General features: G+C 64.4%; 43 protein-coding genes (1 of these 43 running past the window's edge). 9 read left to right on the top strand and 34 right to left on the bottom strand.

From position 1 onward, the window contains the following. Window positions 1-925: the 5' portion of an aromatic ring-hydroxylating dioxygenase subunit alpha gene (locus AAG821_RS10445; RefSeq protein WP_341911285.1), read on the bottom strand. It extends 407 nt beyond the left edge of the window; only the first 925 of its 1,332 coding nucleotides appear in the window; its start codon is at window positions 923-925; its stop codon lies beyond the left edge, outside the window. Window positions 926-1,039: 114 nt separating this feature from the next. Between AAG821_RS10445 and AAG821_RS10440 the strand changes: the two genes are divergently transcribed. Beyond that, the gene (locus AAG821_RS10440; RefSeq protein ID WP_341911287.1) at window positions 1,040-1,825 is read left to right on the top strand and encodes an IclR family transcriptional regulator C-terminal domain-containing protein; all 786 of its coding nucleotides are present in this window, start codon (window positions 1,040-1,042) and stop codon (window positions 1,823-1,825) included. Here AAG821_RS10440 and AAG821_RS10435 read toward each other — a convergent pair. Together AAG821_RS10435 and AAG821_RS10430 are read right to left on the bottom strand one after the other, a co-directional pair. Further along, window positions 1,822-2,331, bottom strand: a complete 510-nt coding sequence (locus AAG821_RS10435; protein WP_341911288.1) for an aromatic-ring-hydroxylating dioxygenase subunit beta — start codon at window positions 2,329-2,331, stop codon at window positions 1,822-1,824. The genes AAG821_RS10440 and AAG821_RS10435 overlap by 4 nt on opposite strands. After that, window positions 2,328-3,605 carry an aromatic ring-hydroxylating dioxygenase subunit alpha gene (locus AAG821_RS10430; protein WP_341911289.1) on the bottom strand — a complete coding sequence of 426 codons (1,278 nt, stop codon included), beginning with the start codon at window positions 3,603-3,605 and terminating at the stop codon, window positions 2,328-2,330. Before AAG821_RS10430 ends, AAG821_RS10435 begins: the two co-directional genes overlap by 4 nt. A gap of 154 nt (window positions 3,606-3,759) precedes the next feature. Here AAG821_RS10430 and AAG821_RS10425 point away from each other — a divergent pair, with 154 nt between their 5' ends. After that, window positions 3,760-5,436: a long-chain-fatty-acid--CoA ligase gene (locus AAG821_RS10425; RefSeq protein ID WP_341911291.1), complete on the top strand. Its 1,677-nt coding sequence runs from the start codon at window positions 3,760-3,762 to the stop codon at window positions 5,434-5,436. A 66-nt stretch (window positions 5,437-5,502) separates the two neighbouring features. Here the strand turns inward: AAG821_RS10425 and AAG821_RS10420 are convergent, their stop codons facing one another. The 4 genes from AAG821_RS10420 to AAG821_RS10405 form a co-directional block, all read right to left on the bottom strand. After that, window positions 5,503-7,131: an MFS transporter gene (locus AAG821_RS10420; RefSeq protein WP_341911293.1), complete on the bottom strand. Its 1,629-nt coding sequence runs from the start codon at window positions 7,129-7,131 to the stop codon at window positions 5,503-5,505. A 173-nt stretch (window positions 7,132-7,304) separates the two neighbouring features. Further along, entirely contained in the window at window positions 7,305-8,012 is a 708-nt protein-coding gene (locus tag AAG821_RS10415; protein WP_341911295.1) for a response regulator transcription factor, read from the bottom strand. After that, a complete protein-coding gene (locus tag AAG821_RS10410; protein ID WP_341911297.1) occupies window positions 8,009-9,514 on the bottom strand; it encodes an ATP-binding protein in 1,506 nt (501 codons plus the stop codon). The genes AAG821_RS10415 and AAG821_RS10410 overlap by 4 nt, the downstream gene beginning before the upstream one ends. 81 nt (window positions 9,515-9,595) lie before the next feature. Further along, complete coding sequence (locus AAG821_RS10405) at window positions 9,596-11,182, bottom strand: ABC transporter substrate-binding protein (protein ID WP_341911298.1); 1,587 nt, start codon at window positions 11,180-11,182, stop codon at window positions 9,596-9,598. 108 nt (window positions 11,183-11,290) lie between these two features. Here AAG821_RS10405 and AAG821_RS10400 point away from each other — a divergent pair, with 108 nt between their 5' ends. Beyond that, window positions 11,291-12,796 carry a M20 family metallopeptidase gene (locus AAG821_RS10400; protein WP_341911301.1) on the top strand — a complete coding sequence of 502 codons (1,506 nt, stop codon included), beginning with the start codon at window positions 11,291-11,293 and terminating at the stop codon, window positions 12,794-12,796. Here the strand turns inward: AAG821_RS10400 and AAG821_RS10395 are convergent. From AAG821_RS10395 to AAG821_RS10310, 18 genes are all read right to left on the bottom strand, one after another. After that, window positions 12,793-13,905 (bottom strand): ABC transporter ATP-binding protein, encoded by a 1,113-nt coding sequence (locus tag AAG821_RS10395; RefSeq protein ID WP_341911303.1) that lies wholly within the window; start codon window positions 13,903-13,905, stop codon window positions 12,793-12,795. The two genes, AAG821_RS10400 and AAG821_RS10395, sit on opposite strands and share 4 nt — an antisense overlap. Beyond that, the gene (locus AAG821_RS10390; protein WP_341911305.1) at window positions 13,902-14,690 is read right to left on the bottom strand and encodes an ABC transporter permease; all 789 of its coding nucleotides are present in this window, start codon (window positions 14,688-14,690) and stop codon (window positions 13,902-13,904) included. Before AAG821_RS10390 ends, AAG821_RS10395 begins: the two co-directional genes overlap by 4 nt. 2 nt (window positions 14,691-14,692) lie before the next feature. Next, window positions 14,693-15,547, bottom strand: coding sequence for an ABC transporter permease (locus tag AAG821_RS10385; RefSeq protein ID WP_341911306.1), 855 nt, complete (start codon window positions 15,545-15,547; stop codon window positions 14,693-14,695). A gap of 20 nt (window positions 15,548-15,567) precedes the next feature. After that, the gene (locus AAG821_RS10380; protein ID WP_341911308.1) at window positions 15,568-16,644 is read right to left on the bottom strand and encodes an ABC transporter substrate-binding protein; all 1,077 of its coding nucleotides are present in this window, start codon (window positions 16,642-16,644) and stop codon (window positions 15,568-15,570) included. Window positions 16,645-16,686: 42 nt separating this feature from the next. Beyond that, a complete protein-coding gene (locus tag AAG821_RS10375) occupies window positions 16,687-17,667 on the bottom strand; it encodes a dipeptidase (RefSeq protein WP_341911310.1) in 981 nt (326 codons plus the stop codon). An 11-nt stretch (window positions 17,668-17,678) separates the two neighbouring features. Next, window positions 17,679-18,428 carry a hypothetical protein gene (locus AAG821_RS10370; RefSeq protein WP_341911312.1) on the bottom strand — a complete coding sequence of 250 codons (750 nt, stop codon included), beginning with the start codon at window positions 18,426-18,428 and terminating at the stop codon, window positions 17,679-17,681. Next, window positions 18,428-20,149: a hypothetical protein gene (locus tag AAG821_RS10365; protein ID WP_341911314.1), complete on the bottom strand. Its 1,722-nt coding sequence runs from the start codon at window positions 20,147-20,149 to the stop codon at window positions 18,428-18,430. Before AAG821_RS10365 ends, AAG821_RS10370 begins: the two co-directional genes overlap by 1 nt. After that, window positions 20,146-20,922, bottom strand: coding sequence for an IclR family transcriptional regulator (locus tag AAG821_RS10360; protein ID WP_341911315.1), 777 nt, complete (start codon window positions 20,920-20,922; stop codon window positions 20,146-20,148). The genes AAG821_RS10365 and AAG821_RS10360 overlap by 4 nt, the downstream gene beginning before the upstream one ends. 186 nt (window positions 20,923-21,108) lie before the next feature. Then, window positions 21,109-22,173: an ABC transporter substrate-binding protein gene (locus tag AAG821_RS10355; protein ID WP_341911316.1), complete on the bottom strand. Its 1,065-nt coding sequence runs from the start codon at window positions 22,171-22,173 to the stop codon at window positions 21,109-21,111. 24 nt (window positions 22,174-22,197) lie between these two features. Beyond that, complete coding sequence (locus AAG821_RS10350; RefSeq protein WP_341911318.1) at window positions 22,198-23,922, bottom strand: amidohydrolase family protein; 1,725 nt, start codon at window positions 23,920-23,922, stop codon at window positions 22,198-22,200. Between the two features lie 18 nt (window positions 23,923-23,940). After that, window positions 23,941-24,777 (bottom strand): ABC transporter permease, encoded by an 837-nt coding sequence (locus tag AAG821_RS10345; RefSeq protein WP_341911320.1) that lies wholly within the window; start codon window positions 24,775-24,777, stop codon window positions 23,941-23,943. Further along, on the bottom strand, window positions 24,774-25,550 hold the full coding sequence (locus AAG821_RS10340) for an ABC transporter ATP-binding protein (RefSeq protein ID WP_341911322.1): 777 nt from the start codon (window positions 25,548-25,550) through the stop codon (window positions 24,774-24,776). Before AAG821_RS10340 ends, AAG821_RS10345 begins: the two co-directional genes overlap by 4 nt. Window positions 25,551-25,807: 257 nt before the next feature. Beyond that, window positions 25,808-26,632, bottom strand: coding sequence for an isocitrate lyase/phosphoenolpyruvate mutase family protein (locus tag AAG821_RS10335; RefSeq protein ID WP_341911324.1), 825 nt, complete (start codon window positions 26,630-26,632; stop codon window positions 25,808-25,810). Between the two features lie 104 nt (window positions 26,633-26,736). Then, on the bottom strand, window positions 26,737-27,657 hold the full coding sequence (locus tag AAG821_RS10330) for a 3-hydroxyacyl-CoA dehydrogenase NAD-binding domain-containing protein (protein ID WP_341911326.1): 921 nt from the start codon (window positions 27,655-27,657) through the stop codon (window positions 26,737-26,739). A gap of 1 nt (window position 27,658) precedes the next feature. After that, window positions 27,659-28,723 carry a TauD/TfdA family dioxygenase gene (locus AAG821_RS10325; protein WP_341911328.1) on the bottom strand — a complete coding sequence of 355 codons (1,065 nt, stop codon included), beginning with the start codon at window positions 28,721-28,723 and terminating at the stop codon, window positions 27,659-27,661. Window positions 28,724-28,791: 68 nt separating this feature from the next. Continuing rightward, on the bottom strand, window positions 28,792-30,123 hold the full coding sequence (locus AAG821_RS10320; protein ID WP_341911330.1) for an HlyD family type I secretion periplasmic adaptor subunit: 1,332 nt from the start codon (window positions 30,121-30,123) through the stop codon (window positions 28,792-28,794). After that, window positions 30,120-32,315 carry an ATP-binding cassette domain-containing protein gene (locus AAG821_RS10315; protein WP_341911332.1) on the bottom strand — a complete coding sequence of 732 codons (2,196 nt, stop codon included), beginning with the start codon at window positions 32,313-32,315 and terminating at the stop codon, window positions 30,120-30,122. Before AAG821_RS10315 ends, AAG821_RS10320 begins: the two co-directional genes overlap by 4 nt. Then, the gene (locus tag AAG821_RS10310; protein ID WP_341911334.1) at window positions 32,312-34,021 is read right to left on the bottom strand and encodes an ABC transporter transmembrane domain-containing protein; all 1,710 of its coding nucleotides are present in this window, start codon (window positions 34,019-34,021) and stop codon (window positions 32,312-32,314) included. The genes AAG821_RS10315 and AAG821_RS10310 overlap by 4 nt, the downstream gene beginning before the upstream one ends. A gap of 183 nt (window positions 34,022-34,204) precedes the next feature. Here AAG821_RS10310 and AAG821_RS10305 point away from each other — a divergent pair, with 183 nt between their 5' ends. Further along, the gene (locus tag AAG821_RS10305; RefSeq protein WP_341911336.1) at window positions 34,205-42,091 is read left to right on the top strand and encodes a hypothetical protein; all 7,887 of its coding nucleotides are present in this window, start codon (window positions 34,205-34,207) and stop codon (window positions 42,089-42,091) included. A gap of 40 nt (window positions 42,092-42,131) precedes the next feature. Here the strand turns inward: AAG821_RS10305 and AAG821_RS10300 are convergent, their stop codons facing one another. The 6 genes from AAG821_RS10300 to dapA form a co-directional block, all read right to left on the bottom strand. Then, entirely contained in the window at window positions 42,132-42,545 is a 414-nt protein-coding gene (locus tag AAG821_RS10300) for a DUF3830 family protein (RefSeq protein WP_341911337.1), read from the bottom strand. A 23-nt stretch (window positions 42,546-42,568) separates the two neighbouring features. Continuing rightward, the gene (gene hydA, locus AAG821_RS10295) at window positions 42,569-43,990 is read right to left on the bottom strand and encodes a dihydropyrimidinase (protein WP_341911339.1); all 1,422 of its coding nucleotides are present in this window, start codon (window positions 43,988-43,990) and stop codon (window positions 42,569-42,571) included. Window positions 43,991-44,018: 28 nt separating this feature from the next. Continuing rightward, complete coding sequence (locus AAG821_RS10290; protein ID WP_341911341.1) at window positions 44,019-44,717, bottom strand: GntR family transcriptional regulator; 699 nt, start codon at window positions 44,715-44,717, stop codon at window positions 44,019-44,021. Window positions 44,718-44,727: 10 nt separating this feature from the next. Further along, window positions 44,728-45,420, bottom strand: coding sequence for an amino acid ABC transporter permease (locus AAG821_RS10285; protein ID WP_341895773.1), 693 nt, complete (start codon window positions 45,418-45,420; stop codon window positions 44,728-44,730). Between the two features lie 75 nt (window positions 45,421-45,495). Then, window positions 45,496-46,326, bottom strand: coding sequence for an ABC transporter substrate-binding protein (locus tag AAG821_RS10280; protein ID WP_341911343.1), 831 nt, complete (start codon window positions 46,324-46,326; stop codon window positions 45,496-45,498). A gap of 52 nt (window positions 46,327-46,378) precedes the next feature. Beyond that, window positions 46,379-47,293 (bottom strand): 4-hydroxy-tetrahydrodipicolinate synthase, encoded by a 915-nt coding sequence (dapA, locus tag AAG821_RS10275; protein ID WP_341911345.1) that lies wholly within the window; start codon window positions 47,291-47,293, stop codon window positions 46,379-46,381. A gap of 121 nt (window positions 47,294-47,414) precedes the next feature. Between dapA and AAG821_RS10270 the strand changes: the two genes are divergently transcribed. Genes AAG821_RS10270 through AAG821_RS10250 form a run of 5 tightly spaced genes read left to right on the top strand, consistent with a single transcriptional unit; the run spans window position 47,415 to window position 54,199 of the window. Beyond that, window positions 47,415-50,357: an FAD-dependent oxidoreductase gene (locus AAG821_RS10270; protein ID WP_341911347.1), complete on the top strand. Its 2,943-nt coding sequence runs from the start codon at window positions 47,415-47,417 to the stop codon at window positions 50,355-50,357. Window positions 50,358-50,402: 45 nt separating this feature from the next. After that, on the top strand, window positions 50,403-51,131 hold the full coding sequence (locus AAG821_RS10265) for an amino acid ABC transporter ATP-binding protein (protein ID WP_341911348.1): 729 nt from the start codon (window positions 50,403-50,405) through the stop codon (window positions 51,129-51,131). A gap of 6 nt (window positions 51,132-51,137) precedes the next feature. Further along, a complete protein-coding gene (locus AAG821_RS10260) occupies window positions 51,138-52,223 on the top strand; it encodes a hypothetical protein (RefSeq protein WP_341911350.1) in 1,086 nt (361 codons plus the stop codon). Beyond that, window positions 52,220-52,891 carry a GntR family transcriptional regulator gene (locus AAG821_RS10255; protein ID WP_341911352.1) on the top strand — a complete coding sequence of 224 codons (672 nt, stop codon included), beginning with the start codon at window positions 52,220-52,222 and terminating at the stop codon, window positions 52,889-52,891. Before AAG821_RS10260 ends, AAG821_RS10255 begins: the two co-directional genes overlap by 4 nt. Beyond that, on the top strand, window positions 52,892-54,199 hold the full coding sequence (locus AAG821_RS10250) for a M20/M25/M40 family metallo-hydrolase (protein WP_341911354.1): 1,308 nt from the start codon (window positions 52,892-52,894) through the stop codon (window positions 54,197-54,199). It abuts the gene before it with no gap. A gap of 18 nt (window positions 54,200-54,217) precedes the next feature. On the opposite strand, the gene AAG821_RS10245 is transcribed toward AAG821_RS10250, so the two are convergent. The 3 genes from AAG821_RS10245 to AAG821_RS10235 all read right to left on the bottom strand — a co-directional run bounded on the left by AAG821_RS10245 (window position 54,218) and on the right by AAG821_RS10235 (window position 57,487). Further along, entirely contained in the window at window positions 54,218-55,117 is a 900-nt protein-coding gene (locus AAG821_RS10245) for a carbohydrate ABC transporter permease (protein ID WP_341911356.1), read from the bottom strand. Then, a complete protein-coding gene (locus AAG821_RS10240) occupies window positions 55,110-56,084 on the bottom strand; it encodes a sugar ABC transporter permease (RefSeq protein ID WP_341911358.1) in 975 nt (324 codons plus the stop codon). Before AAG821_RS10240 ends, AAG821_RS10245 begins: the two co-directional genes overlap by 8 nt. Before the next feature lie 89 nt (window positions 56,085-56,173). Beyond that, the gene (locus tag AAG821_RS10235) at window positions 56,174-57,487 is read right to left on the bottom strand and encodes an ABC transporter substrate-binding protein (protein ID WP_341911359.1); all 1,314 of its coding nucleotides are present in this window, start codon (window positions 57,485-57,487) and stop codon (window positions 56,174-56,176) included. Window positions 57,488-57,671: the final 184 nt, after the last annotated feature.

The raw sequence follows: 57,671 nt of genomic DNA, 5'->3' as shown, positions 1-57,671 counted from the left end.
GCAGCGTATAGAGCTGCAGGCGCTGTTCACGCATCTGCTGCTTGTCGACCGGGCCGGCGAAGCTGGTGAAGATGGCAAACCAGTAGCAGTTCACATCATCCACCGGCATATGCCACTGGGTGATGGTCATTTCGGCCGATAGCGGAATGTTGAAGGCCTGCGGGAACAGCAGGTTTGTCACGCGCACATGCGTGTTCTTATCGTTAATCTCGCGCAGCGCGATCAGCCGCATGCCGTAATCAGTGCGCTCGACCTCGATGTTGGGCCGCTCGAATTCGCGCAGCACGCGGGTCATCGGCATGTCTGAATCGGCCGAATTGGCGCGGAATTGCCGGCCGTAATTGGCGTTGGGGTCTTCGTCTTCGAAGAAGCGATGCAGGAAAGAGGCATGCGCCGGGTCGATGCCAACCTCCAGCGCCTGCAGCCAGTTACAGGCCATATGGCCCTTGAAGGCAAAGACATGGGAGTCTGGCGCCACGAAACAGTCGAGCTCGGGAAATGCTGGCGGCTCGCCCTCGCCGAGATAGGCAAACAGGATGCCGCTGCGCAGTTGCACCGGATAGCTTTTCTGCTTGATGCGCTGGCACAGCTTGCTGCCTTCGGGCTCCGCCGGCATCTGCAGGCAGTTGCCCTTCACATCGAACAGCCAGCCATGGAAGGGGCAGCGCAGGCCGCCATCTTCGGGCCGGCCAAAGGCCAGATCGGCGCCGCGATGCGGGCAGTCGCGATCCAGCATGCCATAGCGGCCCTGCTCGTCGCGGAACAGCACGAAATCCTGGCCCATCAGCTTGAGCGGACGGACCGGACGCAGATCGTCGAGTTCCTCGATCAGCGCTACCGGCTGCCAGTAGCGGCGCAGCAGCTTGCCGGCCGGCTGGCCCGGGCCGACCCGGGTCATGCGCATATTCTGATCGTGCGTGGTCATGGCTGGTCCCTCGTCATTCCGCCTTGACGGACCCTCCCACAGGCCCGAGAATGTCCGACTAGCGAACATATGTGCGATTTTAACTCCATTCATCGAGCACGGCAACGAGAAACCATGACCCGCCTGCGTGATACCGATGCCGAAAAACGCGCCCAGAGCGGCCGCAGCCCGGATTTTCTCGAGGCGCTGGCGCGAGGCTTGAGCATCCTGACCGCCTTTGACGGCAGCCGTCCGCAGATGACGCTGAGCGATGTGTCGCGCGCGGTCGACCTGCCGCGCGCCACGGTGCGCCGCGCGCTCTATACGCTGGAGCAGCTCGGATACCTGGAGAGCGATGGCAAGCTGTTCCGCCTGACGCCGCAGGTGATGGGCTTGGCCGGCGCCTATCTCGGTTCTGCCGGCAATGCGGCGGCCCTGCAGGCCGCCTGCGACAAGCTCTGCCAGGAGACCGATGAGGCCTGTTCGGCCGCCGTGCTGGCCGGAGACTTCGCCGTCATGGTGGCGCATAGCTCGCCACCCCGGTTTCTCTCGACCGCGCCGGGTATCGGCTTCCGGGTGCCGGCCTTCTGCTCGGCGCTCGGCCGCGTGCTGCTGGCCGGCAATCCGGCTGCGATCGACAGGTTGCAGCCACAGGCGCTGACGCCCAAAACCGTCACGGACAAAAGCGAACTGGCCGCGATCATCGCCCGCGCAGCAAAAGACGGCTATGCGCTGTCGGACCAGGAGGCCGAACTGGGCTTCCGTTCGCTGGCCGTGCCGGTGCGCCGCTTTGACGGACGCGCGGTGGCGGCACTGAACATCGGCATCCGCATCGAACGCGCAACACCGAAGCAGATGCGTGAAACCTTCCTGCCGCTGCTGCTGGCGGCGGCTGGAGAACTGCAGAGCCGCGTGGTCTAGATCGGATAGATCAGCGAATTCAGGATCAGTTCGCTGTCGAAGACGCAGAGCCGTTCCTTCAGCTTCAGCCCGTCCGGCGTGCGCAGGAAAACATCCAGATAGCGCCCGACATTATAAACCTCGGAAACCGAGCCCGGCTTGGTGCGGAACACGGCATAGTTTGCCGTTGCCTTGATCTCCACGCCATTGTCGGTCAGCACCTGCGCCACACCGATCACATGGCGCTGGTAATAGGGCGCATGGAACAGCGTGTTGGTGATGCCATAGGCGCGATCCTTCAGCATGCCCTGGCTTTCCAATGCCATGGTGCAGAGAGGCAGACCGGCGTCGTGGTTCTCGCGCGGGATCACCTTGTAGAGACAGTCCTGGGTGAACAGATCGACCCAGGCGGCATAGTCGCCGCGATCCAGAATATCGCCGTAAGCCGCATTGAACTGGTCGACATGATACTGCGCCTCGAGGATGGCGAGGCCGACAGCGCCCTTGCGCGCGGTGGTGATGCTCATAGCTCCATCACCTTGCGCCAGTAGCCATACATGCCGCGGATCAGCGTCTCGGTGACCATGTGGTTGGTCGGGGCGATATCCTTGCCACCCAGCTCGCAGATGGTGGCGCCATCGGCACCCTTCTGGCGGAAGCCATCCTGTGAGAATTCGATCACCTCGCCATCATCGGCCGAGACGAAGCCGGCCGGGCCGAACAGGTTGGCCTGACGCAGACGGCGGCGCGTCATCTCTTCGTCGTCTTCCTCGAAGCCGAAATGGGTCCAGATGAAATCGAACGAGTCTGGTCCCGACGGCACGATATGACGCGTGGACAGCGAATTCACCTGCTGCTGGATGATCACACTGGGGAACAGGGTGATCATCGTCACCGTCGGCCCCTTCCACCAGTATTCCGGCACCACATCCAGCAGGCGCGTATCGTTCAGCGCCATGTCTTTCTTGAAGCTGGTGACGCCCTCGGTGACCGCCTTGGCCTCGCCACCGGCATTGCGTTGCGAGATCATCACCGCATGGCGGCCGTGTTCGTCCATCACCATGCGCGACTGCTGGTCGGCGCGCCACAGGCCGAAGGTGACGAACCAGGTGTGCAGCAGACCGGGGTGATAGGGATCCTTGATGTTTTCCATCATCAGCTTCCAGTTGCCTGGAATGCGCTGGCGATTGGTGCCAAGGATGGTGAGCTTGCGGCCGTCGAAAATGCGATTGACCCACGGCATCACATCCGGGCCGATATAGTCCTCGAAATTCGCCGCGTCGTGATCGAAGGTGGCAAACACCAGCCCGTTATAGGTCGCGACCTTCAGCTTGGTCAGGCCATGCTGCTTGAGGTCGAAATCGGCGGGCATGCCGCCCTGCACTTCGCCATCGTCCTTTTTCACACCCTGCCGGAACGGCAGACCGGCGAGGTCGCCGTTCAGCTTGTAGGTCCACTGGTGATAGGGGCAGACGAAGCTGCGCGCGGTGCCGCGCGGCTTCTGGCAGAAACGCACGCCACGATGGGCACAGCGGTTTTCCACCACATGCAGGCTTTGGTCACGGTCGCGCACGACGATGACCTGGCGCTCGCCGACATACGACAGCTTGTAATCGCCGGGCTTGGGCAGCTCGGCTTCCAGCGCGACATAGCACCAATGGCCATTGCCGTGGAAAAACCGCTCGATCTCGCGGCGATACACCGCCGGATCGGTATAGGCCCAGAAGGGAATCCGGCTGGACCCGGCGTCATCCCAATGGGGCAGCGCGTCCGCAGTGAGCGCAGTGGGGGCAAAGTTCATATCCGAATCCTCCCGACACGGATTTATTTGCATTTGCAAATATTATCCGCCTGTTCTGGCTCGCCGTCAACTGAAGTCCGCACCCCTTCCCTAAGGTCACAATTGAATCCCGGGACGAAAGGCCGGAGCATGCCCGCATAAACGGAGGAAACCGATGTTCGACCGGCATTACGCGGTCTGGCCCAAGGGCGTGCCCAAGCATCTGACGCTGCCGGTCACCAGCCTGTATGAGAATCTGGAGCTTTCCGCCCGCCGCTACCCGGCCAAGCCGGCGATCCTCTATTACGGCACGGCGCTGACCTATGCGCAGCTGAAAGACCATGTCGACCGGCTGGCCGGATATCTGGAGCAGGTCTGCGGCGTGCGGCGCACCGACCGCGTGCTGCTCTATATGCAGAATAGCCCGCAGTATGTGATCGCCTATTACGCCATCCAGCGGCTGACCGCCGTGGTGGTGCCGGTCAACCCGATGAGCAAGGTGGAAGAACTGCGCCATATCGCACGCGACACCGGCGCGCGCACGGTGATCTGCGGACAGGAGATTTTCGCCGCGGCGCAACCGCTGCTCGGCAGTGAACTGAAGCATGCGGTGGTGGGCGCCTATAGCGACTATGTCACCCAGCAGACCGACATCCAGCAGCCCGATGTGGTGATGGCACCGCGCCTGCCGGTGGAGACACCAGCCATCGCCTGGATGGATGTGCTTGCGCGCAGCCTGCAAGCCGGGCCGCATCACGCCACCCATGACGACTGGTGTGTGCTGCCCTATTCCTCGGGCACCACCGGCGCGCCGAAAGGCTGCCTGCACAGCATCCGCGGCGTCACCGCCACCCTGTTCGGTTCGATCGCCTGGAATCCGGCGACGCCGGAATCGGTGCAACTGGTGACCCTGCCGCTGTTCCATGTCACCGGCATGCAGAATTCGATGAACGCGCCGCTGTTCAATGGCGCCACGCTGGTGGTGATGACGCGCTGGGACCGCAAGGTGGCGGCCGACCTGATCCGGCGCCATCGCGTGACGCATTGGCGCAATATCACCACCATGTGCATCGACTTCCTCTCCGATCCGGAGTCCGGCAGCTGGGATCTGTCCTCGCTGATCGGCATCGGCGGCGGTGGCGCCCCGATGCCCAAGGCGGTGGCCGCCAAGCTGAAGGATTTCACCGGGCTGGATTACATCGAAGGCTATGGCCTGTCGGAGACCATTGCCGCCACCCATATCAATCCGGTGACCAGCCCGAAGCCGCAATGCCTGGGGATTCCGGTATTCGATGTCGATTCCCGCATCATCAACCCCGATACACTGGACGAACTGGGCCCCAACGAGACCGGCGAGATCGTCATCGCCGGGCCACAGATTTTCCTCGGCTACTGGAACCGGCCCGACGAAACCGCGCAGGTGTTTTTCGAGCGCGACGGCAAACGGTTCTTCCGCACCGGTGATCTGGGTTATTACGACGAGGAAGGCTATTTCTTCCTGGTCGACCGGCTCAAGCGCATGATCAATGCTTCCGGCTACAAGGTCTGGCCCAGCGAGATCGAGGCGATGATGTATGCGCATCCGCAGATTCGCGAGGTCTGCATCATCGCCACCGCCGATGCCCATCGCGGCGAAACGGTGAAGGCGGTGATCATCCCCAGGGATGACACGACCGAGTTGACGGCAGACTCCGTGCAGGCCTGGTGCCGCGAACGCATGGCCGCCTACAAGGTGCCACGCGTGATCGAATTCGCCGAAGCCCTGCCGAAATCGGCCACCGGAAAAATCCTGTGGCGCGTGCTGCAGGACCAGGAACGGGCTGCGGCAGCCAAACCCGACGCTGCCGACTGATCGCCGGCCGCATAAAAGAAAAGGGCCGCATCGCTGCGGCCCTTTCCGTATCCGGCACAATCCGGATTAGTTGTGCAGGTCGGCGTTCTTGTTGTCCCGCAGCAGCAGAGCACCGATGACCACCGTGATCACCGCCACAACGATCGGATACCACAGACCGTTGTAGATATTGCCGCTGCTGGCGACCATCGCCGTGGCCACCAGAGGCAGCATGCCGCCGAACCAGCCGTTGCCGATATGATACGGCAGCGACATCGAGGTGTAGCGGATCTTGGTCGGGAACAGCTCGACGAGGAAAGCCGCAATCGGGCCGTAGACCATGGTGACATAGATGAGCATGACGAAGAGGATCGCGAGCGTCATCGTCCAATTGATCTTCGCCGGGTCGGCCGACTTCGGATAACCGCCTGAGGCCAAGGCTGCATCGACCTGCGCCGCCACCTTGTTGGCAACCCAGTTATCGATCGGAATGGCCTTGTCACCAATCTTGATGATACCCGGAGTACCGGAAGCACCATCGACCGCCTTGAACGACAGACCAAGCTTAGTCATGTAGTCCTTGGCACGGTCGCAATCGGTGAACTTCGACCACGGACCCACGAAGATGTGGAAGTTGCACTGGTCCGCTGGCGCAGTGACCACGATCTCGGTCTTCGCCTGGAAGGCTTCCAGGTCCGGATTGACATAATGGGTCAATGCCGAGAAGAGCGGGAAGTAGGTCACGGCGGCGATCAGACAACCCGCCAGAATGATCTTCAGACGGCCGATGCGGTCAGACAGCCAGCCGAAGAAGATGAAGAACGGCGTACCCATCAGAAGCGATATCGCGATCAGTGTGTAAGCCGTCAGGTAATCGACCTTCAGCGTGATGGTGAGGAAGAACAGGGCATAGAACTGCCCGGTGTACCAGACCACGCCCTGACCCGCGACAGCGCCGATCAGTGCCAGCAACACGAACTTGTTGTTCGGATACTTGAAGAAGCTGTCGCGGATTGGATGGTCCGATCCCTTGCCCTCTTCCTTCATACGCTTGAAGACCGGCGATTCATTCAGCTTCATGCGGATGTAGACCGAGAAGGCGAGCAGGACCAGGGAGACCAGGAACGGGATGCGCCAGCCCCAGTCAGCGAAGGTCTTGGCGTCGATGGTGACGCGGCAGAAGCCGATCACCGCCAGCGACATGAAGAAACCGAGCGTCGCAGTGGTCTGGATCCAGGCCGTGGAATAGCCACGACCGTTCTTCGGCGCATGCTCCGCCACATAGGTGGCCGCACCGCCATATTCACCGCCGAGCGCCAGGCCCTGCAGTAGACGCAGAACCACCAGCAGGAACGGCGCCGCCCAGCCGATCGCCGAGAAAGTCGGCAACAGGCCGACGGCGAAAGTGGAGCCGCCCATCACAAGGATGGTGACAAGGAAGGTGTATTTGCGGCCGACGAGGTCGCCGATATGGCCAAAGAAGATGGCGCCGAAGGGGCGCACCAGGAAGCCGGCGGCATAGGTGGCAAAGGCCGACAGCAGCGCTGCGGTCTCGTTGCCCGGCGGGAAGAACAGCGAGGCAAAGAACGGTGCCAGCGTGGCGTACAGATAAAAATCGTACCATTCGAAGACGGTACCGAGCGAAGACGCGAAGATGACCTTGCGCTCTTCAGACTTTGAGACGAGCCGCGCGTCGTCGGCGTAGGTGGCAGTCATGCCTGTTTCCTTCCCATTGAATTGCGGCTGCGATCGCATGCAGTCCGATCTGGGAAGCATAAGTTATCGAGCACATACCAAGGCTTATACCAAGGTCAAAAACATCCCCCGACATTGGTGGAGGCGAAATATGCGCGATGGATACAGGACGTTTACACGATGATACTTTTTGTTTACGCGAGGGCTTCGAGTTGATCCTGCATGCGCAAGCGATAGCCAATGCCAAGTTCCGTGACGATGTAGCGCGGCTGGGTGGGATCGCGTTCGATTTTCTGGCGTAACTTGCGCATAAAGATGCGCAGATAGTGCGCATCTTCGGCATGATCGCTCCCCCAGATCTCGTTGAGCATCTGCCCGTGTGTCACCACCTTTCCGGCGTGACGGGCCAGATGCTGCAGCACCGCATATTCCTTCGGCGACAGACGGACTTCGGTGCCATCCCGCATAACCTGCCTGCGGGCCATGTCTATGCTGAGGTCGCCGACACTGAAGACCGGCTGAACCGCCACTTCCGGAATGCGGCGCAGCAGTGCATTGACGCGGGCTACGAATTCGGCAACGCCGAAGGGCTTGGTGATATAGTCATCGGCGCCCATCTCGAAGGCCTTCACCTTCTCGAGTTCACGGTCGCGCACCGACAGGATCAGCACCGGCATCCAGGACCATTCGCGGATACGCTTCAGCACATCCAGGCCATCCATGTCGCCAAGCTGAAGGTCGAGAACCATCAAATCCGGCGCTTTTGTGGGCGCCAGGCGCAATGCCTCGGTGCCTGATTCGGCCTCGATCACGTCATAGCCGTGGACCGCCAGACCCGTGCGCAGGAACCGGCGAATCTGCTTCTCGTCGTCAACCACAAGAATGGTCCGGGCGTTGCTCATGCCGCGACTCCATGTTTCCCACTGCCAGGCTCATCGCCGCCATCAGCCGTGCTTTCTGCCAGAGGCAGCTTGATCCGCATAGTGGTACCCTGACCCAGGCCCGCGCTTTCGGCGACGATACTCCCGCCGCAGGCTTCAATGAAGGCCCGGCTGATGGTCAGTCCAAGTCCACTGCCGCCGGGCTCGCCGGCCCGATCGGTGGCGCGGTAGAAATGATCGAAGACCTGCCGGCTCTGCTCGGCAGTCATGCCCCGCCCGTTGTCGCGAATAAAAAGCTCGACATGGTGGGCTGCGTGGAAGGCACCAACCAGGATGATGGTGCCCGGCGCGGCATACTTTGCCGCATTCTCCAGAATATTGACCAGCGCCTGCTGCAACAGAATGGCATCGCTGAATACCAGGGGCAAAGACGGCGCCAGTTCGACCTGGCTTTCATGGCCCGCCAGCAGCGGACGGCAGCGGCGTAGCGCGGCCTCCACGACATCGACAAGATCTACCGGTTCCAGCACCGGATGCAGGCGCCCGGCACGAATCCGGGTCAGATCGAACAACCGGCCGAGGAAATGCTCCAGGCGCTCGGCCTCCTCGCGGATGGCCGCCGCCAGTTCCTGCCGTTCCGCCTCGCTGCACAGGGTACCATAGCCTTCCAGGGTGGAGGCGGACCCGAGGATCGCAGCCAGCGGGGTGCGCAGGTCATGCGATATCGAACTGAGGATCGCATCGCGCAGCTGGTCGGCCTTGGCATCAATGCGGGCGATTTCGCTCCGTTCGGCCAAGCGCATCCGCTCCAGTGCTGTGGCAATCAACTCCAGCAGTGCAGCCATGAACACCGGTTCCACGACAGCACTGGCTTCATGCAGAGCCAGAATGCCGACCGGCTGTTCGCCATGACGGATCGCATGCATCTGCCAGGCACTGCCTGCCCCATCCGGGGGCGCCATCGCCGGCCTGCTCGACCATAGGCCGGCGGCAACGGACAGATCCGTCCCGACGAAGCTTGCGCCACCAGCCAGCGCGGCCACCTGCGGCGCGCCGTCGCTTCCCGTCAGCAGGATGGCACAGGGCCGGCCTGTAACACGCATCACCTGCCCGGCGATGGCCTGGGGAATCTGTGCGGTCTCCGCCACGGCAGCGAGATGGCGACCGACTTCATAAAGCTGGTGCAGGCGTGTCTCACGCTGCTTGAGCTTGCGGGCCGAGCGCCGCGCCCAATCCGCCAGGGGCCCGACAACCGCTGCAACGCCGGTGAAGATTGCCAGATCGACCATCTGCACGGAGCTGTGAACGGCGAGCGAGAAAATCGGCGGATAGAAGAAAAAAGCCGCGATGGCCATGGTGCAGGCCACCGCATAGAGCGCCGGAAACAGACCGAAGGCGAGTGCGGAGAACAGCACGACCGGCACGAAAAACAGCGATATCGCCACCACTGCCGTCAAACTGGTGACGACATGGGCTGCCAGCCCGGCGCCGATAAGCGCCAGGCTGGTCAACAGATATGGCATGATATGCCGCATGGTCACGCGCCGGGTCTTGTGCCCGCGCCATCCTCCCATTGATGGTCTTCTGCCGCCCTCAGCCGGCGATCACTTCGCCGGCTGGATGTAATCGGCACGCACCATCTGGTCGTTGCGGCCGGGATAGTTGATGGTCTTCTTCATTGCCCAGGCCGACTGCTCGAAATGCAGCGGCAGCAGGCCGTAATCTTCAACCACCATCTTGCTGGCATCCTGCAGCAGGGCCGAACGTTTCTCGTCGTCCACCGTGCCCATGGCCTGCAGCAGGAGGGCATCCATCGCCGGATTGGAATAACGCCCCTTGTTGGTGGTGCCCATGCCCTTTTCGCGGTTCGGCGTGGCAACCAGCGAGCGCAGCGCGTTGCTCATTTCCTGCGACGACCAGCCGGCCATATAGGCGCTGTATTTCAGGTCGTCGCGGTTCTTGAAGAAGACCGGCGGCACGGCCGAATCCACCTTGGTCTTCACACCGGCGCGCGTCCACATCGCCGCAATGGCCTGCGCCACCTTGATGTCGTTGATGTAGCGGCCGTTCGGCGTGCCGAGCGAAATGCCGAACCCGTCGGGATAGCCGGCCTCGGCCAGCAGGGCCTTGGCCTTGTTCAGATCATACTTGTCTGGCTTGGCATCCTTGCGCGCCCCGAACATCGGGAAGGGCAGGAAATCGGCGGCCGGGATGGCGAGGTTTTCCATGATGCGCGATGAAATCGCGTCGCGGTCGATGGCGAGCGACAAGGCCTGTCGCACGCGCTTGTCCTTCAGCGGATTCTTGGTCGTGCCCTCGATGCCGACGCTCGGTTCGCCGACATGATCCAGGTGGATATAGATGATGCGATTGGAAACCGCCTGGCTGACATTCAGCTTGGGATCCTTTTTCAGCTTCTCGATATCGTCGGTCGGCGGATCCTCGATCAGGTCGACGTCACCGGCCAGCATGGAAGCCGTGCGCGCCGCAGCATTGCTGAGCGGGCGGAAGGTCACCGTCTTCCAGTGCGGCTTGGTGCCCCAATAGGCGTCGTTGCGTTCCAGCACCAACTGAGTGCCTCGCTTCCATTCGACGAATTTGTAGGGGCCGGTGCCAATCAGGCCCTGGCCCTGGTTAAGCGACTCAGATGTCACACCCTCGGCCACTTCGGCCTTGGCGAGCTTTTTCGGCATGATCGGCAGGTTCGACATATCGAGCGGCAGGGCGGGCGCCGGACCGTCGGTTTTGATGCGCAGCGTCAGCGGATCGACGATTTCATAGCCGGCGATCTGGCGCAGATAGACGGTATACGGCGACGGGCTGTTCGGCACCTTCGCGGCGCGCTGGTAAGTGTAGATCACGTCTTCCGCGGTAAACGGCGAACCGTCGGAGAATTTCACATTCGGCCGCAGCTTGAATTCCCAGGTGGTGTCGTCGACCGGTTTCCACGAGGTGGCGAGGCCCGGCTGGATCTTGCCATCCTTGTCGGCCATGGTCATGGCGTCATGGATATGGAAGGCAATCTGCAGGTTCGGCGTCAGCGCATGATACTGCGGATCGAGCGAGCTGGGCTCGGTCTTGAGACCGATCTTCAGATCCTGGGCCGATGCCGGCAATGCGGCAGCCAGCAGCATGCTGCCCGCCAGTGCCACTGCATTACGACGCAACCAATAACGCGCATTCTGTTTCATGTGATCCCCCGCAATATCTGCAGCATCGGGCTGCCCGCCCTTACCGCAATTCAGATTTCAGAGTAGAAGGATTCCGCCGATCCTGAAAAGCGCAAAAGCAGATCCTTCATGCAAAACATCACCGACATCACCACGCTGTGCGACGCCAAGGCCACCAGCTGCATCGCGCTCAGCGACACGGTCTGGGATCTGGCCGAACTACGCTACCAGGAGCATGGCGCCGTGGCAGCGCAGATCGCGCTGCTGGAAAAAGAAGGTTTTCGCATCACCCGCAACATCGCCGGCATCCCGACCGCCTTCATGGCGGAGGCAGGTCAGGATAGCGGCGGCGGAAATGGTCCACTAATTGGTTTGCTCGGCGAATACGATGCCCTTTCCGGCCTGGGCCAGGCGTCTGGCGTCACCGAGCGGCGTCCCACCGCCCAGGCCAATGGCCAGGGCTGCGGCCATAACCTGCTGGGTGCCGGCGCCGTGCTGGCCGCCATCGCGGTTAAGGACTACCTGAAGATTCACAAACTGCCCGGCCGCGTGCGCTATTACGGCTGCCCGGCGGAAGAAGGCGGTTCGGGCAAGACTTTCATGGCACGCGCGGGGCTGTTCGCCGATCTGGATGCTGCCGTCACCTGGCATCCGGGCAGCTTCTTCGGCGTCATGTCGGTCAACAGCCTGGCCAATATCCAGGCCTATTTCCGCTTCAGCGGCCGTGCCGCCCATGCTGCCAGCGCCCCGCATCTGGGCCGCAGCGCGCTGGATGCCGTCGAGCTGATGAATGTCGGCGTCAACTACATGCGCGAACACATGCCGGCCAATGCCCGCGTGCATTACGCCGTCACCGATACCGGCGGCATCTCGCCCAATGTGGTGCAGGCAAAAGCCGAGGTGCTGTACCTGGTGCGCGGCCCATCGGTGGCGGTGGCCACCACGCTGTTCGAGCGGGTCAAGAAGATCGCCGAGGGTGCCGCGCTGATGACCGAGACCCAGGCCTTTGTCGATTTCGACAAGGCCTGTTCGGAAGTGATGCCCAACACCGCACTGGAATGGGCGATGCATCGCAATATCGAGCAGTTGGGTCCGGTGCAGTTCGACGATGCCGACCGTTCCTTCGCCAGCGAACTGCGCCGCAATGCGCTGACGCCGGAAGACGTATTCTCCAGTCTGCGCAGCGTCGGCGAACCGACGACCTACGACAAGCCGCTGCATGACAGCATCCTGCCGTTTGATGGCACGCCGCGGCAGCTCTATGGCTCCACCGATGTGGGCGATGTCAGCTGGTTGACGCCCACCGTGCAATGCTGGGGGCCGTGCTTCGCCGTCGGCACACCGGGCCATTCCTGGCAGCTGGTGGCGCAGGGCAAGCAGCCGGCCGCGCACAAGGCGATGCTGCAGGCGGCCAAGGCGATGGCGGCCACCGCCATCGACGCCTTGAGTAACGAAGAGCTGCTGAAAGCTGCCCGGGAGGAATGGGAGCAGCGCACGGCGGGCAATCCGTATCAGTGCCCGATCCCGGCACTGGTGGAACTGCCGTTTGAGCGCAAAAACAAGGCCGGCATCCTGCTGGGCAGCGGCACCTCGCCGTTCACCGCCGCGCCACTGACCCGCTCGAAGCCCGTTTAAGCGGCCGGGATGCAGTGCATGTCGACATGGCGCCAGCTCAACTGCAGCTGCGCGCCTTCGCGGATTTCGGTGGCCTGCACAAAGGGAATGCGGGCCCGCAGCTGCACCGTGCCACTGCTGCCCATCAGCAGCACGCTGTCGCCGTAATTGACCAGCGCGGTGACCGTGAACGGCACCACGCAATGGCCGGCAGCCGCACTGCCGTCGCGCCACAGGCTGATCGCCTCGGGCCGTACCAGCACATCGTAGCGGCCGCTGGCCGATGCCGGTGCCTGTGGCAGGCTGAGGCTGCCCAGACCCTCGATCTCCAGCATGCCGGGCCGGCTGGTGGCGGCGAAGAAATTGCTGTCGCCGACAAAGCCGCCGACAAAACGCGTCGCCGGGCGCAGGTAGACATCGAGCGGCGCGGCAAACTGCTCGACCACGCCCTGGCTGAACACGGCAATGCGATCCGACATCGTCATCGCCTCGGTCTGGTCATGGGTGACATAGATCGTGGTAATGCCAAGTTCGCGATGGATACGCTTGATCTCGACCTGCATATGCTCGCGCAGATTCTTGTCCAGCGCCCCCAACGGTTCGTCCAGCAGCAGAACATCGGGTTCGAACACCAGCGCACGCGCCAGCGCCACGCGCTGCTGCTGGCCGCCCGAAAGCTCGCGCGGCTGGCGGCCGGCGAAATCGCCCAGACCCACCATCGCCAGCGCCTCGGCGCTGCGTCGGGCGATCTCGGCGGCCGGCCGCTTGCGCATGCGCAGCGGGAAACCGACATTCTCGGCCGCCGTCATATGCGGGAACAGCGCGTAATTCTGGAACACCATGCCGATATTGCGCTTGTGCGGCGGGATCGGCGCGATCTCACGGCCACCCAGAACGATATGGCCGGCGGTGGGCTGTTCGAAACCCGCCACCATCATCAAGGTGGTGGTCTTGCCCGAACCGCTGGGGCCGAGGAAGGAAACGAACTCGCCCTTGGCAATATCTAGCGAAATGCCGCGCACCGCCTGCTGGCGGCCGTCATAGGATTTGACCAGATCGCGGATCTCGAGATACCTGCCCGTCACGCTGTGTTGCCCTTCTTTCTCGATCCGCCCGGGGAATGCATTCATGCCGGCACGGCTTTCATCTGGGTCTGCCTGATCGCCTTCCACAGCAGCGGGCTGAGTACCGCCAGCAGCACGGCGGCAAACAGCAGGGTCGAGACCACCGACACGATCGGGTCGGCCTCGATGCGGATACTGTCAAACATCTTGCGCGGCAGGGTCGAGGCCGCCTGACCGGAGATGAAGATTGCCACGACCGCTTCGTCGAAGGAATGGATGAAGGCAAACAGCCCGCCGACCAGGAAACCCGGCCGCAGTACTGGGAAGGTGACCTCCCAGAAGGTGCGTAGCGGCCCGGCACCCAGATTCATCGCCGCCCGCTCCAGGTTGCGGTCAAAGCCCTTCAGGGCTGCGGCAATAATCAGATAGCAGACCGGCACCGACAGGCAGGTATGGGCCAGCACCACGCCAAGCGGCGAATGGATGATCTTGAGATGGCTGAAATAGGAGTAGTAGCCGAGCGCCATCACGATATGCGGCACGATCATCGGCATCATCAAAAGCAGGTTCATGGCCGAGCGGCCGAAAAACCGCTGGCGCACCATGGCAAAAGCGGCCGGGATCACCAGCGCCATGGTCAACAGCATGGTGGCAAAGGCGATCAGCACCGAATTGATCACCGGCTGGGTCCAGCGGATATCGGCAAAAAAGGCGCGGTAATAGCCGAGCCAGTAATCCGGCGGCGGAAAGGCGAAGGATTTCGCCGTGCTGAAGCTCATCGGCACCACGATCAGCAGCGGGCCGAGGATGAACAGCGCGCTGAGCAGGGCGAGCGCCATGACAATGCGCATGCTCAGCCCCACAGCTTGTCGAGACCGACAAAGCGATTGTAGATCGCAAAGACGGTCATGGTGACGCAGAGCAGGATCACCGCGGTGGCCGAGGCCTCGCCGAATTCGAGGAATTCCTCGATCTGGGTGCCGATCAGACCGGCGATCATCTGCTCTCGCGGACTGCCGAGCAGCACCGGCGTGACATAGAAGCCCAGGCACATGATGAAGACCAGCGTGCAGCCATTGACGATGCCGGGCGCGCTGAGCGGCAGGAAGATGCGGCGGAAGGCCTGAAACGGCGTGGCGCCGAGGCTGATGGCGGCGCGCACCACATTGTTGTCGATCTTCTTCATCACCGAATAGAGTGCCAGCACCATGAAGGGGATCAGCAGATGCACCATCGCCAGTGTCGAGCTGAAGCGGGTGAACAGCAGTTCCGGGGCCGGCGTCCAGCCCAGCGCATTGAGGATGCCGCGCAGCGGGCCGTTATTGCCGAGAATGACCATCCAGGCAAAGGTGCGGACCAGGAAACTGGTCCAGAAGCTCATCGCCACGATCAGCAGCATCACGGTGGCAAACCCGCCGCCCAGCCGCACGATGGCGTAGGATAGCGGATAGGACAGGAGCAGGCAGAAGACCGTGACAATCGCCGCGGTGCGGAAGGTGCCGAACAGCACACGCCAGTAGAAGTCATCGGTGAAGAAGGCCACGTAATGATGCAGCGTGAACTTCGGATCCATCACGCTGAAATACAGCACCTGGCCGAGCGGAATTAGGAAGAAGACGGCGAGGAAAACGAGCGCGGGCAACAGCAGCAGCCAGGCAGCCGTGCGGCCGCTCCGGCTTTGCGCCACCATTCCTCCTGCCCGCATCATGCCCCGCCCCTCTTTCGGCCTTAGCGGCTGATCCAGCGCTCGAACTGCTTGCTGGCTTCCTGCAACTGGTCAGACGCCTTGGTGGTATCCTGGATCACCACCTTCTTGATGTTGTCCGGCGAGGTCGGCATCAGCTTGGCATCCTCGGCACTGACGAAATCGAAGGCCTTAGGGTTGAGCGGGCCGTAGACATTTTCCAGCGCGAATTTCGAGATGCGTTCCGGCCGGATCGCCGACTGGACGAATTTCCACGCCAGTTCAGCGCGCGGAGAACCTTTCGACACCACCCAGTAGGCGCGATCGAGCAGCGCCTGGTTCCAGACCAGTTCGACCGGGATATTCTCGCGGGTCAGGCGCACCGGATAGGTCTGCCAGATGCCGATCATGTCGACTTCGCCATCGCGCAGCAGCTGGCCCGACTGCGGCCCCTGGGTCCACCACACGCGCAGATGCGGCTTGATCCGCTCCAGCGCCTTGAACGCGCGGTCGAGATCCATCGGATACAGCTTGTCCGGCGCCACCCCGTCGGCCAGCAGCGCGATGGCAAGTACGCGGCCGGCATGGCGCTGCAGGCAGCGGGTGCCGGGGAATTTCTGCGGATTGAAGAAATCGGCCCAGGTCTGCGGGCCACCATTGGGGAACTTGTCCTTGCGGTAGGAAATCAGCGTGGCGAAGGCATGCGAGCCGACACCGTTCTGGAACACCGCCCCGGGCCACAGCTTGGACTGATCCAGCGGTGCCTTGGAAGCATCCTCGATGATGCCGGCCTCGTTGGCGCGCACGATGTCGGAATCGCCCAGAGTGGTGACGTCGAATTCATAGACACCGGTCTTCACCTGCGCCGCCAGCTTGGCAAAGGAGACCGGCGAGACCGTCTTGATCTCGACACCGGTCTCTTTCATGAAGGGTTCGAACAGATGCTTCTGCGCCGCTTCCTCCCAGGGGCCGCCCCAGGTGTTCACATAGAGCACCTCGCGCGCATAGGCGCGATTGATGAACGGACCCGGGAAGGTGAGCGCGGCGGTGGCACCGGCCAGTTGCAGTGCCGAACGGCGGCTGATCGCCTTGCCGTCTGCCTTGTTGGTCTTGCTGGTCATAATCCCCTCCTCCAGTGTCCCCGGTTAAATGTCAGCCGATCTTCAGGCGAGTGAGGCCTCGTAGACGCGGCGCCAGTTGCCATGCGTGATCTTGGCCACTTCCTCGGCGTTGAACCCCTTGCGCCGCAGGCCATCGGTGATCTCGCCGATATTCTGCACATCGCGGAACCAGTCGGCCGGCGGTGCCTTGCCGGGCCGCGCAGCCGAGCCGGCACCGTAATCGATGCCGCGTGTCCAGCGGCCCGTGCGCATCCAGTCGAGATCCTTCTGGGTGGTGTTATGGCTGCGATCCGTGCCGATGCCGACATGGTCGATGCCGGCGATTTCCACCGTGCGGGCCACCATATCGCACCAGTTATCCACCGAGGCGCAGTAGTGATCGCCGGCGATATTGCGATAGGTGGCGCAGCCGATGACGCCGCCATTGTCTTTCAGCGCCTTCAGCACATCGTCGGTCTTGTTGCGCTTGTGCGGATAGAGCGAGTCGGCATTGGCGTGGCTGATCGCCACCGGCTTCTGCGAGAACTTCACTGCATCCAGCGTCGTGCGGTTACCGACATGCGACAGGTCGACCAGGATGCCGGTGCGGTTCATCTCGCGGATCACTTCCTTGCCGTAACGGGCAAGGCCGGAATCATGCTCCTCGTAGCAGCTGCCGCCCAGGTCATTCTGGTTGTTGTAGGTCAGCTGCACGACCCGCACGCCCATATCGGCGAACAGCTCGACGAAGGCGATGCGGCCTTCGAACAACATGGCATTCTGGAAACCGAGCAGCAGGGCGAGCTTGCCTTCGGCGACGGCGCGATCGATATCGGCGGCATTCTGCGCGATGCTGACGATATCCGCATTGGCCCGCGCCATCTCACGCCAGCGCGCAATCGAGTCCATCGACTCGACGGCGTTTTCCCAGAAGCCCAGCGTGACGGTGACGCAGCGTACCGTGCCCTTGAGCAGGGATTCAAACACCGCGCGATCGAAGTGACCGCACTGCAGACCATCGAAAATCATCGCATCATTACGCATGGTCGATACCTTCAGGCAGCAGGCTGGGACAACAGGGACAGGTCGGTTTCATCGTCATCGGGACGACCGATGATGCGGCCATTCTCGTCGACGATGATCGGACCGGCATGGCGGCGCGACACCACCGAGTCGGGGGTCAGCGACTGGTTCGACAGGTGATAAAGATCCGACCAGAGCTGGCGCGGCGTGCGGAAACCTTCGCGCAGCATGCGCGACAGGAAGGGGTCAAGGTCATTGCTCGACATGGCGATCGCACTGGTGCCGCTGCTGCGGTCGGATCCACGGATCAATGCACCATCATCGGTGATGGTGATCCCGAGGCTGACCTGATGGCGCAGCGCCAGCGGTGTCAGGGCCGCCAGCATCTCCGGCATGCGCACATCATGCACGGCCAGCGACGCCGTGCCGCGTCCCGTCGCCTGCCCGGCGACCGGCCGGCGGCACTGCTCGACCACCAGTTCGAGCAGTGACGGCATGATCGCCCAGGCATGTTCGCCCTTAGCATCCAGCTCGGCCTTGCCATCAGCCTCGAAGAAAAAAACCCGGGCCGGATGCATCGCTTTGATACTGTCGAAATCGTCGCGCAGATGCGCCAGCGCCCTCAGGCCCTGGCCTTCGCAAGCCAGGATCGCCTCGCGCACCGCCGTGACACTGCCGCGCGGCAGCTCGGTGAGCAGCAGGATACGTTCGACGATCAGGCGCGTCTCGCGCACCGACAGCAGGATTTCGTCATGGGCGGTTTCGGTGCTGGACAGGCTCATCACACGGGCTCCGCGGGATAGAACCAGTCGCCATGCGTGCCGGTTCGCAGGTCTTCGGGCAGGGGGGCGCCGTGATAGAGCACGCCGCGCAGGTTGCGATTGAGGAAGTCGCGGGTCTTGTCGATACCATGCAGGCCGACATTGAGCAGCCGCACCATCTGGATCGGGATGAAGTCTTCGGCCATGATGTTCATATGCGGCGAGTGATAGCGCAGGCCGCGCAGGGTCTGCACACGCGCCACAATGCCGCGCTGCTCGGGATGACCGAGCAGGAAATGCGCCATCGTGCGGTCTGCCGGCTGGCTGGCGAGCACGACATCCAGCTGCTGGATCAGGCGGGGCAGGTCGAGGCCGAGATTGAAGGCCTGTTCGACCTCTTCGCGCGGACCACGGCGCGGCTCCTCGGCGGTGGCCGACTTGTACCAGATATAGCGGCGCGAGGCCTCGGTGCTGAGATCCATGGCGAAGCACCAGGCGTATTCATCACGCAGGATCTGGCGCAGTTCGCCGACCCGCATGGCCGGTGCCACGGTGGTCTCCTCACTCACGATCATTGTCTCGCAAAGTGAATCGGCCAGTTCGGGCACCAGTTCGATCAGCAGAGAATGCAGCGTTTCCTGCGTCTCGGGCAGCACCCGATCCTCCAGATGATCGCAGAGTGCTGCCAGCGGCACCGGGGATGGCAGGCCGCCGATATGACCGGTGGTGATATAATCGTTTAGCGCATTGTGCACGATGGCAAGCTCGGCGGCGATCGTATCGCTCGGCACCAGCGCGTCATAAACCGTGCGATCTTCCAGACGAAACCGGATGACGCGATCCAGCAGGGCCTGCAGGCGTTTGATTTCCGGGCTGCCGGGCAGCGCCGACAATCCCTTGGCATGAGCCAGCGCGGTTTCGCGCGCATGCAGGAAGCGGTCGAGCAGCCTGGGGTGGTTGTTGGCAAACAGGATCAGGCCCAGTGCCGAACCGTTGCCGACGCCGAGAAACCGTCGGATCGCCGGATCGAGACTGACCGCCTGGCTGCCGGCACGATGGCGCGCCAGGTTGGTGACCAGGTCGGTGGCGAATTCGCGCATCATATAGGCGCTGAGCATCTGCGCGGCGAGCGGGTTGCGCAGGGCATGGTTGGATTCGAGCGCGCGGAACGACCGGGTGCCGAAGGTACCATTGCCATCCAGACCGGTGTTGCGCATCAGGTAGCAGACCTGCGACAGGCGGCTGAGTTCTGGCTGCCGGCCGGCGCTGAGACTGTCGACCACATGATCGAAGGCGCGCGAGGACCGGTTGGAGCGCGCCCAGACCAGCGTGCGTTCGGTTGCGCGTCCGGCATAGAGCTTGGGCAGTTCGCGCTGGGTATGCTCGATCTCCGCTGCCGACATCGGGCCTTCCACCAGCGCACCCATCATGTCCCAGTTGCGGCCGATGATGCGGCCGGTGCGGCCGGCGGGATTGAACTCAAACGAAAAGACCGGAAAATCGAAAATGCCGCCCGGCGTGGTGATGCGATACAACGCCGTGCCCTTGGCACGCTCATCGATGTCGAAGCTCAGGCACTGCACATCCCAGCGTTCCCGCGTCATCCGCGCGATCAGGGCGCGCGACACGCTGAGCCGGCTCGGCTGGATCGCCGCCAGGCGATCGGGCTTCATCAGCACTTCGGCCGGGCGCAGCGCCACGGCCGGCTCGACCTGCAGAGATGCGGGGCGCGGCTGGGTCACTGTTCCTTCCCCTGGATCATGCGGGTGATCTGTTCGGCGGCGCGGATCAGCGCCTCGCGGCTTTTGCCGGCATCGAAGCGATTGGCGGGACCGACCAGCGACAAGGCTGCGTAGCAGCGGCCGGCGGCATCGAAGACCGGCGCGCCCGAGGCCGAAACGCCGGCCAGGCGGCTGCCCGAAACGGCGAAGGAGTCGCGGCGCACCTGGGCCAGCAAGGTCGCATCCGGCAGTGCCACACCGCGTTCGCGCCAGCCGGCGATACGCTCGGCTTCGGCGAAGGCGACCAGCACGCGGCCGGTGGCGGAATTGTCCAGCGACAGGCTGGACCCGAGCTTGGAATCGGCACGCAGCAGTTCGTCGGACTCGACGCGCTGCACGATGCGGGCCTCGTCGCCATCCAGCACGGCCAGCGACGCCGTCTCGCCTACCTCGGTGACCAGACGCTGCATGACCGGCAGCATGCGCGAGCCCAGGCTGGCCTGTTCCAGCGCCGCATGCGCCACCTGCACGGCGCGTAAGGAGAGCCGGAAGCTGCCATCCTGCAACTGCTCGACCCAGCCGGCAGCCATCAGGGTGACCAGCCGCTGGTAGACCGTGCCGCGTTCGCCGCCGATCAGGCGGGTCAGGTCGGCCAGACGGATCGGCTTGGCCACCGTCGCCATGGCATCGAGCAGCGACAGGGTCTTGAGCACCGAGCTTAAGGGGCGAACGCCGCCTTTTTTCTCGGTCGATGCTGTCGTGGTGGAAAGGCTGGTCTCGGTTGCGGTTTGCATTTGTATTCTATGTGAAGACATTGTATTATAATAAAATACTCACGCAATTGACCCGCCATCGTCAAGCGGATTCTGTCGGGTCGCTGCGAAATGGAGGGGTGAAGGCCCGGCACCGGGCACGAGCCAGGGTTTCGAAACTGCCAAACCTGCCGCCGGACGAGAGCGTCCCGCGGCAGGTGCAGAGCCTTACAGGCTGCTCATCGCCTTTTCGACGAAGCGCAGGTCATAAGCATCCTCGAATTTGAAGCCGGCCGGAATGCCCGGCTGCTGCAGGGTCTTCAACTCGTTGTCGAGGAAGTCGAGATTGAGGTCGAACTGTGCCTTGGTCGGCACCGGCGTCTTCATGTACATGCCGACATTGTTGGCGAACGCGGTCTCGAACAGCACCGGGTCCATATCGGCAAAGTATTCCTTGGCAAAGGCCTTGAAGCCGGCCGGGTCGCCGGCGATGCCCTTGAGCGCCAGCGCGATACCCTTGCAATAGGCAGTCAGCTCGTCCGGCTTGTCCTTGATGGTCTTCTCGCTGACGCTGGCGGTGATGTAGAGATAATCCTGCAAGGCTGGCGGCGGATTGGTCACCATGTTGAACAGATAGACCGCGCCGAATTTCGACACCGCCATGTCAGAGGCCGGCGAGGACAGCACGAAACCGTCGATGGTGCCGCGATCCAGGGCCGCCAGCATCGGTGACACACCGCCCTGGATCGGCACCAGCGTAGCGTCGCGATCGGGATCGATCTTGGCCATGCGCATGAAATAGCGCGCCAGCTGGTCCGGGCCGCCGCCGGCACCGGTGGTGCCGATCTTGAGGCCGCGCAACGCCGCCGCCTTCTTCTCCGGTGGCGAGGCCTCGGTGACGCCGGCCTTATCGGCGGCCTCCTTCTTGATCACGATGTTGGAAGCAAACTTGTTGACCCAGCCGCAGATCATCTTCACCGGCTGGCGGCGGATCTGCACCCGCATATTCTGCGTCGGCGCACCGAGCAGGATATCGGCGGCACCGCCGATCAGCGCATCCTGGTTGACGCCGCGATTGGTGGCGGCCAGCTCCAGCTTCAGGCCGGATTTGGTGAACAGCCCGGTGCCCTGGGCGAAATCTTCCGCCCCCCAGAGGAAGGATTTGGCATTCGAGCGCAGGCTCGAGGCGGTCAACCCGCTCTGCGCCGTTGCCGGCATGGCCAGGCCCATGCTGCCGATGAACCCGACTGATGCAACGCCCTGCAGAAACGCCCTGCGCTCAATGTCACGCATCTTCCCCTCCTCGGTTGAACCCCATCAGTGATGTGCAGTGCCGCTGCGCAGGACATGGCCCGGCATGCGGCCGGCCGGCATTGCCTCGCCCGGCGGCGGCAGCACGGTGCCATTGACGATGACGGTGTGGATGCCCGAAGCGCGCGAGATCAGGCGGTCGGCACCGGCCGGCAGATCGTAGACGCGTTCCAGCGGGCCGGCGCCAACAGTGGCAGGATCGAACACCACCACATCGGCGGGACGACCCAGCGCCAGCAGGCCGCGATCGGCGATACCGAAGATCGCGGCGGGACGGCCGGTCAGCATATGCACGGCGCGTTCGAGGCTCAGCGACTTTTTCACCCGCACCCAGTAACCCAACAGATGCGTGGCGTAGCAGGCATCGCAGAGCTGCGACAGATGCGCACCGCCATCGCCCAGGCCGACCACCGTGTTCGGGTCCTGCAGCAGCTCCTCAACCTCGTCTTCCTGGAAATTCACCAGCGGCATGCGGAAGCGTGCGCGCAGGTTGCTCTGCACCGCCAGATCGAGAATCAGATCGACCGGCGAAATGCCGCGTTCCTGCGCAACGGACTCGACCGTGCGGCCGACCAGCGCGGGCTCTTCCTCGCACCAGCTGATCTCGGTGAGCCGCCACGATGCACGGCGCATGTCGCCTTCAGACTTGCCGCCGGAGAAATCGCCGTCGCGGCCGCCGCGGCCGGCCACTTCCTCGCGGAACTGGTGGCGGAAATCCTTATCGGAATAGATGCGCATCAGATCAGCCTCGCCTTTGGCGACACGCACCGGCTTGAACAGGCTCCAGGTGTCGAACACCACCGGCGAGCGGAAATCAAACTCGCTGACGATGGGCCGGCAGGCGACCTGCGGATAGATCGGCTTGCCCTGCGCCACCAGCTGCTTGGTGCGCTCCAGGCTCTCGCGATGGCGGCCGGGGCCGAGCTGGCCGGCGAGCAGCGCGGTCCAGCAGACCGGGCGGCCGCTTTCGTAATGCATGCCGAGGTAATGATCGAACAGCGGCTCGCGCGCGCCGTTGTAATGGATGATGCCGCTGCCGGCCTGCCCGACCGCGCGACCCAGGGCCAGCATCTCGTCGAATTCGGCGAGCCGGCTGGGGATCGGCTTGCCATCGAAGCCGATATGGATGCGCGACACCGACGTGCCGAAGGCAATGGCCCCGGCCTTCATGCCCTCGCGCACGATATCCTGCATCTGGATGACTTCATCCTGCGTGGCGGCACGCTCGACGGCCGCCTCGCCCATCACGTAAAGCCGCGTCGCCGTATGGCCGATCATCGCCCCGACATTGATCGCGGTGCCCATCTTGTCCAGCGCATCGAGATACTGCGGGAAGGTTTCGAACGGCCAGTCGTTGCCCAGACCGGCTTCCAGCGCGTTCAGCGGCATGGCTTCGACGCGTTCCAGCGTGCGCAGGATCAGGCTGCGGTCTTTCGGTCGCGTCGGCGCCACACCGAAACCGCAACTGCCCATTACCACGCTGGTTACACCATGCCAGGGCGAAATGGTGAGCATCTGGTCCCAGAACACCTGGGCATCGTAATGGGTGTGGATATCAACAAAGCCCGGCGAGACCACCAGGCCATCGGCTTTCACCGTGCGGGCCGCCGTATCCGGCGCATGGCCCAGGGCGACGATGCGGCCGTCCTTGATGCCGACATCACCGCTGTAGCCGGGCTTTCCGGTGCCGTCGATGATGGTGCCGCCAACGATCTTCAGGTCATAGGCCATGACTGTTCCTCTTTACGCTCATTTCAGCTCGCGCCAGCGCAGCAGATGGGTTTCCAGCGCCTTGAGCGCGCTGTTCAGCACCATGCCGGTGACGGCCAGCACCACCAGACCGGCAAAGACGCCGGCCGTATCGAACAATCCCGAAGCCTGGCCGATCAGGAAGCCGATGCCGCGGTTGGACGAGATCAGTTCACCCACCACGGCGCCGATCAGCGCATAGGGCACCGACACCTTCAGGCCGGTGAGCACCCAGGCGGCGGCCGAGGGAAAGATCACGTAGCGCAGCAGCTGCCAGCCATTGGCGCCCATGATGCGGGCAGCATTGATGTGAATCGCACTCACATCACGCACGCCAGCAAAGGTGTTGAGGAAGACCAGGAAGAACACGATCAGGGCGGCCATCGCCACCTTGCTCTCCAGCCCGATGCCGAACCACATGATCAGCAGCGGCGCCAGCGCGATCTTGGGCAGGCAGTAGATCGCGGTGATATAGGGGTCGAACAGCTTGGCCGCGGTATCGGAACGGCCGAGCAGGAAACCGATGATGAAGCCACTCACGCTGCCGATGATGAAACCCAGCACCATGGCCTGCATGGTGTAGGCAAAGGCATTGGCCAGCGTGCCGTTGCGCGTCCAGATCCACAGCTTCACCGCCACGGCAATCGGCGAGGAGATGAAGAAATCGTCGATCAGCCGGCCCGAGGCGAACTGCCAGATGCCCAGGATGGCCAGCCCGATCAGCACCTGGCCGATGCGGATGCCCCAGCGCTTGCGCGCTTCCGCGCGTTCGACCTGCAGCACGGCGGCGCTGGGCTGCACGGCGGGGAGCTCGGTCTCCAGTGCCTTGTCGCTCATGTGCGCACCGCCCCGACACCGATTTCGGGCGCCAGTGCATCCCACAGCTCGTTGTATATTTCCCGGAAGGCCGGATCGAACTGCAGCTTGAACACATCGCGCGGACGCGGCAGGTCGATCTGCTTGATCGCCTTGATGCGGCCCGGACGGCCGCTGAAGATCACCACATGGTCCGACAGCGCAATGGCCTCGGCCAGATCATGGGTAACAAACACAATGGTCTTGCGGGTTTCTTCCCAGATGCGGGCGAGTTCGGCCTGCATCACCAGCTTGAGCTGGGCATCGAGCGCGCCGAAGGGCTCGTCCATCAGCAGGGTTTCGGGGTCGTAGGCCAGCACCTGGGCGAGCGCCACGCGCTTGCGCATGCCGCCGGAGAGTTCAGACGGAAACTGCTGCCTGAAATTGCTCAGACCCACCATGTCGAGCATTTTGGCGACGCGTACCTCGATCTCGGCCTTGCCCTGGCCGCGCAAAACCAGCGGAAAAGCCACATTCTGCTCGGTGGTGCGCCAGGGCAGCAGGCTGTCGGCCTGGGTCATGTAGCCAACATGGGTGTTGATGCCGTCCACCACCCGGCCGCCATGCTCGACCGCACCGCTGCTGGGCGGAATGATGCCGGCGATCATGTTGAGCAGGGTGGATTTGCCGCAGCCGCTGGGGCCAACGAAGGAGACAAAGGCACCGGCGGGGATGTCGAGGCTGGTGGGCAGCAGGGCCGAAACTTCCCGGCCGCGGGCGACGAAGGTCTTGGTGACCTGGCGGACTGCAATCATCGACAAAGCTGAACGCGCCTCCGCTTCGAGGGCGTTCCAGTCAAGATGCGATGACGCAGCAATCGTTTCAACGTGCCGTCCCCACTTGTTATATTGATATTACAATAGACGGATTGTGTGACGGTCAACAAAAAACGTGTCGCATCGCTGCAACACACACTCCGCTTGATCGGCGGAGAACAGCACCGCTACCTATTGGTGCGACATTTGCCGCGGCTATGTTATGCGTGTCTTCTCAGGCGAGATGACCGGCGCAGCTAGCGTTTCATATGCGCGCCGAACAGCCGGTTCAGCTCCGAACTCGGCGCGGCCTGCTTGAAATGCTCAAACGTGCCTTCGGCGCCGATTTCCTTGGCGGCGCGAATGAACTCGCCCCAGGCGGTGCGCGCCAGCGAGCCGCCCACACTGACGCGGCGGATGCCGAGTCCGGCCAGATGCGCCACCGACTGGCCCATGGTGAGCATGTTCACCGGTTTGCCGGCTGCCGCCTGCACCACTGCCGTAATCTGCGCATCTTCGCGGATGCCCGGCGCATAGAGCACGTCGGCACCAGCAGCAGCGTAAGCCTTCAGGCGGCGCGTGGTTTCCGCCAGATCCGGCCGACCGGCGATGAAACCTTCGCTGCGCGCGGTCAGCAGCACGCCGCCGCCGGTCTTGTCGATGGCGGCGCGCGCCGCCTTGATGCGCGCCACCGCAAGATCAAAATCATACAGCGGCGCTTCCGTGTTGCCGGTGGAATCTTCAATGGACAGCCCGGCGATGCCGGCCTCCACCGCCTTGGCCACATTGCCCGCGACATGGTCCGGCTCATCGGCAAAGCCGTTTTCGAAATCGGCGTTGACCGGGATGTCGGTAACAGATGTCAGCGTCTTCAGATGCGCCAGCACCTCGGCCAGCTCCACCTTGTTATCCGGCTTGGCCATACTCCAGGCCATGCCGGCACTGGTGGAGGCCAGCGCCTTGAAACCGAGGCTTTGCAGGATCACGGCCGAGCCGGCATCCCAGGGATTGGGAATGACAAAGCAGCCGCTGTCATGCAGGCGGCGGAAGGTGGCACATTTGTCCGATGTCGAGACGGTCATGGCGATTCCTCTGGCTTTTGTTGGCGCCAGAGTAAGGCTTCGACAGGGCGGGGCAAGGCAGGATGCTTCGGCCCACACCGAAATATCGGGTGAATATTGTCGGGCTACATTTTCGGCCGGCGCCGGGCCCGCAGCTTCAGCGTCTCGATCAGTGCCGCATCGCGTTCCGCACTCAAGTCACTGACACTGCGGCCGGCAGCTTCCTCTTCCACACCGCGGACCAGCGCATCCTTTACCTCGGGCGTAAGACTGGGGCTTCCCAGCGCCGCCCAGCGTTTTTCCTGGCTGGGACCAAGATGATCGAGGTAATGGCGGATGCCGCCCTCGCCGCCGCCCAGGTGATAGGTCATATGGGCGCCCTGGATCGACCAGCGCAGGCCGGGGCCCTCGACAAGCGCCTTGTCGACATCAGCCACATCGGCGATATCCTCGGCCACGATATGCACGGCTTCGCGCCACAGCGCCGAAGCCAGCCGGTTGGCGACATGGCCGGGCGCCTCGCGTTTCATGCGGATCGTCACCTTGCCCATCGCCTCGTAAAATGCGGCCGCTGCCTGCACCCGCGCCGGGTCGGTGCCATAGAGCTCGACCAGCGGCACCAGATGCGGCGGATTGAACGGGTGCGATACGATCAGCCGCGCCGGCTCTTTCATGCCGTCGGTCAGTTGCGACCAGGCAAAGGAGGATGTGCTGCTGGCAATCGTGGCTTCCGGTTTTGCCGCCGCTACGATCTCGGCGAACAGCCGGTGTTTCACCTCCAGCTTTTCGGGTGCGTTTTCCTGGATCAGATCGGCGCTGGCCACCGCCGCCTTGAGGCGGGCGACGATCTTCAACTTGCCGCGCCCGCGGCGGCCGAGCTGGGCCAGCTGCTTGCGCGCGGCATTGACGCGGTCGCGGAACAGCGCGCGCGCCGTGGCATCGGGATCCCAGGCCACCACGTCGATGCCGCCGGCGGTGAACAGGGCTGCCCAGCTGGCGCCGATCAGGCCACCGCCGACAATGGCAACTTGCTTGATCTCGGTCATGTCATACGGCCTCGAAGGGAACAGTCAGTTGCGTACCCGGCACGATGATGCCGCCACGATCACCCGGGGTGACGCTGCCATAGCGCTGGGCAAAGACCGGCGGCAGCGGGCGCGCCTGCTTTGGTGCCAGCCACAGCCGCAGCAGATGGCGGCGTTTCGCCGGCTCGGACCAGTCCTCGAACGCCGTGCGGTCATGCAGCAGGGTGTGGTTGTGCACCAGCTGCACATCGCCCGGCTCCAGCACCATGTGGAAATTCAGCGCCGGATCGTTGGACAGCGCATCGAACAGGTCGAAGGCTTCGACCTGCGCCGGTGTCAGCGGCGCCACATCAGCAAAGCGACGCGCCGATTCGATATACTGGCGCTGATAGATCGCCGAGAGATGGCCTTCATGCCAGTTATAGGTCGGGATGGTGAAATAGGGCTTCTCGCCCACCGGCACTTCACCGCGCCGGTCGGTTTCGATCGGGGCGAACAGATGCGGCAGCAGATCGGGCCGGCGTTTGCGCATCTCGTTGAAGATGGTGACCGAACTCACCAAGGCCGAATGACCACCCGTCTTTGCCACCTGCAGACAAAGCAGGCCGACGATATCGGCAGAATCGGTATGGAAGGTCTGACGCTCATGCGTCTGGTAGATGCGCACATTCGGATCGTCGCTTGAAAGCCCCATATCCTTCACATGGCCGAGGATATGGCCCTTGGCATTCTGCGAGCGCGCGCTGCCGATATGGCAACCGATCCCGAGGAAGGCAATCGCGGCCTCGCGCAGGCTCCAGCGCTGCACCGGCAGGCCGCGCAACAGGGCGAAGCCACGACCGTTCAGCACCTCGTCGCGTAAAGCATGCAGACGCGGTGCCAGCGTCGGCAGCGGGAACGCCGTCGGCGTCAGCTGCGCCACCGCGGTATCGGGACCGGCCGCAACACGATGCGTGGCCTGCTCGACCTCGGCGATCTCGGCGGCGGTGAAATGCTGCAGCCAGCGGGTGTCCTGCAACATGGCAGGGCCATACCAGGCCGAAGCATCGTGAATTTCAGGTGGCGGGGTATCGGGGCTGAGTGTCATGCCGCGATATTGCCTGACCGGCGCCACCGATCAAGATTCGGCCCGGTGCAATTCCGTGCGAGGACCGCTCAGCGTTCCTGGAAGGCCGTATCGATGGCCCGGTAGACCGGATTGAGCAGGAAGCGCAGCACGGTACGCTCGTCGGTCTTGATATCGGCCAGCACGGTCATGCCCGGGCGCAGCTGATTGCGGGCCGGATCATTGCCGACATAGGCCTGATCGAGCCGCACCAGCGCCTTGTAGAAGGGCGCGATCTGCGGTCCGTGGAAGGTGGAAGCCGAAACACTCAGCAGGCTGCCCGGCACGGAACCGAACTGGGCGAAATCATAGGTCGAGACCTTCACCGCCACCGGCTGGCCTGGCCGCAGCTGGCCGACATCCGCGGGGCTGATGCGGGCCTCGACGATCAGCTCGCGGCCAACCGGCACGATCTCGGCGATGTTGCCGCCCGGCGGCACCACGGCCCCGGCGGCATAGGCGCGCAGATCCTTGATGATGCCGCGCACCGGCGAGGTGATGGTGGTGCGCGCCACGCGGTCTTCCAGCTTGACGCGGGCTTCCTCGATCTGGCGCAGGTCGCTGGTGACGGACCCAAGCTCGCGCATCGCATCGACCGAGAGCCGGGTATCCAGTTCGATCAGCCGCTGCTCGGCCTCGGCCACCGCTTCGCGCGCACGACCAATATTGGTGGTCACGGTGCTCAACTCGCCCTGCACGCGGTTCATCTCGCGCTGCACATCCAGGAAGGTCAGCCGCGAATTCAGCCCCTTTTCCGACAGCGTCTTGCGCATGTCCAGCGCTTCGCCGGTGATCGCGATCTGGCGCTGCAGGGTACGCTGCTGGCCGATCAGCGCATCCAGATCGGCCCGACGGCCGGCAACCTGGCGCTCGAGCACCACGCGCTGGCTGGTGCGGGCGCGTTCCTGGCTCCGCAGGATCGCTGCCTGGTCGATGGAGAGGCCTTGTTCTTCCTTGTCGGCAAGATCGGCAACACGGCCTTCGGCAAAGGCGCGCAGGCGTTCGGCCTGCAGGCGCAGGCTGCGTTCGCGGCTGCGCAGCTGGTCGAGTTCGGCCGTCACGCCGGTCTGATCAAGACGCACCAGCACCTGGCCGGCTTCGACCAGATCGCCGTCCTGCGCCAGCACTTCGGCTACGATGCCACCTTCCAGATGCTGCACCGGCTGCAGATGACCATTCGGCACGATCTCGCCCGGCGCACGCGCGACCTGGGCCACTTTGGTCACTGCTGCCCAGGCAATGGCGCAGATCACGATGGCGATCATCAGCCAGACCGACAGCTGCATCAGGCGCGGCGCACGGCCCTCCTCCAGCTGGATCGCCAGCGTCAGGTAGCGGATGCGGGCCGGATCGGCCTTCACGGCGGGTAAGGTCTCACTCATCTCCCGACTCCCTGGGATGTCGTGGCAGCACCTCTGGTCGGGCTGCGAATATCCACGATGCGACCATTCTCCATCACGACAACACGGTCGCAGATGGCGAGATGGCTCGGCCGATGGGTCACGATGGCAATGGTCTGCTTGCCCTTGCGGCGCTGCAGTGATTCGATCATCGCCGCATCGCCGGTCTCATCCAGCCACTGGCCCGGCTCGTCGAGCAGCAGCACGGCAGACGGGCGCAGATAGAGCCGCGCCAGCGCGATGCGCTGCAAAAGCCCGGTGGACAGCGCGCGCGCACCGGCATGATCGCCCAGGCCGGTATGCAGGCCATCGGGCAGCGCCAGCACATCGTTCAGCGCGCCGGCTTCCGCCAGTGCCGCCTTCAGGTCGTCATCACTGGCAGTCGGCGCGGCCAGACGCAGATTCTGCGCCAGTGTGCCATGGAACAGATGCCGGTTCTGCGGTGAATAGGTGACGGCATTGCGCAGCTCATGCGGCGTCATCTGGCGGATATCCAGGCCATCCAGCAGCACCGCACCAGCCTGGGCCTGATACAGCCCCGCCATCACCTTGAGGATGGTGGACTTGCCCGAGCCGGAAGGACCGGTGATGCCGATCATCTCCCCGGGCTTGAGCAGAAGATCGACACCGAGCAACGCCGGTTCGGCATCGGGCCGGTAGCGCAGCGAGACGCGGTTCAGTGTGACTGCACCGCGGAACACGCGTTGCACGACAGCCGGACCCGGGCGGTCGCTCAGTTCGGGCCGCAGCTGCAGCAGCCGGTCGATCTGCGCCAGGCCGAGGCGGATCTGCCCGAGCCGGGTCAGCGCCATCAGGCCAAGCTGCAACGGTGCCAGCACGCGCCAGGACAGCGCCATGGTCGCCACCAGCGCACCGACCGTCATGCTGCCTTCCATGATGCGCAATGCGCCCCAGGCCAGCACGATGGTGCCGGTCAGCATCATCAGGGTCTGCGACAACGTGTTGAGCAGGCCGCCGATCATCTGCACCGCGCGGCTGTCCACCGCGGATGCCGCCGAAGCGGCGCGATAGCGTTCCAGCCAGATGGCCGCACTGCCCGACTGCTTGATCGCCTGCAGGTTGGACACGATCTCCACCGTCAGGCCATGGCGCGCGGCCTGACTGGCGGCAGCGCGCTGCACGGCCGTGCTCTGCAGCATCTGCGAAACATAGCCGATCAGCAGGATCAGCAGGCCCAGCACCAGCGAGACCAGCACCAGCGGACCGCCGAGCCAGGCGATCATCAGCAGGAAGACAAACAGGAAGGGCAGATCGAAGGCGACGCCGGCGAGCGGCCCGGTGAAGAATTCGCGCACCGTTTCGAATTCCTTCAGCCGCGCCAGCTGCGTGCCGATCGGTGCGGACTCGGTATAGCCCACCGGCAGACGCAGCAGATGCTTGAGTACGGCTATGGCAACCAGCCGTTCAACGCGGGCGCCCATATAGGCCAGCATGCGGCTGCGCAGCATGCGCAGGGCGAAATCGAAGATAAAGGTCATGCCGATGCCGGCGAGCAGATAGATCACCAGCTCGCGCGAATCGCCGCCGATTACCTTGTCATACACCATCAGCGCGAACAGCGGGAAACCGAGCGCCAGAATGTTGTTGAACAGCGTGACCATGCCGAGCTGCATGGCGACGCCGGAAAAGCGCAGGGCAATGGTGCCGAGGAAGGTCTTGCGCGGGCCGGTCTCCTCCGGCGCTTCGGCCGGTTCGATGAAATAGGCCATGCCGGCAATGGCGGCAGACTTGAGCTGGATTTCCTCGCGGCGCGTGCCATCGAAAACCCGCGCCACGCCATCCCTGATCTCCAGCACCACGCGCGGACGGCCGGCATTGTCGACATGCAGGCAGGGCAGCAGGCGCGGATCGATCTGGCCCAGCCGCCGCTCATGTGGCTTGGTCGCGTAAGACAGTTCGATCAGCACATTGCGCAGGCCATCGAGATCAAGATCGGCGGCGAAATGCGGCAGGGCTTCGACGATATGGCGCGGATCGCCCTGCCAGCCCAGCGCGGTGAGCAACGGCATCAGGCAGGCGGCAAAGGGCGAGACGGCCTGGAAGGCGCCCATGCGACCCTGACGCAGGGCCTCGGCGAGCGGCTCGGCACGCACCACCTGCAGGCTGCTGGCTTCACCGCCAGCAGAAGACGGCCGGTTGATCGGTGTGCTCATGCCGGCCGCCCGTCCAACACTTCGGTCGATGCCGGACCGAAAGTGGCACCAATCGGCGAACGCTCGATCAGCTGGCCATTGCGCAGTTCGAACACGCGATCGGCCAGGCGCAGCACCGAAGGCTGGTAACTGACCAGCACGATGGTGGCGCGCCCCTTCAGATCGGCCAGCATGCGCAGCAGCCGTTCGTTCGAATTGCGGTCGAAACCATTGTTGCTTTCATCGAACAGGATGATGCGCGGCTGTTCGGCCAGGGCGCGGATGATGGCGATGCGCTGGCGCACGCCGCCCGGCAGGGTTTCGGTCTGGCCGCCGCTCACCGTGGTCTCGTAACCATTGGCCAGCGTGGCGATATAACTGTCCAGGCCCAGCTTTTCCGCCAGCTCCAGCGCAGTATCGACCACGGCGCCACGGCGGAACATGGTGAGATTGTCGATCATGCTGCCCTGGAATACCGTGGCCTGACGCGGTAGCAGGCCGATTTCATCGGGGCCCGGGCGTGGATCGGCGGCTTTCAGGATTTTATTGTCATAGAGGATCTGGCCGCCGGTCGGCCGCTGCAGACCCGCAATCAGCGTCAGGATTGCCGAACGGTCGCTGCCATCGGCGCTGACAATGGCGACGGTTTCACCGGCATTGATCGTCATGTTGGCATGATCGAGCAGCGGCTGACCGATGCCGTCATCCAGGCTGACATCGCGGAATTCGATACGCCCCAGCGTGACGATGGGCGCAGAACGCTGCAGGCCCCCCGGCTCCTGCGGCAAGGCCTGCAGCTGGTTCAGCTGGCTTTCGGCCAGGCGGATCGCCTGGAAATTGCTCCAGATGCCCATGGCACGCAGCAGCGGCTGCATCACCCGACCGGCCAGCAGCGAGCAGCAGGCCAGCTGGCCCACGGTCATCTGGTTGTCGAGCACGAGCAGCGAGCCGTAGACCAGGATGGCGACAATCGCCAGATTGGAAAAGAAGCTGCCCAGCGCCTGCGACAGCGACGACAGGTAGGTGACGCGGAATGCCGCGGCCGACGCGCTGTCCATCAGGCGTTCGTAGCGGCGCATCATCAGCCGCTCCATCGTCATCGCCTTGATGGTGGTGATGCCGGACAGGATCTCGATCATGAAACTGGTCCGGCGCTTGTCAGAGTCGGTGCGCGCATCGACCGCCTGATGCAGCACCCGGCCGATGATCGCTGCCGCAATGGCAAAGACCACGAAAACCATCATGGTCAGCCAGGCCAGCGGGCCGCCAACAATCCAGATGATGGCGGTGAACAGCAGGGCAAACGGCAGGTCGATGACAATCACCGCACCCTGGTTGGCATAGAATTCGCGCAACCGGTCAATGGCACCGAGCCGCTCCAGATGCGCGCCCGTGGTATCTTTGGCGGCAAATGCGCTGTCGGCACCCAGCAGCCGTGCGATACCGGCACAACCGGCGCCATGCTCGAACCGGGCTCCCGCCCAGGTGGCAAGCGCGCTGCGAATGGCACGCATTGCGCCTTCGGCGAACAACACGGTTAACAGCAAAATGGTCAGCAGCAGCAATGTATCGCCCGCCGTATTCGGCAGAACGCGGTCATAAACCTGCAGCGTGTAGATCGGCAGCGCGATAGCCAGCAGGTTGAGCAGAACGGAGCAGGCGATCAGCGTCGGATTGAAAACCAGACTGCTGCCGGCAGTTTTATTGGTTACCGGCATGTCAACCATACACGCGGAATCCGTTCACTGATGGTCGCCGGACGCAATATTAAGTCCCCCGAAAAAAGTGCTGAGTTGATCGTAATCAAAACTCTATTGTGCCGTGCGGCGATATACCCAATATAACTAAAGAGAGAGTTATCAATTCACAAGATTAACTCTTGATTACATGTTGTGCTTTAAGAACGCGTGATGGCCACAAAATCCGACATCCTCAATGACGAACTGACCGCATTGCCCAAGGGCGCCAAGGCGCCCCGGGCCGGCGGCAGCGACACGCCCCTGGCACAGGCTCAGGGTGGCGGTGGTGATGGCGTGGATCTCGGGTCCGGTCTGGGTGCGGTGCATTACGGCACGGTCATTGCCGATGAGCGCAGCTATCAGCCGGTTCAGGGGCAGATCACTGCGGGCAACACTCTCGGCAGCAGTGTCTTGCCCGCAACGTCTCAGTCTGCGGCAGCGACGGACGCAACCCCACTGACAACCGACACGACCGTGGGCGGCGACCAGCGCCTTGGCATGGCGGTGGCCGATGCGCGCACCACCAGCGGCCCGCGCGGTGCGCCCGCGGCCACGCCGGCCGCAGCAAACGATCCGGCTGCGCAGGCGGCGGCTGCACCTGTTCCCGCGCCTGCCGGGACCGAACCGGCGACCAGCGCCAGCGCCGCCACGGCCGCCAACGATCTGACCGCGGATGCTCCGACAGCCTCCAATACAGCGGCCACAACCGCACGCTCCGCTGCGGCTGCAACCAGTAATACGCCGCCGTCAGCCGACACCACCGCGCTGACGGCCCGCGAGACCGTGACCGAAGCGCAACCCGGTGCTGTTGAACGCAGCACCGCACCGGCCACCACCACGACTACAGAGCAAACCCTCGAAGACGAAACGCCTGAAACACCGAGCGGCCCGCAGGTACATAGCGGCACCGGTGGTGACGATCTCTTCATCGCAACCGCCGCGACGGAGCGCTTCGATGGCGCGGCCGGCAACGATACGGTCAGCTATGCCGATGCCGATGCGGCCGTGACGGCAAGCCTGTCGAGCGGCGGCACCGCCGGACAGGCCAGCGGCGACAGCTATGTCAGCATCGAAAACCTCACCGGTTCGGCCCATGCCGACCGCCTGACCGGCGATGCCGGTGCCAATATCCTGACTGGCGGCGCCGGTGCCGATATACTGGACGGCGGCGCGGGCGACGACCTGCTCACCGGTGGTGCCGGCGCCGATACGCTCATTGGCGGCAGCGGCACGGATACCGCCAGCTATGCCGGCAGCACGGCCGGCGTCACCATCGATCTTGCCGCCGGCACCGGCAGCGGCGGCGATGCGCAGGGCGACACGCTCAGCGGCATCGAGAATGTCACCGGCTCCGATCACGCTGATACACTGGCTGGCGATGCGTCAGCCAACATCCTGGACGGCGGCGCCGGCAGTGATACCGCCAACTATGCTGCTTCGACAGCCGGCGTCACCATCAACCTCGCGGCCGGCACGGCCAGCGGCGGCGATGCGCAGGGCGACACACTTACCAGCATCGAGAATCTCACCGGCTCGGATCATGCCGATGCCCTCACCGGCGATGCCGGTGCCAATATCCTGGATGGCGGCGCGGGCGATGACCTGCTGATTGGCGGCACGGGCGCGGATACACTCATCGGCGGCGACGGCAGCGATACCGCCAGCTATGCCGGCAATACAGCCGGCGTCGCCATCGATCTTGCCGCCGGCACGGCCAGTGGCGGCGATGCAGCCGGCGACACGCTGAGCGGCATCGAGAATGTCACCGGCTCCGACCAGGCCGACACGCTGACCGGTGATGACGACGCTAATATTCTGGATGGCGGCGCGGGCAACGACACCCTGATCGGCGGCGCCGGCGCCGATACCCTCACTGGCGGCAGCGGCACCGATACGGCCAGCTATGCCGGCGGCACGGCTGGCGTCACGGTCAATCTGGCGACCGGCACCGGCAGCGGTGGCGATGCCGAAGGTGACACGATCAGCGGCATCGAGACGGTGATCGGTACCGGCCTGGCCGATACCCTCACCGGCGATGCCCTCGCCAATAGCCTGGACGGCGGTGCCGGCGACGATGTGATCAATGGCGGCGCCGGTGCGGATACGCTGACAGGCGGCAGCGGCACCGACACGCTCAGCTATGCCGGCTCCTCGGCAGCCGTGACGGTCAACCTCGGCACCAATGCCGCCAGCGGCGGCGATGCGGCCGGCGATGTGCTGTCCGGCTTCGAGAATCTCACCGGCTCCGATCATGCCGACACTCTGACCGGCAGCGCGGGCGACAACCGGCTGGAGGGCGGTGCCGGCAACGATCGCCTTGATGGCAGCACCGGCAATGACCTGCTGCTGGGTGGCGCAGGCGCCGACCAGCTGATCGGCGGTACCGGCATCGATACCGCCAGCTATGCGGGCTCGACGGCAGCCGTCACGGTCAGCCTGACCAGCGGTACCGGCACCGGCGGCGATGCCCAGGGCGACACGCTCGCCACCATCGAAAACCTCGTCGGTTCGGATTACGCCGACACGCTGACCGGCAGCACGGCCGATAACAGTCTTGAGGGCGGCGCCGGGAATGATCGTCTGGATGGTAGCAGCGGCAACGACACCCTGATTGGTGGCGCCGGCGCCGACCAGCTGATCGGTGGCACTGGTACCGATACTGCGAGTTACGCAAGCGCGGCTACTGCAGTGACTGTCAATCTTGGCACCAACAGTGCCAGCGGCGGCGATGCCGAGGGCGATACTTTCTCTGCGATCGAGACCGTCGTCGGTTCGGCCTTCGACGACACCATCACCGGCGACAGCAATGCCAACACATTGCTGGGCGGCGCGGGCGACGACCTGCTGCAGGGCGGCGGCGGCGCAGACGCACTGACCGGCGGCACGGGCACGGATACGGCCAGTTACGCTGCATCCTCGGCCGCTGTCACCGTCAGCCTGGCCACAGGCACGGGCTCAGGAGGCGATGCGGCCAGCGACGTGTTGAGCGGTATCGAAAACCTGATCGGTTCGGCCAATGCCGACACGCTGACCGGTGATGCCAATGCCAATCGGCTCGATGGTGGCGCGGGCAATGACACGCTGACCGGTGGCGCCGGTGCGGATACACTCATCGGCGGCACCGGCACGGATACGGCCAGTTATGCCAGCTCCACCACGGCGATCACCGTCGATCTTGCGGCCGGCACCGGCACGGGCGGCGATGCCGAGGGCGATGCGCTGTCGGAGATCGAGAATGTCACCGGCGGCAGCGGCAACGATACGCTGACTGGTGATACGGCCGCCAACCGCCTCGATGGCGGCACTGGCAATGACCTGCTCATTGGTGGCGCCGGCGCCGATGCCCTGATCGGCAATACCGGTACCGATACCGCCAGCTATGCGGCTTCAGCCAGCGCTGTGACAGTCAATCTCACGACCGGCACCGGCACCGGTGGCGATGCCCAGGGCGACACGCTCGCCACCATCGAGAATGTCACCGGCTCGGACTTCAACGACACGCTGACCGGCGATGCCAATGCCAACCGCCTCGAAGGCGGCACTGGCGATGACACGCTGATGGGTGCGGCCGGCGCGGATGCGCTGGTCGGCGGCGATGGCAGCGACACCGCCAGCTATGCCGGCACCACCACGGCTGTCACCGTCAACCTCGCCACCAACACGGCGACCGGCGGCGATGCAGCGGGCGACACCTTCAGCGGCATCGAGAACCTGACCGGCGGCACCGGTGCCGATACCTTCACCGGCGATGCCAATGCCAACATCCTGGACGGCGGTGCGGGCAACGACATCCTGCAGGGCGGCGCCGGCGCCGATACCCTGATCGGCAACACCGGCACCGACACCGCCAGCTATGCGGCTTCGACTGCGGCGGTCACGGTCAATCTCGCGACCGGCACCGGCTCAGGCGGCGATGCCGAAGGCGACACGCTGGCCACCATCGAGAACCTGACCGGATCGAACTACGACGACACGCTGACCGGCGATGCGGCGGCCAATGCGCTGCAGGGTGGCGGCGGGGATGACCTTCTGATTGGTGGCGCCGGCGCCGACGCATTGGTGGGTGGCACCGGTACCGATACCGCGAATTATGCTGCCTCGACGGCCGCCGTCACCGTCAGCCTCACGGCCGGCACCGGCACCGGCGGCGACGCCCAGGGCGATACGCTCGCCACCATCGAAAACCTCGTCGGCTCGGATTACGCCGACACGCTGACCGGCGATGCGAATGCCAACCGCCTGGAGGGCGGTGCCGCCAACGACACCCTCGCCGGCATGGCCGGCGCAGATACACTGATCGGCGGCACCGGCACCGATACCGCCAGCTATGCCAGCTCCACGACGGCCATCACGGTCGACCTCGCGGCCGGCACCGGCACGGGCGGCGATGCGGCTGGCGATGTGCTGTCGGAGATCGAGAACATCACCGGCGGCAGCGGCAATGACACACTGACCGGCGATGCGGGCGCCAACCGTCTCGACGGCGGCACTGGCAACGACATCCTGCAGGGTGGCGCGGGTGCCGATACCCTGATCGGCAATACCGGCACCGACACGGCGAGTTATGCGGCGTCCAGCGCGGGCGTCACCGTCAGCCTTGCGGCCGGCACCGGCACGGGCGGCGATGCCGAGGGCGACACGCTCGCCACCATCGAGAATGTCACCGGCTCCGATCATGCCGACACGCTGACCGGTGATGCGGCAGCCAATACGCTGACCGGCGGTGCCGGCGATGACCTGCTCACCGGCGGCGCCGGTTCGGACGTGCTGATCGGCGGCACCGGCAGCGACACCGCCAGCTATGCAGGCAGCACAGCTGGCGTCACTGTCAGCCTGGCGACCGGTACCGGCACCGGCGGCGACGCCACCACTGATACACTATCTGGCATCGAGAATCTGATCGGTTCGGCCAATGCCGATACGCTGACTGGTGATGCCAATGCCAATCGCCTCGAAGGTGGCGCCGGCGCGGATACCCTGACCGGTGGCGCCGGTGCGGATACGCTGGTGGGTGGCACAGGTACGGACACCGCCAGCTATGCCAGCTCCACCACGGCGATCACCGTCGACCTTGCGGCCGGCACCGGCACGGGCGGCGATGCCGAAGGCGATGCGCTGTCGGAGATCGAGAATGTCACCGGCGGCAGCGGCAACGACACACTGACCGGCGATACGGCCGCCAACCGCCTTGATGGCGGCACCGGCAACGACACGCTGGTGGGCGGCGCCGGCGCCGATGCGCTGATCGGCAACACCGGCACCGATACCGCCAGCTATGCGGCCTCGACGGCGGCCGTGACGGTCAATCTCACGACCGGCACCGGCACCGGCGGCGACGCCCAGGGCGACACGCTCGCCACCATCGAAAACCTCGTCGGCTCGGACTTCAACGACACGCTGACCGGCGATGCCAATGCCAACCGCCTCGAAGGCGGCACTGGTGATGACACGCTGATGGGTGCGGCCGGCGCGGATGCGCTGGTCGGTGGCGATGGCAGTGACACCGCCAGCTATGCCGGCACCACCACCGCCGTCACCGTCAACCTCGCCACCAACACGGCGACCGGCGGCGATGCAGCAGGCGACACCTTCAGCGGCATCGAGAACCTGACCGGCGGCACCGGTGCCGATACCTTCACCGGCGATGCCAATGCCAACATCCTGGACGGCGGTGCCGGCAACGACATCCTGCAGGGCGGCGCCGGCGCCGATACCCTGATCGGCAACACCGGCACCGACACCGCCAGCTATGCCGCATCGGCGACTGGCGTCAGCGTCAGTCTTGCGACCGGCACTGGCACGGGCGGCGATGCCGAGGGCGATACGCTTGCCACCATCGAGAATGTCACCGGCTCCGATCATGCCGACACGCTGACTGGCGATGCCAATGCCAATGCCCTCACCGGCGGGCTGGGCGACGATATGCTTACCGGTGGCGCCGGCGCCGACGCGCTGGTCGGTGGCACCGGTACCGATACCGCGAATTATGCTGCCTCCACCGCCGCAGTCACCGTCAGCCTGACGGCCGGCACCGGCACCGGCGGCGACGCCCAGGGCGACACGCTCGCCACCATCGAGAACATCGTCGGCTCCGACTATGCCGACACGCTCACCGGCGATGCCAATGCCAACCGTCTCGAAGGCAGTGCCGGCGGCGACAGCCTGAGCGGCATGGCCGGTAACGACACCCTGCTGGGCGGCGTGGGCAATGACACGCTGCAGGGCGGTGCCGGATCCGATATCCTGACTGGCGGCGCCGGCACCGATACGGCCACGTATGCGGCGGCCACCGCCGCCGTCACGGTGAACCTGGCGACGGGCACCGGCAGCGGCAGCGATGCGGCCGGCGATACGCTGACCGAAATCGAGAACCTGACCGGTTCGGGCTATAACGACACCCTGACCGGTGATACGGCCGCCAACCGGATTGATGGTGGCGCCGGCAACGATACGCTGGTGGGTGCAGGCGGCGCCGATACGCTGATCGGCAACACCGGCACCGACACTGCCAGCTACGCAGCCTCGGCGGCAGCGGTCACGGTGAACCTTGCGGCCGGCACCGGCACGGGTGGCGATGCCGAGGGCGATACGCTTGCCACCATCGAGAATGTCACCGGCTCGGACTTCAACGATACGCTCACCGGCGATACGGCGGCCAACGCGCTGACCGGCGGCGCCGGCGACGATCTGCTGACCGGCGGCGCCGGTGCCGATGCGCTGGTGGGCGGCACTGGTATCGATACTGCCAGCTATACAGCCTCAACCGCGGCCGTGACCGTCAGCCTTGCCAGTGGCACCGGATCGGGCGGCGACGCGGCCAGCGACACGCTGAGCGGCATCGAGAATATTGTCGGCAGCAATCTCAACGACACACTCACTGGCGACGGCAATGCCAATACGCTGGATGGCGGCGGTGGCAATGACACGCTCACCGGCGGCGCCGGCGCCGATACCCTGCTGGGTGGCGCGGGTACGGATACCCTGATCGGCGGCACCGGTGCGGATATCCTGACCGGCGGCGCCGGCACCGATACCGCCAGCTACGCAGCCGCCACGGCGGCTGTCACCGTCAATCTTGCCACCGGCACAGGTCTGGGCAGCGATGCCGAAGGTGATGCGCTCTCTGAAATCGAGAACCTGACCGGCGGCAGCGGCAATGACACCCTGACCGGTGACGCCAGTGCCAATACGCTGGATGGCGGCACCGGTAACGACATCCTTGAAGGCGGCGCCGGCGCCGATGCCCTGATCGGCAATACCGGCACCGATACCGCCAGCTATGCCGGCTCGTCTGCAGGGGTTTCGGTGAGCCTGACCAGCGGCACCGGCACCGGCGGCGATGCCCAGGGCGATACGCTCGCCACCATCGAAAACCTGACCGGCTCGGGCTTCGACGACACGCTGACCGGCAGCAGCAGTGCCAACACCCTGACCGGCGGCGACGGCAACGACACCCTGCTCGGCATGGCCGGCAGCGACACCTTGATCGGCGGCCTGGGCAGCGACACGGCGAGCTATACCGGCTCAAACACGGCGGTCACCGTCAATCTGGCAACCGGCGCGGCCAGCGGTGGTCATGCCGCCGGCGATACCTTCAGTTCAATCGAGAACCTGACCGGCAGCAGCAACAACGACAGCCTGACCGGCGATGCCAATGCCAATATCCTGGATGGCGCGGCGGGCAACGACACCCTGGTCGGCAATGCCGGCAATGACACGCTGACCGGCGGGGCCGGCACCGACAGCCTGACCGGCGGCATCGGCGACGATATCATGCTGGGCGGCGATGGCGCCGATACGGCCTATTTCGCGGCCGGCTGGGGCATGGACCAGTTCAGCGGCGGCACCGGTGGCGGCTGGACCGACACCATCTACATGAACGGCGTCCCCGGCGGCCCGGGCTTCGGCGGCTGGACGATGACGCTGACCGACGGCACGCTGATCACCAACAATGCCACCCATGGCACGCTGACCCTAGGCAGCGATGTATCGGGCACCATCGTGATGAGCGATGGCAGCGAATTGACCTTCGACGGGGTCGAACGCCTGCAGTGGTAAACCGCAGGCGCCGCCTGTCTGGCTTCAGGCCCGTTCGGCGTTACGCCAGTTCGAAACGGATCGGCTGGGCGCCCTGCCACAGCACAGTCTTGCCCAGCGCCGCCAGATTCTCCAGACCATCGGTGATGGTGATGAAGTGGTTGCCGGCCAGCTGGCCCATCTTGCTGGCGAAATGCACGCCACCGTAAGCCAGCAGGATTTCGGTTTCGCTGATGCCGCCCGGATACAGGATGATCTGGCCCGGTGCCGGATAGCTGGTGTGGTTTTCATAGCCCAGGCCGAGATCAAGATCGCCGAGCGGAATCCAGCAGCCCTCGCCGCTCCAGCGGACATGGATGATCTTCTCGACATAAGGCAGCAGGCTGCGGAACTTGGCGACGGTCTTGGGCGCCGCCGCGGTTTCGAATCTGGCGCCGAAGGTGAAGCTGCCGGCGGTGATCTTGAGCTTGTCCATGGTGTCGTCTTTCTTGCGATGAATCAGGCTGCGGCCTTGGGCTTGGCCATGTCCGGCAGGTCGCAGGGCAGGAACTGGCCGCGCCCTTCAGATGCCATAAAATTACCCCTGTCGACCAGCACTTCGCCGCGCGACAGCACGGTTTCCGGCCAGCCAGTGACCTCCAGCCCCTCATAGGGCGTGTAATCCACATTGTGGTGCAGCAGGCTGTTGGTGATGGTCACCTTGCGCTCGGGGTCATAGACCACGATATCGGCATCCGCCCCGATCGCCAGCGTGCCCTTGCGCGGATACAGGCCATACATCTTGGCCGGATTGGTGGCGCTCAGCTCGACAAAGCGCTGCAGGCTGATGCGGCCCTTCTTCACCCCTTCGGAAAACAGGATCGGCAGGCGGGTCTCGACGCCGGGAATGCCGTTCGGCACCCAGTTGAATGGCGTCTTGTCGCCACGCACCATCTTGCCCTTGGGATCGGCATAGCGGAACGGCGCGTGGTCGGATGACACGATGTGGAACACGCCGCTGGCGAGGCCATCCCAGATCGCCGCCTGGTTGGCCTTGTCGCGCGGCGGCGGGCTGCAGATGCATTTCGCGCCCTCGAAACCGGGCGCATGCAGGTCATGCTCGGTCAGCACCATGTATTGCGGGCAGGTCTCGGCATAGATCTTCATGCCACGACCCTGGGCCCAGTGAATCTGCTCGACCGCCTCGCGGCCCGAGACATGTACGATCAGTATCGGCACATCGGCCAGTTCGGCCATGGTGATGGCGCGATGGGTGGCCTCGCGCTCCACCGCCATCGGCCGCGACGCGGCATGATAGCGCGGCTCGGTATGGCCTTCCGCCAGCAGCTTGTTGGTCAGCCAGCTGATGAAATCGGCATTCTCGGCATGGATCATCGCCATGGCGCCGTCGCGGCGCGCGATGGTCAGCAGGTCGAGCACCTGGCGGTCGTTCAGCCTCATGTCGTCGTAGGTCATGTAGATCTTGAACGACGTATAGCCGTCCCGGATCAGCGCCGGCAGATCCTGGCCGATCAGCTGTTCGGTCGGATCGCTGACGATCAGGTGGAAGGCATAGTCGATGAAGGACTTGCCATCGGCGCGGCGGTGATAGTCCGCCACCGCATCGCGCAGCGACTGGCCCTTGAACTGGATGGCAAACGGGATGACCGTGGTGGTGCCGCCCCAGGCGGCCGAGCGCGAGCCGGTGTAGAAATCATCCGCCATCACCGTGCCGTCGCTGGTCGGCTGGTCGAAATGGCAATGACCGTCGACACCACCGGGCAGCACCAGCTTGCCCCTGGCATCGATCTCGGTCCTGCCGGCGGCGAGGCTGGTGCCGATAGCGGCAATCTTGCCGCCGATGATGCCCAGATCGGCCGCAAACACATCCGATGCCGTCGCCAGTGTGCCATTGCGGATCACGGTATCGAATTGCGGCATGGGACTATCCTTTCGGTCTTGGGGAGGGTCAGCGGAAATATCCGCCGGGATTGGCCTCGGCGGCAATGGCTTTGCGCACATCGTCCTGCAGATTGCGCAGATGCGTCAGCATCGCGGCCTGCGCGGCGGCGCTGTCGCGCCGTTCAACCGCCTCGAGAATGGCGAGATGTTCGCCGTCGATTTCCGTCGGGCGATGCAGGGCGCTGGAAATACGGAACAGCCGGGCCACCACCCGCATGCGCGTGATGGTATCGGCCAGGGTCGCATGCCCGGCGGCGCGGGCAAAGAAACTGTGAAAGCGGTTGTCGAACTGCCAGTGCGCCATGTCGTCTTCACCGGGACCAAGTGCCACCAGGTCGCGGCGCAGGCCGGCGAGATCGTCGTCCGTCACCAGCGGCACGGCTTTCTCGATGGCGACGCATTCCAGCACTTCACGCAGCTGCATGCATTCAAAGAATTCCCGGGTCGATACGCTGCGCACCCGATAGGCACGATCAGTTGTGCGCTCCAGCAGGCCCTCGCCCACCAGCCGCACCAGGGCTTCGCGCATCGGGGTGCGCGAAACCTGCAGATGCTCGGCCAGGCGGCCTTCGGGCACTTCGGTGCCGCCGGGCAGCGCGCGGCTGAGGATCAGCTCGCGCAGATGATCGTAGGTCTGGTCGCCGAGATTCACGGCACGGGCGAACAGTGGTTCGACAATCGGCCGTGATGTCGGCTGCGGGCTCATGCCGGCCGGTTCAATGGGCTTCGGCGATGGCGACCGTCTTATAGGCGCGGCCGAAGCGGGTTTCGATCCGTCGCTGGATGACATCCCAGATCGAGGTCATTAGCAGGTAATACAGCGCCGCGACGGTGAACAGTTCCAGCACCAGGAACTTCTCCTGGATCAGGATCTGCGTGGTGCGCAGCAGTTCCTCCATCGAGATCACCGAGGTGACCGAGGTGGTCTTGAGCAGGCCGTTGACGCTGTTGCCCAGCGCCGGAATGATGATGCGGGTGGCCTGCGGCAGCACGATATAGATCATCACCTGCGCCGAATTCAGGCCGAGCGCGCGCCCGGCATTGCTCTGGCCGGCCGACACACCAAGGATGCCGCCACGGATGATCTCGGCCAGATAGGCGGCTTCGTTCAGGACCAGACCGATCAGCGCCGATTCGATCACCGACAGCTTGAGGCCGATCTGCGGCAGGCCGGTATAGATGATGATCAGCTGTACCAGCAGCGGCGTGCCGCGGAATACCCAGATATAACCCTGCGCCAGCACCGACATCCAGCGATAGGGTGCCAGGCGCAGCAGGGCGAGCAGACAACCGACCACCAGGCCGCCGGCGATGGCCGCCAGCGTCAGCCACAATGTGGTCAGCGCACCGCGCAGCAGATAGCCGTTGAACAGATATTCGTAAAAACCGACCCAGTTCCAGCCGCCCATCGTCCTACCCCTGTTTACGCAGAGAATGGACGGCGGCACCGGCCGCCGTCCACCCGTATTCTCACCAGGCCGCGGTTACGAGCTGGGGCCGTTGATCATGAACGGCTTGCTGTTCGGCAGCAGGCCGTATTCATCCATCAGCTTCTTGTAGGAGCCGTCCTGCATCATGTCGTTCAGCACCTTGACCACGGCCTCGCTGAGCGGCTTGCTCTTCATCGCCAGCGCCACCGGGGTCGGGAACAGGCCCGACATCGCACGGTCGAATTCGCCGCGCTTGGCATATTCCGCCGCCGTCGCGTCGATCGAGACGGTGCCTTCGGTCTGGCCCGCGCGCAGCGCCTGGTAGGCGGTGGCGAAGTTGTCGAAGGTACGGATGGTGATCGGCTTCATGCCCTTGTCGGTCAGCGCCTTGTCGAGTTCCTTGATCTTGCGCTCCTCGAAACCACCGAGCTCGACGCCAACGGTGCGGCCCGACAGGTCTTCCGGCTTGGCGATCTTCAGCGGATTGCCCTTGGCAACCGAGATGCTGATCGCCTGTGACTCATACTGCACCATCTGCATCAGCTTGGCGCGCTCTTCGGTCCAGAAGATGCCGGTGTTGATCAGGTCCCAGCGACCGGCCTGCAGGCCGGGAATCATCGCCGAGAATTCGATGCGGATATATTCCGGCTTCAGGCAGAGCCGCTTGGCAATCTCGTTGCCCAGCGTGATGCGCATGCCCTTCAGCTCGCCGGTCGAGTCGACGAACTGCATCGGCGGCAGGGTCGGATTGGTCGACATGATCAGCGTGCCGGGCTTGGCCAGCTCTGAATCGGCGACCGCAGGTTTGCAGCTCTGCGCATAGGCCGGCAGGGCCAGGACCGTCAGGCCGGCTGCCAGCAGAATCTTCGTCATGGTCGTGGTCATACTCTCTCTCCTCTATCCGATTTGAATACCGTTACTCCCACCCATCCCCACATCAGGCCGCGGCGTTCGGCTTGATGCCCAGAGAATCGATCAGGCCGAGCGCTGCCAGGTCGGCGCGCAGGGCTTCCGTGTCGGCCTTGGGCAGCGGCAGGCGCGGCGCGCGCGGCGCGCCGACCGGCAGGCCCATCATGCCAAGCCCGGCCTTGGAGGCCGCGACATACCGATGGCCGCCCACCCAGCGGACAATCGGCAGAATCTTTTTGTACAGCGCCAGCGCCGCATCCTTGTCGCTGTGATCGGCCACCAGCTCGAACAGCCGTGCCGAATCGCGCGGCAGCAGGTTGGAGCAGACCGCGACCCAGCCCTGAGCGCCAAGCCAGAAGGATTCGTAGCCCAGGATGCCGGCGAAAACGGTCATCCTATCGCCGCACAGCTCGATGATGTCGCGCACGCGCGTCACCTCGAGAGTCGATTCCTTGATGTAGAGCACGTTGTCGATCTGGCTGAGCCGGGCGACGATCGGCGGCGTGAGATCGACATTCGCTGTCGCCGGATTGTTGTAGATCATCACCGGCAGCGAGATCGCCTCGCCGATGCGGCGGTAATGCTCGAACAGTTCATCCTCGGTGGGCGAGCTGTAATAGGGCGGGATCACCATGATGCCGTCGGCACCCATGGTTTCGGCTTCGCGCGCATAGGCCACCGCATCGCGGGTCCATTCGGCGCCGGTGCCGATCAGCACCGGCACGCGGCCGGCCGCCGTCTGCACGCAGGTCTCGATCACCTGCAGGCGCTCGTCCTGGGTCATCGACAGGAATTCGCCGGTGCTGCCCAGCGGGATCAGGCCGTGGATGCCCTGCTCGATCTGCCAGTTCACCAGGCGCTTCAGCGCCGGCAGGTCGACGGCCTTGCCGTCCGCCGTGAAGGGGGTGATCAGAACAGTGTAGGTACCGCGCAACGCCGCCATGACTCGGGCCTCTGTCTAGAAATTGACCTTGCCTTTATACTGATCGTATACTAAGTGTATACAGACGTCCATTGCAATTTTATGTCTCGCTGTCGTCGCCAAGTGAAATACTGTTTCGCCTATGCGCCTTGACCATCCCGATATCCGCCGCAGCGGCGAGATCGTCGAAATTGTCTATGACGGTCAAAAGCTTACGGCGCTGGCCGGCGAGACCGTGGCGGCGGCCCTGGCCAGCCACGGCATTGCGCAGTTTCGCCATACCCGCGATGGCGGGCGGCGCGGCCTGTATTGCGGCATGGGCGCCTGTTTCGACTGCCTGGTGACGGTGGATGGCAAGGCCAGCCAGCGCGCCTGCCTCACCAAGGTGGCCGCCAACCAGCAGATCCGCTCGGCCATGCCGGCCGGCACCGCGGCCGATCCGCTGCTGCCGCTGACCCCGCCCGCCACCGGCAGCGCGCCGGTCGAGCAGGCCACCGACCTGCTGGTGATCGGCGCCGGGCCGGCCGGTCTGGCTGCCGCCATCGCCGCCGCCGAACGCGGCGCCAGCGTGACCGTGCTGGACGAACGCCCGCAGAGCGGCGGCCAGTTCTACAAACCCCTGGCGCCCTCGCATCAGGCCGCGCATCCCATCGACCGGCAATTCCGCGACGGCCTCGCCCTGCGCGATGCCGCGCTGCGCGCCGGCGTCAGCATCCGGCAGGAGGCCACCGTCTGGGGCGCCCATGCCGCCGATGAAGTGGTGGCCATCGTCGAGGGCCGCGAAACCGTATATCGCCCGCGCCAGCTGGTGATCGCACCCGGCGCCTATGAACGGCCGGTACCCTTTGCCGGCTGGACCCTGCCCGGCGTGATGACCACCGGCGCGGCGCAGACACTGGCGCGCGCCTATCGCGTGTCCCCCGGCCAGCGCGTCGTGATTGCCGGCAACGGCCCGCTCAACCTGCAGCTTGCCTGCGAGCTGGTGGCTGCCGGCGTCGATGTGGTGGCCGTGCTGGAAAGTGCGACCAAACCCGCGCCGCGCCAGTGGCGCGCCATGCTCACGGCCTTGCGCACGGCACCCGACCTGATCGCCGATGGCCTGCGCTATCTCAACCGCCTGCGCCGTGCCGGCGTGCCGGTGCTGTGGTCGCATGCGGTGCTCGCTGCCGAGGGCGATGGCCGCGTGGCCCAGGTGCGTTATGCGCCGATCGCTGCCGACGGCCGCCTGCAGACCGATGCCGCCGTCAGCGTCGCCGCCGATGCGCTCTGCGTCGGCTACGGCTTTGTGCCCTCCACCGAGATCGCCCGCGCGCTCGGCTGCGCGCATCACTTGGTCGACCGGCATCTCGGCTATCTCGCCACCAACACGGCTGCCGATGGCGCCACCGATCTGCCCGGCGTGTTCGTCATCGGCGATGGCGCCGATCTGGGCGGTGCCCGCGTTGCCCTGGCCCGCGGCACACTGGCTGGCCATGCCGCCGCCACGTGGCTCGGCCTGCCCGCCGGCAATGCCGCAGAGATCGCAGGCGCCCAGGCCCGCCTGCTGCGCGCGGAACACTTCCAGGCGGCGCTGTGGTCGCTGTATCAGGCGCCGACGGTGCGGCTCGATCAGGTGCCGGATACCGCCATGCTGTGTCGCTGCGAAGAGATCAGCTTTGGCCGCGCGCGCGCCGAGATTGCCGCCGGCCATGACAGCCTCGCCGCCTTGAAACGCAACACGCGGCTCGGCATGGGCCGCTGCCAGGGCCGCTACTGCGCCGCCACGGCCGCGCTGCTGCTGGAACAAAGCACCGGCCGGCCGCGTGCCGTCGAGCAGTATCTGGCACCGCGCCTGCCGGCCAAGCCGGTGCCCGCCGGTGCGCTGGCTTTCGAGAAACCGGAATGGGGCGGCCATCAGCGCGCCATCACGCCCAATCTCGCGCGGCCGGTGGAAACCGTTCGGCTGCCTGACCAGGAGGCCGCGATCCTGGTGATCGGCGGTGGCGTGGTCGGTGCCTGCCTCGCCTATTACCTGTCGCAGGCCGGCGAGGATGTGCTGGTGGTGGAGCGCGACGACACCAACCTGCAGGCATCCGGCGCCAATGCCGGCAGCCTGCATGTGCAGCTGCTGTCGTTCGATTTCGGTGCCAAGGCCGAGGCGGGCGGTGGCCCGGCCGCCGCCACGCTGCCACTCGGCCCGCGTTCGGTGGCGCTGTGGCAGCAGCTGCAGGCCGATTGCGGCGAGGATTTCGAGGTGCGGATCACCGGCGGCCTGATGGTGGCCGACAGCGACGCCGGCATGGAGTTCCTGCGCGCCAAGGCCGCACTGGAACGGCGCTATGGCATCGAGAACGAAGTGATCGGCGGCAATGAACTGCGCCGCATCGCGCCGGCGCTGTCAGACAAATTGATCGGCGCCGAATACGCGCCGCAGGAAGGCAAGATCAATCCGCTGCGCGCCACCTATGCAGTGCTGGAAAAAGCCCGCAGCCAGGGCGCCCGTTTCCTGCGCGGCGCCAATGTCACCGCGATCAGCCGCGAGAATGGCCACTGGAGCGTCGAAACCTCGCGCGGCCGCATCCGCGCCGGCCGCATCGTCAATGCCAGCGGGCCATGGTCGCGCGAAACCGGCAAGCTGGTCGGTATCGACATCCCGGTGCACAGCGCGCCGCTGCAGATGATCGTCACCGAGCCGGCGCCGCCGCTGGTCGGACATCTGGTCGCCCATGCCGACCGCCATCTCAGCCTCAAGCAAGTAGCGAGCGGCGGCCTGGTGATCGGCGGCGCCTGGACGGCCGCCTTTGCCGCGGAACGCCGCTTCAACACGGTGACGCGCCACAGCATCGAGGGCAACCTGTGGGTCGCCAACCATGTGCTGCCGCAGATGGCCGGCCTGCATGTGGTGCGGGCCTGGGCGGCGATGAACATCAATATCGATGGCGCCCCCATTGTGGGTCCGGTGCCGGGCCTGCCGGACTTTTTCAACTGCGTCACTTCGAACGGCTATACGCTGGCGCCGGTGGTGGCACGCATCACCGCCGACCTGCTGCTGCACGGTCGCAGCGACATCGACCCGACCCCCTATTTGATCGACCGGTTTGGCTGACGCCATGCCCTCACCCGTTTTTCCTCTCATCGCAAGAGCCCGCCCATGATCTCGATCCAGAATGTCAGCAAGAATTACGGTGACTTCCAGGTTCTGAAAGACTGCACCACCAGTGTGAACAAGGGCGAGGTGGTGGTGATCTGCGGTCCGTCGGGTTCGGGCAAATCGACGCTGATCAAATGCGTCAACGGCCTGGAGCCCTTCGAGGCCGGCAGCATCACGGTGGATGGCATCAGCGTCGGCGATCAACGTACCAATATGTCGGCGCTGCGTGCCCGCATCGGCATGGTGTTCCAGAATTTCGAGCTGTTCCCGCATCTCACCATCCTGCAGAACCTGACCCTGTCGCAGCGCAAGGTGCTCGGCCGCTCGGCCGATGAGGCCGAGGCCAAGGCCAGCGCCCTGCTGCAGCGCGTCGGCCTCGCCAACCAGGCACCGAAATATCCGGGCCAGCTGTCGGGCGGCCAGCAGCAGCGCGTCGCCATCGCGCGCGCCCTGGCGATGGACCCGATTGCCATGCTGTTCGACGAGCCGACCTCGGCGCTCGACCCGGAAATGATCAACGAGGTGCTGGATGTGATGGTGGAGCTGGCACAGGACGGCATGACCATGCTCTGCGTCACCCATGAAATGGGTTTTGCCAAGAAGGTGGCGCATAAGGTGATCTTCATGGATCACGGCCGCATCATCGAGGACTGCTCGAAGGCGGATTTCTTCGGCACCCAGCGCTCCGACCGCGCGCAGCAGTTCCTCGCCAAGATCCTGCAGCACTGAGCGGCCATGCCCGGCCGCAGCGGATATGCCCAGACAGTGACCGGCCCGGTGGCGGCCGGCGAGCTGGGCATGACCATGCTGCATGAGCATATCCTGTGCGACCTGCGCGATCCGCTCGGCCGCCGCGCCGGTGCACCGGCCGATCCGCCGATCACCATGGAGACGCGCTTCGAGGTCGACTATTTCCAGAATCGCCACCAGGGCAACATGCTGCTGGATGAAGACGATGTGGCGCTGGCCGAATTGCAGCGCTATCGCGCCGCCGGCGGCGGTACCATCGTTGAGTTGAGCACCGGCGGCCTGGCGCCGCAGCCCGCGCGACTGGCCGCGCTGTCGCAGGCCAGCGGCGTGCAGATCATTCTGGGCGGCGGGCTATACACCGATGCCTATCTGGATGATGCCAGCCGTGCTGCATCGGTGGAGGAACTGGAAGCCCTGCTGCTGGCCCAGGTGACCACCGGCGCCTGGGGCACGACGATCCGCGCTGGCATCATCGGTGAACTGGGCTGCTCCTGGCCGCTGCGCGACAGCGAACGCCGCTGCCTGCAGGCCGCCGCCCGCGTGCAGCAGCGCACCGGCATTGCCATCAGCGTCCATCCCGGCCGCCATGCCGATGCGCCCGCGCAAATCGCTGCCATCCTGCTGGAGGCCGGCGCCGATCCGGAGCATACGATCCTGTGCCATATGGACCGCACGATTGCCGATGAAGCGCGGCTGCTGGCTCTGCTGGAGCAGGGCTTTGTGCTGGAATGGGACTTTTTCGGCATCGAGACCTCGCAATACTGGATGGGCGAATACGACCTGCCGACCGATTACATGCGGCTCGATCTCATGCGCCGGTTGATTGGCCGAGGGCATATTCGCCGCCTGGCCATGTCGCAGGACATCTGCATCCGCACCCGCCTGACCCGCTATGGAGGCCATGGCTATGGCCATATCCTGCAGCATGTGGTGCCGATGATGCGGCGGCGCGGTTATAGTGAGGATGAGGTGGAGCAAATCCTTTGCGACACCCCGATTCGTCTGCTCTGCTACCAGTCCCGGCCCGGCGAATCGCCTTCGCCAGCCCCTGATCACCGGCAGCAGACATGAGCACCAGCAGTCCAGCCAAGCGCGCCGCCCCCGCTTCCGGGGTCAATCTTGCCAACATGGCCTATCGCGCCATCATGGACATGATTCTCGACCGCCATATCCCCAGCGGCGAAGTGATCGTCGAGGACCGCCTGGCCAACGCACTCAGCATTTCGCGCACGCCGATCCGCGAGGCGCTGGTGCGATTGGAAAGCGAAGGCCTGGTGCGCAAGGAGGCCAACCGGCCCTATCGCGTGCGCCAGGTGTCGAGCCGGGAATATTTCCAGAGCATGCGGCTGCGCGAGATCCTGGAAGGCGAAGCCATCGCCAATGCCATCGACAAGCTGGACCCCAAGCGCCTGCAGGCCATCAAGACCGAGATGCTGCGGCTGCGCGAGGAACCCAAGATCCGCGTCGAGGATCACTGGGCGGCGGATGAAGAGCTGCACACCATGATCGCCGACGGTTCGGGCAATGCCGTGATGGCGGAGATCATCCGCGAGCTGCGTGTCACCACGCGCATGTTTGAACTCTCCGGCCTGCCCTCGCGCATCCGCCCGGACTGCGAGGAACACCTGACCATTATTGCTGCGCTGGAGAGTGGCGATCCGGCCAAGGCACGGGCGGCCATGGAGCAGCATATCCGCAGCCTGGCCACCGATGTGCTGAATGACATTGCCAAGGTCTAGATGAGCGAAACCCGCGACATCACCGATGCCATCGCCGCCGCCGCCGAGCGCGAAGCCGCCGCGTCGCTGGCGTTTCTGCGCGATCTGATCCGCCTGTCGCAGCAGGGCGAGGACGCGATCCAGGATTTCATCGCCGCGAGCCTGCGCGATCTCGGCTGCCGCATCGAGGAACTGCGCTACCGCCCCGCCGAGGTGCCGCTGGTGGAGGAATTCGCCGCCGGCCACGCCATTCCGCCACGCGAACGCCGCAGCGTGCTCGGCATCCTGCCGGGCAATCATACAGGCCGCAGCCTGATGCTGTTTGCCCATCCCGATCCCGAGCCGCTCGGCGGGCTGGAGGCCTGGCAGCACGACCCCTTCGCCGCGACGGTGGCGGATGGCCGGCTCTATGGCTGGGGCGCCGCCGATGATCTGGCCGGCATTGCCATGATGGTGCAGGGCCTGCGCGTGGCGCTGGTCGCCGGTATCCGCCCGGGCGGCACGCTGACGCTGGCCAGCACACCCAGCAAGCAGCATGCGCGCGGTGTGGCCGCCGTGCTGCACCAGGGCTATCGCGCCGATGCCGCCGTGTACATGCATCCGGCTGAATCCGGCGTCGGCATGCAGGAGATCAAGGCCTTTGCGCCGGGTCAGCTGGAATTCCGCATCACCGTGGCCGGCCGCCTGCCCGATACGCAGGAACCGGCCCATACGGCCTTTGCGCATCTGGCGGTCAATCCGCTGGAAAAAGCCGAGATCGTCTGCCGGGCGCTACGCGATCTCGACCGGCGCCGCGGCGCGCGCATCACCCATCCGGCGCTGCAGGCCGCCATCGGCCGTTCGACCAACCTGTTGATCTCCTCGCTCCGCTGCGGCGATGGCGAACGCCTCAGCCGGCTGGATAGTCAGTGCGTGATTGGCTGCGCGCTGTCCTTCCCGCCGCCCGAACGGCTCGATGCCGTGATGCAGGAGGTCGAAGCCGCCATCGCCCAGGCAGCATCCGCCGATCCCTGGCTGCGCGACCACCCGCCGCAGATCGAATGGATCGCCGGTGTCGGTGCAGCCGAGACAAAAGCCGATGACCCGCTCTATCGCATCGTTGCCGAGGCGGTGACGGCGGCCACCGGCCTGGTGCCGCAGGTCAATCCGCTGCACACCGCCAGCGACATCCGCAACCCGATCATCCAGATGGGTATGCCCACGGTGGGGCTGGGGCCGCTCTGCGGCAGTCTGACCATGGCCGGCGGCCAGGACGAATGGGTGGATGTCGCCGACTACCAGCGCGCCGTGCGCGTGACGGCCACCATCATCGCGCGCTGGTCGCGCTGAACGGCTGTCGGCCCGTCCCTATTCCTTCACCGCGCCGGTCATCGCCGAGACATAGTGTTCGACGAAGAAGGCATAGAGCACCACCAGCGGCAGCGAGCCGACCAGCGCGCCCGCCATCAGCGAGCCCCAGCGATAGATATCACCATCGACGAATTCGTTGACGATGGCGACCGGCACGGTCTTGTTCTGCACCGATTGCAGGAAGGTGAGCGCATAGATGAACTCATTCCAGCACAGCGTGAAGCAGAAGATGAAGGCGGAGATCAGGCCGGGCACGGACAGCGGCAGGACGATCTTGGTCAGAATCTGCCAGCGCGACGCACCATCGATCAGCGCGCATTCCTCCAGCTCATAGGGAATGGTCTTGAAGTATCCCATCAGCAGCCAGGTGGAGAACGGAATCAGGATGGTCGGATAGACCAGGATGAGCGCAAACGGGCTGTCGAACAGCCCGTACTGGAACACGACGGTGGCCAGCGGAATGAACAGGATGGATGGCGGCACCAGATAAGCGAGGAAGATCAGGCCGCCGACGGTCTGCGCGCCACGGAAGCGCAGGCGCACGATGGCATAGGCGGCCAGCACGCTGGCGAACAGCGACAGGGCCGTCGCAGCGGCGGCAACATACATCGTGTTCCATAGCCAGCGCGGATAGTTCGACTCGAACAGCAGCTTCTTGATGTGCTGGAAGGTCGGCTCCCAGGTCCAGAACGGGCTGACCCGCTCCATATCCAGCAACTGCTCGTTCGGTTTGATCGAGGTGAGCGCCATCCAGTAGAACGGGAACAGCAGGACGATCAGGAACAGGGCCAGCGGCAGGTAAAGCGTGACCAGCCGCCGCGGTATCGATTCCAGATAGCTCATGCCCTCGGAATGGTCGTCCGATCCGCCCGCAGTCATTGCTTTTACGTCAGTCATTGTCAGACCCCTGCTGCCATTTGCGGCGTTGCAGCCCGAACCACGAAATCATGATCGCGCCGAGCAGGAATGGAATCATGGCGGTGGCGATGGCCGCCCCTTCGCCGAGCTGGCCGGCGATGATGCCGCGCTGATACGACAGCGTGGCCATGAGATGGGTGGCATTCACCGGTCCGCCGCGGGTCATCGCCCAGATCAGCTGGAAATCGGTGAAGGTGAACAGCACCGAGAAGGTCATTACCACCGCGATGATCGGCGTCAGCAACGGATAGGTGATGTGGCGGAAGCGCTGCCACGGCGTGGCGCCATCGAGCGTCGCGGCCTCGTAGAGCGACGGCGACACGGTCTGCAGGCCGGCCAGCAGCGTGATGGCGACAAAGGGGATGCCGCGCCAGATATTGGCGAAGATGGTCGACCAGCGCGCATTCCACGGGTCGCCGAGGAAATCGATATTCTGCGTGATCAGCCCCATCTTTTTCAGCGACCAGGAGAGGATCGAGAACTGCGAGTCGTAGATCCACCAGAAGGCAATCGCCGACAGCACCGTCGGCACGATGAAGGGGATCAGCACGGCGGCGCGAATGAGCGCCTTGAAGGGAATATGCTTGTTGAGCAGCAGCGCCAGATACAGCCCGGCGGCGAATTTTACCGCGCTGGCAACGATCGTGTAGAGCAGTGTGTTGAACACCGAGAGCCAGAAGATCGAATCGCCCTGCAGCCACTCGTAGTTCTCCAGGCCGATGAAGACGCCACCCCGGCCAATACGCGTATCGGTGAACGACAGCCAGACACCGAGACCCAGCGGATAGGCGAGGAAAAGAAACAGAATGGCCAGGGCGGGCAGCATGAACCAGTAGCCGAGCCAGGTCCGGTTCGACTTGAGCTGGCTCCAGGCGCTGACTTCAATCTGCTGCGGCGGGCGCCGCCCCACTGCTTTGGCCGTCGATTTGTTGCTCACATCAACCATGCTGTTCCCGTTCAATATCGCCGGTACTCACGGCATCCTGGACGATGGCGGTGGGTCACGGGCGGACAGCCGCCCGTGACCCAGCCCGGTCAGCGATAGATGCGCTTGGCCTGCCGTTCGGCCACGGCGATGGCACCCTTCACGTCTTCACGACCTGTTGCGTAATTGGCAAACATGTCGACGACGATGAAATCGGCCACCGCGGCCGCCGCTTTCTCACCCAGCGAGCCAAGGCCGCCCGGTGTCAGGGTCCGTTTCGAGACATCGCGATACGGCGTGCGCTTGGGATCCGACGTCCAGATCGGGTTGTTGTCATAGGCATTGAGGAAGTGCGAGAGATAGCCCTGCGCCGCCTCGACCCACGGATTGTAGTTTTCCGCCTCCAGCATGAAGGCCGTGAAGGCCTTGCAGGCATTCGGCGCCTTGGTGAAGTTGAAGGTCAGGATCGGGAAGGCCAGATGCAGTTCGGTCGGCTTGCCCACCGGGCCGATCGGCATATAGGCATGATCCATGTCGTCGGCGACCGCCTTGTTGTCCTTCTGCGCCGCCACATAGACGGAAATGCCGTTCGAGGTGAGGTGCAGATCGCCGGACACGAAGATCTTGTTGTTCGACGAGTCATTCCACGAGGCCGTGCCGGGAATGAAGTTCTCATACAGCGCCTTCACGAATTCCAGCGCCTTGGCGGTTTCCGGCGAGTTGATGATGACCTTGTCATCCTTGTCGACCAGCTGGCCGCCATGCGACCACAGCGCCCAGTGCAGCCAGGTATTGGCATCGCCCGAGGCATGGCCGAGCGCGAAACCGGCTGGCGTATTGTTCTTCTTCAGCGCCTTGACCAGTTCCAGGAAGCTGGCGGTGTCCTTGGGGAATTCCTTGAAGCCGGCTTTCTGCATCGAGGAGACGCGGTAGTTCATCAGGCCGCCGGTGGTGGCGACCGGAATGCCGATCCACTTGCCGCCGGATTTGCCATACAGTTCCGCCGCCGGCGCCCAGCCGCCGTATTTCTTGCCGAGATAGTCGGCGACATCGGTCTGATCCAGGCATTTCTGCGGGAAGAGATGCGGCAGCGAATACAGGCCCCAGACCATGTCGAGGCCCTGGCCGGTATTGGCCACCACGGAGGCTTTCGGCTGGATGTCGTCAAACGACTCGTTGACCACATTCACATCGACGCCGGTCGCCGCCTTGAAGGCGCTGACCATCTTCATGAAGGCGACGTCTTCGGCTTCAACGAAACGGCGCCAGCGCATCAGGTTGATCTTGGCACCGGCTTCGGGTTTCCAGGGTGCGGTCTGCGCCCAGGCCTTGGCCCAGTCGAACAGGGCGCTGCCACTGAGCATGCCGATACCGGCAAGCGCGGTACTGCCTTTAACGAATGTACGGCGTGTAAAATCGTTCATCGGTCGTTTCCTCCGTTGATTATCAGGCGTTCAGCCTTTTTCCAGTCGACGCGTCAAACAGATGAACAAGCCCTGGGTTGGGTTTCAGCCGGATCTTGTCGCCCGGCCTGAATTTGTGGCGTTCGTGAAACACTGCAATGATATGCTCGTCGCCGAGCCTGGCGGCGACCATGATTTCCGAGCC

Origin of the sequence: Ferrovibrio terrae, from assembly GCF_943372915.1 — a bacterium.
In the GTDB taxonomy this organism is placed as follows: domain Bacteria; phylum Pseudomonadota; class Alphaproteobacteria; order Ferrovibrionales; family Ferrovibrionaceae; genus Ferrovibrio; species Ferrovibrio terrae_A.
Note: the sequence above shows the minus strand (reverse complement) of the source record. Positions and strands in the feature narration are given on the sequence as shown.

Bases quoted from the DNA above. Each gene is read 5' to 3' on its own strand.
- AAG821_RS10235 (WP_341911359.1), bottom strand. From the start codon at position 57,487: ATGAACGATTTTACACGCCGTACATTCGTTAAAGGCAGTACCGCGCTT.
- AAG821_RS10420 (WP_341911293.1), bottom strand. From the start codon at position 7,131: ATGACTGCCACCTACGCCGACGACGCGCGGCTCGTCTCAAAGTCTGAA.
- AAG821_RS10315 (WP_341911332.1), bottom strand. From the start codon at position 32,315: ATGAGCACACCGATCAACCGGCCGTCTTCTGCTGGCGGTGAAGCCAGC.
- AAG821_RS10325 (WP_341911328.1), bottom strand. From the start codon at position 28,723: ATGACACTCAGCCCCGATACCCCGCCACCTGAAATTCACGATGCTTCG.
- AAG821_RS10300 (WP_341911337.1), bottom strand. From the start codon at position 42,545: ATGGACAAGCTCAAGATCACCGCCGGCAGCTTCACCTTCGGCGCCAGA.
- hydA (WP_341911339.1), bottom strand. From the start codon at position 43,990: ATGCCGCAATTCGATACCGTGATCCGCAATGGCACACTGGCGACGGCA.
- AAG821_RS10395 (WP_341911303.1), bottom strand. From the start codon at position 13,905: ATGAATGCATTCCCCGGGCGGATCGAGAAAGAAGGGCAACACAGCGTG.
- AAG821_RS10380 (WP_341911308.1), bottom strand. From the start codon at position 16,644: ATGACCAGCAAGACCAACAAGGCAGACGGCAAGGCGATCAGCCGCCGT.
- AAG821_RS10400 (WP_341911301.1), top strand. From the start codon at position 11,291: ATGCAAAACATCACCGACATCACCACGCTGTGCGACGCCAAGGCCACC.
- AAG821_RS10240 (WP_341911358.1), bottom strand. From the start codon at position 56,084: ATGGTTGATGTGAGCAACAAATCGACGGCCAAAGCAGTGGGGCGGCGC.
- AAG821_RS10360 (WP_341911315.1), bottom strand. From the start codon at position 20,922: ATGCAAACCGCAACCGAGACCAGCCTTTCCACCACGACAGCATCGACC.
- AAG821_RS10385 (WP_341911306.1), bottom strand. From the start codon at position 15,547: ATGATGCGGGCAGGAGGAATGGTGGCGCAAAGCCGGAGCGGCCGCACG.
- AAG821_RS10280 (WP_341911343.1), bottom strand. From the start codon at position 46,326: ATGACCACGACCATGACGAAGATTCTGCTGGCAGCCGGCCTGACGGTC.
- AAG821_RS10255 (WP_341911352.1), top strand. From the start codon at position 52,220: ATGAGCACCAGCAGTCCAGCCAAGCGCGCCGCCCCCGCTTCCGGGGTC.
- AAG821_RS10245 (WP_341911356.1), bottom strand. From the start codon at position 55,117: ATGACTGACGTAAAAGCAATGACTGCGGGCGGATCGGACGACCATTCC.
- AAG821_RS10310 (WP_341911334.1), bottom strand. From the start codon at position 34,021: ATGGTTGACATGCCGGTAACCAATAAAACTGCCGGCAGCAGTCTGGTT.
- AAG821_RS10410 (WP_341911297.1), bottom strand. From the start codon at position 9,514: ATGCCATATCTGTTGACCAGCCTGGCGCTTATCGGCGCCGGGCTGGCA.
- AAG821_RS10330 (WP_341911326.1), bottom strand. From the start codon at position 27,657: ATGACCGAGATCAAGCAAGTTGCCATTGTCGGCGGTGGCCTGATCGGC.
- AAG821_RS10290 (WP_341911341.1), bottom strand. From the start codon at position 44,717: ATGAGCCCGCAGCCGACATCACGGCCGATTGTCGAACCACTGTTCGCC.
- dapA (WP_341911345.1), bottom strand. From the start codon at position 47,293: ATGGCGGCGTTGCGCGGTACCTACACTGTTCTGATCACCCCCTTCACG.
- AAG821_RS10335 (WP_341911324.1), bottom strand. From the start codon at position 26,632: ATGACCGTCTCGACATCGGACAAATGTGCCACCTTCCGCCGCCTGCAT.
- AAG821_RS10285 (WP_341895773.1), bottom strand. From the start codon at position 45,420: ATGGGCGGCTGGAACTGGGTCGGTTTTTACGAATATCTGTTCAACGGC.
- AAG821_RS10405 (WP_341911298.1), bottom strand. From the start codon at position 11,182: ATGAAACAGAATGCGCGTTATTGGTTGCGTCGTAATGCAGTGGCACTG.
- AAG821_RS10265 (WP_341911348.1), top strand. From the start codon at position 50,403: ATGATCTCGATCCAGAATGTCAGCAAGAATTACGGTGACTTCCAGGTT.
- AAG821_RS10320 (WP_341911330.1), bottom strand. From the start codon at position 30,123: ATGAGTGAGACCTTACCCGCCGTGAAGGCCGATCCGGCCCGCATCCGC.
- AAG821_RS10370 (WP_341911312.1), bottom strand. From the start codon at position 18,428: ATGAGCCTGTCCAGCACCGAAACCGCCCATGACGAAATCCTGCTGTCG.
- AAG821_RS10425 (WP_341911291.1), top strand. From the start codon at position 3,760: ATGTTCGACCGGCATTACGCGGTCTGGCCCAAGGGCGTGCCCAAGCAT.
- AAG821_RS10440 (WP_341911287.1), top strand. From the start codon at position 1,040: ATGACCCGCCTGCGTGATACCGATGCCGAAAAACGCGCCCAGAGCGGC.
- AAG821_RS10430 (WP_341911289.1), bottom strand. From the start codon at position 3,605: ATGAACTTTGCCCCCACTGCGCTCACTGCGGACGCGCTGCCCCATTGG.
- AAG821_RS10260 (WP_341911350.1), top strand. From the start codon at position 51,138: ATGCCCGGCCGCAGCGGATATGCCCAGACAGTGACCGGCCCGGTGGCG.
- AAG821_RS10270 (WP_341911347.1), top strand. From the start codon at position 47,415: ATGCGCCTTGACCATCCCGATATCCGCCGCAGCGGCGAGATCGTCGAA.
- AAG821_RS10435 (WP_341911288.1), bottom strand. From the start codon at position 2,331: ATGAGCATCACCACCGCGCGCAAGGGCGCTGTCGGCCTCGCCATCCTC.
- AAG821_RS10345 (WP_341911320.1), bottom strand. From the start codon at position 24,777: ATGAGCGACAAGGCACTGGAGACCGAGCTCCCCGCCGTGCAGCCCAGC.
- AAG821_RS10355 (WP_341911316.1), bottom strand. From the start codon at position 22,173: ATGCGTGACATTGAGCGCAGGGCGTTTCTGCAGGGCGTTGCATCAGTC.
- AAG821_RS10305 (WP_341911336.1), top strand. From the start codon at position 34,205: ATGGCCACAAAATCCGACATCCTCAATGACGAACTGACCGCATTGCCC.
- AAG821_RS10340 (WP_341911322.1), bottom strand. From the start codon at position 25,550: ATGATTGCAGTCCGCCAGGTCACCAAGACCTTCGTCGCCCGCGGCCGG.
- AAG821_RS10415 (WP_341911295.1), bottom strand. From the start codon at position 8,012: ATGAGCAACGCCCGGACCATTCTTGTGGTTGACGACGAGAAGCAGATT.
- AAG821_RS10375 (WP_341911310.1), bottom strand. From the start codon at position 17,667: ATGCGTAATGATGCGATGATTTTCGATGGTCTGCAGTGCGGTCACTTC.
- AAG821_RS10390 (WP_341911305.1), bottom strand. From the start codon at position 14,690: ATGCGCATTGTCATGGCGCTCGCCCTGCTCAGCGCGCTGTTCATCCTC.
- AAG821_RS10350 (WP_341911318.1), bottom strand. From the start codon at position 23,922: ATGGCCTATGACCTGAAGATCGTTGGCGGCACCATCATCGACGGCACC.
- AAG821_RS10250 (WP_341911354.1), top strand. From the start codon at position 52,892: ATGAGCGAAACCCGCGACATCACCGATGCCATCGCCGCCGCCGCCGAG.